The 52,918-nt window shown below is 73.0% G+C and carries 45 protein-coding genes; 22 read left to right on the top strand and 23 right to left on the bottom strand.

All coding sequences use genetic code 11. The annotated features are described in order from the left end of the window. Nucleotides 1-104: 104 nt before the first annotated feature. From ACZ45T_RS35305 to ACZ45T_RS35260, 10 genes are all read right to left on the bottom strand, one after another. On the bottom strand, nt 105-437 hold the full coding sequence (locus tag ACZ45T_RS35305) for a hypothetical protein (RefSeq protein WP_468448226.1): 333 nt from the start codon (nt 435-437) through the stop codon (nt 105-107). A 101-nt stretch (nt 438-538) separates the two neighbouring features. After that, a complete protein-coding gene (locus tag ACZ45T_RS35300) occupies nt 539-1,210 on the bottom strand; it encodes an HAD family hydrolase (RefSeq protein WP_468448225.1) in 672 nt (223 codons plus the stop codon). A gap of 13 nt (nt 1,211-1,223) precedes the next feature. Further along, the gene (locus ACZ45T_RS35295; RefSeq protein ID WP_468448224.1) at nt 1,224-2,189 is read right to left on the bottom strand and encodes an LLM class F420-dependent oxidoreductase; all 966 of its coding nucleotides are present in this window, start codon (nt 2,187-2,189) and stop codon (nt 1,224-1,226) included. A 150-nt stretch (nt 2,190-2,339) separates the two neighbouring features. Continuing rightward, nucleotides 2,340-2,741, bottom strand: a complete 402-nt coding sequence (locus tag ACZ45T_RS35290) for an SsgA family sporulation/cell division regulator (protein WP_468448223.1) — start codon at nt 2,739-2,741, stop codon at nt 2,340-2,342. 112 nt (nt 2,742-2,853) lie between these two features. After that, nucleotides 2,854-4,662: an ABC transporter ATP-binding protein gene (locus tag ACZ45T_RS35285; RefSeq protein WP_468448222.1), complete on the bottom strand. Its 1,809-nt coding sequence runs from the start codon at nt 4,660-4,662 to the stop codon at nt 2,854-2,856. Next, complete coding sequence (locus tag ACZ45T_RS35280; RefSeq protein ID WP_468448221.1) at nt 4,659-6,341, bottom strand: ABC transporter transmembrane domain-containing protein; 1,683 nt, start codon at nt 6,339-6,341, stop codon at nt 4,659-4,661. The genes ACZ45T_RS35285 and ACZ45T_RS35280 overlap by 4 nt, the downstream gene beginning before the upstream one ends. A gap of 121 nt (nt 6,342-6,462) precedes the next feature. Then, nucleotides 6,463-7,959: an AMP-binding protein gene (locus ACZ45T_RS35275; RefSeq protein ID WP_468448220.1), complete on the bottom strand. Its 1,497-nt coding sequence runs from the start codon at nt 7,957-7,959 to the stop codon at nt 6,463-6,465. Between the two features lie 31 nt (nt 7,960-7,990). Then, on the bottom strand, nt 7,991-9,739 hold the full coding sequence (locus ACZ45T_RS35270; protein ID WP_468448219.1) for a condensation domain-containing protein: 1,749 nt from the start codon (nt 9,737-9,739) through the stop codon (nt 7,991-7,993). Beyond that, nucleotides 9,736-11,472, bottom strand: a complete 1,737-nt coding sequence (locus tag ACZ45T_RS35265) for a carbamoyltransferase family protein (RefSeq protein ID WP_468448218.1) — start codon at nt 11,470-11,472, stop codon at nt 9,736-9,738. Before ACZ45T_RS35265 ends, ACZ45T_RS35270 begins: the two co-directional genes overlap by 4 nt. A gap of 88 nt (nt 11,473-11,560) precedes the next feature. Next, nucleotides 11,561-12,169: an XRE family transcriptional regulator gene (locus ACZ45T_RS35260; protein ID WP_468448217.1), complete on the bottom strand. Its 609-nt coding sequence runs from the start codon at nt 12,167-12,169 to the stop codon at nt 11,561-11,563. Between the two features lie 432 nt (nt 12,170-12,601). On the opposite strand from ACZ45T_RS35260, the gene ACZ45T_RS35255 reads away from it, so the two are divergent. From ACZ45T_RS35255 to ACZ45T_RS35215, 9 genes are all read left to right on the top strand, one after another. Continuing rightward, a complete protein-coding gene (locus ACZ45T_RS35255; RefSeq protein ID WP_468448216.1) occupies nt 12,602-13,993 on the top strand; it encodes a KamA family radical SAM protein in 1,392 nt (463 codons plus the stop codon). A 21-nt stretch (nt 13,994-14,014) separates the two neighbouring features. Next, on the top strand, nt 14,015-15,196 hold the full coding sequence (vioD, locus tag ACZ45T_RS35250) for a capreomycidine synthase (protein ID WP_468448215.1): 1,182 nt from the start codon (nt 14,015-14,017) through the stop codon (nt 15,194-15,196). After that, nucleotides 15,193-17,052 (top strand): amino acid adenylation domain-containing protein, encoded by a 1,860-nt coding sequence (locus tag ACZ45T_RS35245; protein ID WP_468448214.1) that lies wholly within the window; start codon nt 15,193-15,195, stop codon nt 17,050-17,052. Before vioD ends, ACZ45T_RS35245 begins: the two co-directional genes overlap by 4 nt. 77 nt (nt 17,053-17,129) lie before the next feature. After that, nucleotides 17,130-18,179, top strand: coding sequence for an arginine beta-hydroxylase, Fe(II)/alpha-ketoglutarate-dependent (gene vioC / locus ACZ45T_RS35240; RefSeq protein ID WP_468448213.1), 1,050 nt, complete (start codon nt 17,130-17,132; stop codon nt 18,177-18,179). 7 nt (nt 18,180-18,186) lie between these two features. After that, complete coding sequence (locus ACZ45T_RS35235) at nt 18,187-18,921, top strand: hypothetical protein (protein ID WP_468448212.1); 735 nt, start codon at nt 18,187-18,189, stop codon at nt 18,919-18,921. Between the two features lie 103 nt (nt 18,922-19,024). Then, nucleotides 19,025-21,070, top strand: a complete 2,046-nt coding sequence (locus tag ACZ45T_RS35230; protein ID WP_468448211.1) for an NAD-dependent epimerase/dehydratase family protein — start codon at nt 19,025-19,027, stop codon at nt 21,068-21,070. Next, the gene (locus ACZ45T_RS35225) at nt 21,067-21,849 is read left to right on the top strand and encodes a PIG-L deacetylase family protein (protein ID WP_468448210.1); all 783 of its coding nucleotides are present in this window, start codon (nt 21,067-21,069) and stop codon (nt 21,847-21,849) included. Before ACZ45T_RS35230 ends, ACZ45T_RS35225 begins: the two co-directional genes overlap by 4 nt. Next, nucleotides 21,842-23,086 (top strand): ATP-grasp domain-containing protein, encoded by a 1,245-nt coding sequence (locus ACZ45T_RS35220; protein WP_468448209.1) that lies wholly within the window; start codon nt 21,842-21,844, stop codon nt 23,084-23,086. The genes ACZ45T_RS35225 and ACZ45T_RS35220 overlap by 8 nt, the downstream gene beginning before the upstream one ends. 47 nt (nt 23,087-23,133) lie before the next feature. Further along, nucleotides 23,134-24,243, top strand: coding sequence for a glycosyltransferase family 2 protein (locus tag ACZ45T_RS35215; RefSeq protein ID WP_468448208.1), 1,110 nt, complete (start codon nt 23,134-23,136; stop codon nt 24,241-24,243). Here the strand turns inward: ACZ45T_RS35215 and ACZ45T_RS35210 are convergent. Beyond that, nucleotides 24,208-25,830 (bottom strand): CocE/NonD family hydrolase, encoded by a 1,623-nt coding sequence (locus ACZ45T_RS35210; protein ID WP_468448207.1) that lies wholly within the window; start codon nt 25,828-25,830, stop codon nt 24,208-24,210. The genes ACZ45T_RS35215 and ACZ45T_RS35210 overlap by 36 nt on opposite strands. A 34-nt stretch (nt 25,831-25,864) precedes the next feature. Here ACZ45T_RS35210 and ACZ45T_RS35205 point away from each other — a divergent pair, with 34 nt between their 5' ends. From ACZ45T_RS35205 to ACZ45T_RS35190, 4 genes are all read left to right on the top strand, one after another. Continuing rightward, the gene (locus tag ACZ45T_RS35205; protein WP_468448206.1) at nt 25,865-27,394 is read left to right on the top strand and encodes an AMP-binding protein; all 1,530 of its coding nucleotides are present in this window, start codon (nt 25,865-25,867) and stop codon (nt 27,392-27,394) included. Beyond that, on the top strand, nt 27,391-28,290 hold the full coding sequence (locus ACZ45T_RS35200) for a macrolide 2'-phosphotransferase (RefSeq protein ID WP_468448205.1): 900 nt from the start codon (nt 27,391-27,393) through the stop codon (nt 28,288-28,290). The genes ACZ45T_RS35205 and ACZ45T_RS35200 overlap by 4 nt, the downstream gene beginning before the upstream one ends. A gap of 68 nt (nt 28,291-28,358) precedes the next feature. Then, nucleotides 28,359-29,180 (top strand): alpha/beta fold hydrolase, encoded by an 822-nt coding sequence (locus tag ACZ45T_RS35195; RefSeq protein ID WP_468448204.1) that lies wholly within the window; start codon nt 28,359-28,361, stop codon nt 29,178-29,180. Further along, nucleotides 29,170-29,940 carry a nucleoside 2-deoxyribosyltransferase domain-containing protein gene (locus ACZ45T_RS35190; RefSeq protein WP_468448203.1) on the top strand — a complete coding sequence of 257 codons (771 nt, stop codon included), beginning with the start codon at nt 29,170-29,172 and terminating at the stop codon, nt 29,938-29,940. The genes ACZ45T_RS35195 and ACZ45T_RS35190 overlap by 11 nt, the downstream gene beginning before the upstream one ends. Here ACZ45T_RS35190 and ACZ45T_RS35185 read toward each other — a convergent pair. Next, a complete protein-coding gene (locus ACZ45T_RS35185; protein WP_468448202.1) occupies nt 29,916-30,476 on the bottom strand; it encodes a GNAT family N-acetyltransferase in 561 nt (186 codons plus the stop codon). The two genes, ACZ45T_RS35190 and ACZ45T_RS35185, sit on opposite strands and share 25 nt — an antisense overlap. Nucleotides 30,477-30,575: 99 nt before the next feature. Between ACZ45T_RS35185 and ACZ45T_RS35180 the strand changes: the two genes are divergently transcribed. Further along, nucleotides 30,576-32,525 (top strand): hypothetical protein, encoded by a 1,950-nt coding sequence (locus tag ACZ45T_RS35180; protein ID WP_468448201.1) that lies wholly within the window; start codon nt 30,576-30,578, stop codon nt 32,523-32,525. Here the strand turns inward: ACZ45T_RS35180 and ACZ45T_RS35175 are convergent. Further along, entirely contained in the window at nt 32,492-33,211 is a 720-nt protein-coding gene (locus tag ACZ45T_RS35175; RefSeq protein WP_468448200.1) for a dioxygenase family protein, read from the bottom strand. The genes ACZ45T_RS35180 and ACZ45T_RS35175 overlap by 34 nt on opposite strands. Before the next feature lie 169 nt (nt 33,212-33,380). Between ACZ45T_RS35175 and ACZ45T_RS35170 the strand changes: the two genes are divergently transcribed. Both ACZ45T_RS35170 and ACZ45T_RS35165 read left to right on the top strand, forming a co-directional pair. After that, a complete protein-coding gene (locus tag ACZ45T_RS35170) occupies nt 33,381-33,737 on the top strand; it encodes a VOC family protein (protein ID WP_468448199.1) in 357 nt (118 codons plus the stop codon). 155 nt (nt 33,738-33,892) lie between these two features. Beyond that, nucleotides 33,893-34,348, top strand: coding sequence for a DUF4383 domain-containing protein (locus ACZ45T_RS35165; protein WP_468448198.1), 456 nt, complete (start codon nt 33,893-33,895; stop codon nt 34,346-34,348). Nucleotides 34,349-34,359: 11 nt separating this feature from the next. Here ACZ45T_RS35165 and ACZ45T_RS35160 read toward each other — a convergent pair whose 3' ends face one another. Then, nucleotides 34,360-35,403 (bottom strand): DUF6745 domain-containing protein, encoded by a 1,044-nt coding sequence (locus ACZ45T_RS35160; RefSeq protein ID WP_468448230.1) that lies wholly within the window; start codon nt 35,401-35,403, stop codon nt 34,360-34,362. 98 nt (nt 35,404-35,501) lie between these two features. After that, complete coding sequence (locus ACZ45T_RS35155; protein ID WP_468448197.1) at nt 35,502-35,828, bottom strand: hypothetical protein; 327 nt, start codon at nt 35,826-35,828, stop codon at nt 35,502-35,504. 190 nt (nt 35,829-36,018) lie between these two features. Here ACZ45T_RS35155 and ACZ45T_RS35150 point away from each other — a divergent pair, with 190 nt between their 5' ends. The 5 genes from ACZ45T_RS35150 to ACZ45T_RS35130 are packed head-to-tail and all read left to right on the top strand — an operon-like array spanning nt 36,019 to nt 41,235. Beyond that, nucleotides 36,019-36,981 carry an STM4015 family protein gene (locus ACZ45T_RS35150; protein WP_468448196.1) on the top strand — a complete coding sequence of 321 codons (963 nt, stop codon included), beginning with the start codon at nt 36,019-36,021 and terminating at the stop codon, nt 36,979-36,981. A gap of 10 nt (nt 36,982-36,991) precedes the next feature. Next, nucleotides 36,992-38,131 carry an STM4014 family protein gene (locus ACZ45T_RS35145; protein ID WP_468448195.1) on the top strand — a complete coding sequence of 380 codons (1,140 nt, stop codon included), beginning with the start codon at nt 36,992-36,994 and terminating at the stop codon, nt 38,129-38,131. A gap of 13 nt (nt 38,132-38,144) precedes the next feature. Next, a complete protein-coding gene (locus ACZ45T_RS35140) occupies nt 38,145-38,951 on the top strand; it encodes an STM4013/SEN3800 family hydrolase (protein WP_468448229.1) in 807 nt (268 codons plus the stop codon). After that, nucleotides 38,948-40,327 carry an STM4012 family radical SAM protein gene (locus ACZ45T_RS35135; protein WP_468448194.1) on the top strand — a complete coding sequence of 460 codons (1,380 nt, stop codon included), beginning with the start codon at nt 38,948-38,950 and terminating at the stop codon, nt 40,325-40,327. Before ACZ45T_RS35140 ends, ACZ45T_RS35135 begins: the two co-directional genes overlap by 4 nt. 5 nt (nt 40,328-40,332) lie before the next feature. Then, nucleotides 40,333-41,235, top strand: coding sequence for an STM4011 family radical SAM protein (locus tag ACZ45T_RS35130; protein ID WP_468448193.1), 903 nt, complete (start codon nt 40,333-40,335; stop codon nt 41,233-41,235). Here the strand turns inward: ACZ45T_RS35130 and ACZ45T_RS35125 are convergent. The 8 genes from ACZ45T_RS35125 to ACZ45T_RS35090 form a co-directional block, all read right to left on the bottom strand. Beyond that, entirely contained in the window at nt 41,206-43,434 is a 2,229-nt protein-coding gene (locus tag ACZ45T_RS35125) for an RICIN domain-containing protein (protein ID WP_468448192.1), read from the bottom strand. The genes ACZ45T_RS35130 and ACZ45T_RS35125 overlap by 30 nt on opposite strands. Nucleotides 43,435-43,550: 116 nt before the next feature. Further along, nucleotides 43,551-44,387, bottom strand: coding sequence for a class II fructose-bisphosphate aldolase (locus ACZ45T_RS35120; RefSeq protein WP_468448191.1), 837 nt, complete (start codon nt 44,385-44,387; stop codon nt 43,551-43,553). Then, nucleotides 44,368-45,339 carry an ROK family protein gene (locus ACZ45T_RS35115; RefSeq protein WP_468448190.1) on the bottom strand — a complete coding sequence of 324 codons (972 nt, stop codon included), beginning with the start codon at nt 45,337-45,339 and terminating at the stop codon, nt 44,368-44,370. Before ACZ45T_RS35115 ends, ACZ45T_RS35120 begins: the two co-directional genes overlap by 20 nt. Then, nucleotides 45,332-46,297, bottom strand: a complete 966-nt coding sequence (locus tag ACZ45T_RS35110) for an SIS domain-containing protein (RefSeq protein WP_468448189.1) — start codon at nt 46,295-46,297, stop codon at nt 45,332-45,334. Before ACZ45T_RS35110 ends, ACZ45T_RS35115 begins: the two co-directional genes overlap by 8 nt. A gap of 132 nt (nt 46,298-46,429) precedes the next feature. Next, nucleotides 46,430-48,328, bottom strand: a complete 1,899-nt coding sequence (locus tag ACZ45T_RS35105) for a glycoside hydrolase family 35 protein (RefSeq protein WP_468448188.1) — start codon at nt 48,326-48,328, stop codon at nt 46,430-46,432. After that, a complete protein-coding gene (locus ACZ45T_RS35100) occupies nt 48,325-49,125 on the bottom strand; it encodes a carbohydrate ABC transporter permease (protein ID WP_468448228.1) in 801 nt (266 codons plus the stop codon). Before ACZ45T_RS35100 ends, ACZ45T_RS35105 begins: the two co-directional genes overlap by 4 nt. 71 nt (nt 49,126-49,196) lie before the next feature. Further along, on the bottom strand, nt 49,197-50,174 hold the full coding sequence (locus tag ACZ45T_RS35095) for a carbohydrate ABC transporter permease (protein ID WP_468448187.1): 978 nt from the start codon (nt 50,172-50,174) through the stop codon (nt 49,197-49,199). Nucleotides 50,175-50,242: 68 nt separating this feature from the next. Further along, nucleotides 50,243-51,430: an ABC transporter substrate-binding protein gene (locus ACZ45T_RS35090; protein ID WP_468448186.1), complete on the bottom strand. Its 1,188-nt coding sequence runs from the start codon at nt 51,428-51,430 to the stop codon at nt 50,243-50,245. Between the two features lie 372 nt (nt 51,431-51,802). Between ACZ45T_RS35090 and ACZ45T_RS35085 the strand changes: the two genes are divergently transcribed. Then, nucleotides 51,803-52,810: a LacI family DNA-binding transcriptional regulator gene (locus ACZ45T_RS35085; protein WP_468448227.1), complete on the top strand. Its 1,008-nt coding sequence runs from the start codon at nt 51,803-51,805 to the stop codon at nt 52,808-52,810. The last annotated feature ends 108 nt before the right edge of the window (nt 52,811-52,918 follow it).

Genomic DNA, 52,918 nt, shown 5'->3' with positions numbered 1-52,918 from the left:
AGCTACCTCGCCGGCCTCCACCTCCGCGCCTCAATGATCTGGGTCGACGACCTACTGAAGACCGCCGAATGATCACGACATCACACAGGCCCTAGGGGGTGCCTTCAGCTCTGGCGCTGGGCTCGCCTCGCCCGGCGGCTTCGGCGGGCGAGCAGGGCGGCAGTCACGACGCTCACGGCCGTGATCAGCGCGGTGCGGTGGTCCCGTGCCGCGCTCGCGGCCCGACCGGCCCTCCCCCGCACGGAGCCGAGGTTCATGTCCTCGGCGAGCCGTCCGGCACGGGAAGCCGTGTCGCGGAACTGTTCCCTGACGGCCGCGGTCTTGGAGGCCAGCGCTTCGACCGTCCGTCCGAGCTCCTCTCGGGCGTGGGCGAACTGCCGACCGAGCTCCGTCGGGGTGGGGATGGACTTGTTGCCGCGTGACTCCGTCATCGTCATCGGGGTGCCCTTTCCTTCGGTTCCGCCGGCGATGGCCGCCTGACCGGTGTGCTGCGCGGGTACCCGGCGACGGGCCGCTCAATCGGCCGCCGTCGCCCGCCTCACGCGGTCGGCACGTGCGAGAACGGGCTGTCGCCGAGGCGGGCCAGGAGATCGGCCGGATCGCCGTAGACGGCGGCGGCTCCCGCCTCCTCCAGGTCCTCGCGCGGGATTCCTCCGCACAGCAGGCCGACAGCGGCCACGCCGGCCCGGGCCGCGGCCTTCATGTCCCAGACGGTGTCGCCGACGAACACCGCGCGCTCCGGTGGCACCTGCGCCATGTCGAGGGCGTGGAGCACCGGGTCGGGCGCGGGCTTGCCCTTCTCGACGTCGTCGGAGGTCGCGGCGTCGGTGATCGCGTCGTCGGCGTCGATGGCCCGGCGCAGGGCGCCCAGTTCGCTGTCCTTGGCGGAGGTGACGAGCAGGACCTTCCATCCTGCCCGCGACAGCGTGCGCAGGAGGTCGGCGGCCGCGTGCAGGGCGGGGAGCCGCTCGAAGTACGTGGCGTAGAGGGTGTCGTGGGCGGCGCTCAGCCGGTCGTCGTCGGTGCGGTCCCGGTCGTCCCCCAGCAGGTGGTCGAGGAGGTCTTCGCCGGGTAGGCCGATCGCCCGGTGGATGGCGTGCATGGGGACCTGGTGCCCGGCCTGGCGCAGCCCTTCCCACCAGGAGATGACGTGGAGGTGGTTGGTGTCCGTGAGGGTTCCGTCGATGTCGAAGAGAGCGGCGCGGTTCATGGCGGGGGCGTCCTCACAGGTTCCGTAGGGCGGGCAGCAGTTTGGCCTCGGCCCATTCCAGGAAGGGCTGCTGCTGGTCGCCGCCGATCTGAACGAGGGCCACCTCGGTGAATCCCGCCTCCGCGTACGGGCGTACGGCGTCGACGAAGGCGTCCACGTCGTCGCCGCAGGGGATGGCCTCGGCGACGTCCTCCGGCCGGACGTGCTGCGCGGCCTGCTCGAATCCGGCGGGGCCGGGGAGCTCGGCATTCACTCTCCAGCCGCCGAGCGCCCAGCGGAACTGGTCGTGCGCGCGGGCGATGGCAGCGTCGCGGTCGGTGTCGTAGCAGACGGGGAGCTGGCCGACGCGCGGCTTGCCCGCGCCGCCGTGCGCGTCGAACTCCTGGAGGAGCTGCCGCTCCGGCTCCGTGGCGATCACGAGATCGCCGTACCGGCCGGCGAGCTCGCAGGAGCGGGGCCCGGAGACGGCGATTCCGATCGGGGGCGGCTGGTCGGGGAGGTCCCAAAGCCTGGCGTCCTCGACATCGAAGTGGACGCCGTGATGGCTGACGCTCTCCCCGGCCAACATGCGCCGGATGATGTCGACGCCCTCCTCCAGCATGTCCAGGCGCACGGGGGCGGCCGGCCAGCCGGTCCCGACGACGTGTTCGTTCAGGTTCTCCCCCGAGCCCAGCCCCAGACGGAACCGGCCCCCGGACAGGATCTGCATCGTCGCCGCCTTCTGCGCGACGACCGCCGGGTGGTAGCGGAAGGTCGGACAGGTCACGTACGTCATGAGCGGGATCCGGGAGGTGGCCTGCGCGGCCGCGCCCAGGACGCTCCACGCGTAGGGGGCGTGGCCCTGTGATTCCAGCCAGGGGAAGAAATGGTCGGAGATGACGGAGAAGTCGAATCCCGCTTTCTCCGCACCCACCACGTGGGACACCAGCTCACGTGGTCCGGCCTGCTCGGTCATCATCGTGTATCCGATTCGCACCATACGGGGCGCCTTGCCACCATTGCGTCCCGCGAAACCCTCCGTGGAGCAGGAGCCTCCGTACGGCCCAGCTCCACCCGTCGAGGTCAAGGAGGGCTTTCCCCACGAGCTGGGTGGGCGCCCGCTGGATCCGGTACGGGGACCTGGCTGATGTCAGCGGGCCAGGAGCTCGTCGAGGAGCTTGTCGAGGTCGAGGAACTCCTCCCCCGCGCCGGTGACGGCGTAGGTCTGCTCCAGGAAGCCCGTGAGCGCGCGGGCCTCCACGAAGAGGACGGCGTGTCCTTGCCCCTCGGCGCCGGGGCCTCGCAGAGCGACGCGGAGCTCGTCGGCGCCGGCCGCCCGGTGGGGGCCGAAGGTGACGTCCCCCTCGCCCACCGGCCGGTGGAGTCCCTCGGCGAGCATCTGCCGGTCGAACTGCCAGCGGGCCAGGACGGTGGGGCCGTCCAAGAACGTCGCCCGGACCACGTACGGGTCCTCGCCGTCATACGAGAAGCGGGCGAGGAGCGGCACACGGCCCCTGGCCGCATCGAGGTAGACAACGATCGGAGCAGACACACAGGACATCGACAGACCTCCGGGGTGGGCTTCACGGCTGCACTCGTCTGCCCCGCTTCACCCTTGCCACACAGGCCCGATCGAGGGCGCACCGGGACGGCCAGGTCGTGGATCAGCGGACCGAGCTCCACGACCGCCACAGGGAGGCGTAAGCCCCGTCGTTCGCCAGGAGTTCGCTGTGGCTGCCGAGTTCCACGATCCGGCCCCGGTCCATCACCGCGATCCGGTCGGCCTCGTGCACCGAGTCCAGCCGGTGCACGATGGAGACCACCGTGCGTCCCTCGATCAGGGCGGCCAGCGAGCGTTCGACCTGCCGGGAGGCGGAGGAGTCGAGCAGCGCGGTGGCCTCGTCCAGGACGAGGGCGTACGGATCGGACAACAGCAGGCGGGCGAGAGCCAGTTGCTGGGCTGCCGACGGGGACACCGGGGCCGCGCCGGCCCCGACCTCGCTGTCCAGGCCGTCGGGCAGCGACCGCGCCCAGTCCCCGAGCAGTACGGTCTCCAGCGCGGCCCACAGTTCCTCGTCCGGGCGGTCCTCCTCGTCGGCGAGCATGAGGTTGTCCCGCAGGGTGCCGCTGAAGACGTGCTGCTCCTGGGTCACCAGAACCACCTCGCGGCGCAGTTGGCCGACCGGCAGGTCGGTGAGGTCGACGCCGCCGATCCGTACGGTGCCGCGGGTGGGGTGGTGCACGCCGGCGAGCAGCTTGCCCAGGGTGGACTTGCCGGCTCCGGAGGCGCCGACCACGGCGAGCCGTTCGGCCGGGGCGAGTTCGAGGTCGATGCCACTGAGCACCTCGCGCCCCGGGCCGTAGCCGAATCCGACGCCCTCGAGGCGGATGCCGTGGCCGCGGGTGGGGGCGGTGGGCTTGGGCTCCTCGCGCGGCAGCCGTTCGACGCCGAGGATGCGGCGCAGGGCCGCGTTGCCGATCTGGAGTTCGTCGGTCCAGGTCAGCAGGTCGTTGAGGGGCTCGCCGAGGGCCTGGACGTAGAGCACCACTGCGGTGAGCGCGCCGAGGCCGACGGCGCCGCGCTGGTAGGCGAGTCCGCCGATCAGCAGGGTGAGCGCCATCGGGACCATGGTGGCGAGGTCCAGGCTGGGAAACCAGACGGTCTGGAGCCAGGTGGTGCGCTGCCGGGTGCGGACCACCGCGTCGACGGCGGCGCCGTGCCGGCGGATCTGGCGGGCCCCGAGGCCCAGGGACTCCACGGTGGCGGCGCCCCGGCTGGTCTCGTGGGTGACGGCGAGGACGTCGGCCTCCTGGGCGAGCAGCCGCTCGTACGCGGCGGTCGCCCGGGGCCGGTACCACCAGGTGGAGAGGACCGCGAAGGGCACCCCGGCGAGCAGGCCGAGAGCCAGCACCGGCGAGGTGAGCAGGATGGCGGCGAAGGTGAAGACCAGGGTGACGGCGGCCAGCGCGATCCGCGGGACGGCCTGCCGGATGGACTCGTTGAGGCGGTCGGCGTCGGTGGTGGCGCGGCTGAGCAGGTCGCCGGCGGCGACGGACTCCACCTCGGCGAGCGGCAGTCCGAGCACGCGGCGGACGAACCCTTCGCGGGTGCGGGCGAGGACGCGTTCGCCGAGCAGGGTGGCCTGCACCTTGGCGGCGCGGGCCAGCAGCGCGTGGACGACGAGGATGGCCACGAAGGCCAGGGCGAGGACGTCGACGCGGGCGGTGGTGGTGCCCGCCTTGACCGACTCCACGAGGTGGCCGAGCAGCCGGGGCCCCGTCAGGCTCGCCACCAGCGCGGTGCCGAAGAGCAGCAGGGTGAGGGCGAGCCGGCCCGCGTTGCCCCGTACGAAGCCGCGCACCCAGGCCCGTACGTCGGCCCGGTCGGCCAGCGGCAGCCGGCCGGTCGCGGGGCCGGCGCCGTCGGCGGGGGCCGCCGGGGTGGAGGCCGTGGCGGTCGCGGTGCTCGTCATGAGCGCGCTCCTTGCGTGGGTACGGGGCGGCTCTCCGGGGCGAGCCGGTGGACGCGGTCGGCGGCGCCCAGCCACAGCGGGCTGTCGCTGAACACGACGGTGGTCCGCCCGGACCGCAGCGCGGCCACCCGCCGGACCACGCGGGCCTCGGTCTGCGCGTCGACCGAGGCCGTCGGGTCCTCCAGGACCAGTACGTCGGGGGCTGCGAGCAGGGCGCGGGCGAGCACCAGGCGCTGGCGCTGGCCCCCGGACAGGGCCCGGCCGCCCTCGCCTAGGAGCTCGTCCAGGCCGCCGGGCAGCGCCTCGACGACGTCGGCGGCGTCGGCGGCGAACAGGGCGTCGGCCAGCGCCCCCCGCGAGCGGGCCAGGCCCGCGGTCAGCTCCGCCCGTACGGCGCCGCTGAAGAGGGTGTCGGCGGGGCCGGAGCGCAGCACGCGGGCGCGCAGTTCGGCGAGGTCGACGCGGTCGAGGGGGACCCCGCCGAGGAGGGCGGTGGCGGGCCCCGGCTGCTCGCCGTGGCGGGTCAGGCGGTCGGCGAGGTTCCCGGCCAGGCCGGCGGGGGCGGCGATGACGGTGAGCAGGCCCGCCTCGGCGGTGATGCCGGTGTCCTGGTCGGTGAGGGAGAGCGGGCCGTCGGGGAGCGGCCGGGGGTCGGCGGGCTGCTCGGGCTGCGGGGTGATGCGCAGCAGGGTGCAGACACGGCCGGCCGCGACCTTGGCGAGGCTGAGGGTCTCGGCGGCCTCGGTGGCGGTGCTGACGGGCAGGGTGAGGAAGGCGGAGGCCCCGTAGAAGGCGACGAACTCACCGGGGGTGATGGTGCCGTTCAGGGCGAGGCGGGCGCCGAGCCAGGCGATGCCGACGGTGACCAGGCCGGGCAGGAACACCCCGGCGGCCTGGAGCCACGCCTCCATCCGGCCCGCGGACTCGCCCGCCCGGCGGACCTGCTGGCTGGTGGCGCGGAAGCGTTCGGCGAAGCGTGCCTCGCCGCCGATGCCGCGCAGGATGCGCAGGCCGGCCACGATGTCGCCGGCCTGGGAGGTGGCGATGCCCATCTGTTCGCGCTGCTCCTCGTCGCGTTCCTGGAGCGGGCGCAGCAGCGGTCCGATGCCGAGGACGGCGGCGGGCACGCCGATGAGGACGGCGAGGCCGAGGACGGGGGAGGTGACGGTGAGCGCGACGGCGACGAGGACGGCGGCGACCACGGCGCCGACGGACCGGCCGACGACCTCGAAGGCGTTGCCGATGCTCTCCACGTCGGCGGAGGCGGAGGCGGCCACGTCACCGGAGCGGGCCTTGCTGCGCAGGGTGGCACCGAGCCGGGTGACCTGGCGCATCAGCACCCGGTGGGTGTGCGAGACGGCGTGCATCTCGGCGCCGACGGCGGCCTGGATCAGGCCGGCGCCGGCCACCGCCTGGAGGATGCCGAGGCCGAGCGCGACCAGCGCCCACAGGTAGAGGGCGGCCGGGCCGTCGGCCCGGCCGGCGACGTCGATGGCCCGGCCGATGACCAGGGGCAGCAGGGCCAGCGGGACCATCCAGGCCACGCCGAGGAGTGCGCTGAGGATCAGCGGGCCGGGCCGGATGCGCACGAGCCACCACAGGTAGGCCCAGGGGCCCCGGCTGTCGGCTTCCGGTACGGCCTCGGGGGACACCGAGGCGTCGAACAGTCTGTTGGCCACAGGGGGGCTCCTGGTCCTGTCCGGCCGGTCGGGCCGGATCAGCGAGCGGTCTGGTGCGTGCGGGGGCAGGGCGGAGGTGGGGGTCCCACCGCCGAAGGCGCGGGGAGGATGCGACGCCGGATCAGAGGAAGAGGTCCCGGGTGGCAGCGCGGTCGACCTTGCCGGTGCGGGTGTGCGCGAGCGCGGGTACCGCGACGATGCGGTCGGGCACCAGGAACGCGGGGACGGAGGCCTTGAGTGCGTCGCGCAGCGCCCGTACGTCGGGGGCGGTGTCCGGGGCGAACACCACGAAGGCCACGAGTGCGTTGTGGTCGCCCTTGGTGTGCTCGGCCGCGGCGACGGCCGAGATGCCGGGCAGGCGGCCGATCTGGTGCTCGACGTCCGGCAGGTCCACGCGGTGGCCGCGGATCTTGACCTGCTGGTCGGCGCGGCCGTGGAAGACGAGCATGCCGTCGGGGCTCTCGCGCACCAGGTCGCCGGTGCGGTACCAGCGGGCGGGGCCGTCGCCGAGATCGGCCTCCACGAACCGGGCGGCGGTGCGTTCCGGGTCGTCGAGGTAGCCGGTCGCCAGTTGCGGGCCCGCGAGGAACAGCTCCCCGGGCCCGTCGGGTTCCTCGTCGCGGGGGACGACGGCCTGGCGTACGGAGGGCAGCGGGTGCCCGATCGGGACGCCGTCGGGAAAGGGTCCCCCGGCCCCGGGTCCGGCGAGCAGCACGCTGTGGGTGACGAGCGCGGTCTCGGTGGAGCCGTAGGTGTTGAGCAGCCGGACCCGGTCGGCGCCGAGCCGGTGCCAGCGTTCGAGCATGTCGGGGCGGACGGCCTCGCCGCCGATGACGACGGTGTCGAGGGAGGCGGGGAGTTGCAGCCCGTGCTCCAGCAGGTGCCCGGTGAAGGTGTGCCAGTAGTCGACGGGCAGGTTGACCAGGGTGATCTCGGCGTCCGTGAGCAGCCGGCCGAGGGCGGTCTCGCTGTCCTCGTCGATGACCAGCAGCCCGCCCGCGCAGAGCGTGGGCAGGATCTCCTCCAGGCTGGTGTCGCCGTCGGCGCGGTGGAAGTTCAGCGCGACGGTGTCCGGGCCGACCCCGTAGCGGGCGCGCAGTTCCGGGACGACCGCGTGCAGCGCCCGGTGCGGGACGGCCGCGGCCTTGGGTGCGCCGGTGGAGCCGGAGGTGAACAGGACGTACGCCGGGTCGTCGGCCCGCACGGGCTCGCCGGCCTCGCGTATCGGGGCGCGGGAGGAGCCCCAGTTGGGCCGCAGCAGGCGGTCGACGGCCGGGAGCCGGCCGGTCTCGGCGGTCGTGACGGCCTCCCGGCAGCCCAGCGCCCGCAGGGCGTCGTCCATGTGGGTGCCGGGGGCGTCGGTGACCGGCACGTAGCCGCGGCCGGCCGCGAGCACGCCGAGGATCGCGGCGACGTCCCGGGCGGTGTGGTGGGTGACGATGCCGACGGGCGGTTGCGGGCGGGGGTCGCGGGTGGCGGCCAGGTCGGCCACTGCGCCGGCCCAGCGGGCGAGTTGGCCGTAGCCGACGGTGAATCCGTTGTCGGTGATCGCGGGCCGGTCGGGGTCCGCGCGGGCGATGGCGAAGAAGGGGTCGACCACGCTGGGCAGGAGGGACATGAAGGGTGCCTTCTCGGGTTCTGTACGTGGGTCAGCCGGCGGGGTGGACGAGCGCGGCGAGCGCGGCGCGGTGGCGGGCGGCGAGCCGGCCGATGGTGTCCTGGTCGTGCAGGGCGGTGGAGTACCACCATTCGACCCGGAGCGCTCCGGCGTCGGTGGTGGCGATCACCTCGACGAGGTGGGGGCGCACCCAGTCCGGTCCGGTGATCTCTCCGACCGGCTCGTCGGCGATGTCGAGCAGGAGGGTGCCGAGCGGGAGTCCGTCGGCGTCGTCGCCTTCGAAGTCGAAGGAGACGTCGCTGGGCGGGGCGCCGCGCAGGGCCGCGGAGATCCGGGGCCGGCCGTGCCGGCTCAGCGCCCCGTGGCCCACTCCCCCGGCGGGCAGGGCGGCGAGGTGGCCGACGGTGCGGGCGAGGCGCTCGGCGGGGGTTCCCGGGGTGAGGTCGATGCGGACCGGGACGGTGGTCGTGAACCAGCCGGTGGTGCGGGCCAGGTCGGTGTCGCCGACGATCTCCTCGCGGCCGTGGCGCAGGACGTCCACCCGGACCGCGTCCTGGCCCTGCCAGGCGCCGAGCGCCTCGCCGAGGGCGTGCAGCAGCAGTTCGCCGGGGTGGCAGCGGTGGGTGCGGGCCGCGTCGAGCAGTTGCCTGGTGAACTCCGGGCCGAACTCCTCGACATGGGTCTCGGCCGTGGCGGCGGTGTTCGCTGCCCGCGGGTCGAAGCCGTGATCGTGGCCGTGCTCGTGGTCGAGGCCGCGATCGTGGCCGTCGTCCGGTCCGTGGCCGGGGCCGCGGTCGAGCGGGATCTGGCCGGGGGTGCGGGCCACCTCGGTCCACCACTCGCCCTCCGCCTCGGCTTCGGGGGTGCGGGCGTACGCGGCGAGGGCCTGGGCCCACTCCGGGTAGCCGGTGCCCTCGGCGCAGCGGACGGCGTCGCCGCCGTCGTCCCCGTAGTCCCCGGCGGCGAGTGCGGCGTAGAGCCGCTCCAGGTCGTCGATCAGGATGGACCAGGAGACCATGTCGAAGGCGAGCTGGTGCACGGCGATCAGGAGCCGCCCCGGGCGGGCCGGGCCGGCGTCGAACCATACGAAGCGGGCGACGCGGCCGGCCTCCGGGTCGAGCAAGCGCTGTTCGAGCGCGCAGCGCAGGGTGACGGCCTCGGAGAGGTCGGCGTCGTCGAGTTCACGGGTGTCGACGGTGTCGAGGACGGCGTCGAGCGGGGTGTCCGGGGTGAGGGCGGCGACCGTCTGCCGGGGGCGCTTGGCGGGCCGGGCCTCGACGGCGAGGCGCAGGGAGGCGTGGCCGGCGACCAGGCGCCGTACGGCTTCGGCGAGCAGCCCGGGGTCGAGGTCGGGGCGGGTGGTGAAGAGCAGTGACTGGTTCCAGTGGGCGCGGCTGCCGCTCTGTTCCTCCCAGCCCTGTTCCTGGGTGGGCGTGAGGTAGACCGGGCCGTGTGCCGCGCCGGGCTCCGCGAGGGGGCCGGCGCCGGTGTGGCGGTGGCCGGCCCGCTCGGTGACCAGGCGCGCGAGGTGCTCCACGGTCATGTCCTCGACGAAGAGTTCGCGGAGCTGGACGCGCACGCCGTACGCGGCTTCGATGCGGCGGGCGGCACGGATGAGGTCGAGCGAGTCGACGCCGAGGTCGCGCAGCGGTGCGGTGAGGTCCGCGGCCGGTTCGAGGACGGCTTCGGCGATCCAGTCGGCGAGGTGGGCCCGTACGTCGTCCAGGGCGGCCGGGGCACCGGCGGCGGTGTGCGGCTTCGGCCGGGCGGGGGCGGTCATGCGCGGCCCGCCTCACCGAGCGCGCCCGTGGAGCGGCTGACCAGGAAGGGGCCGAGGGCGAGGGCGTCCATGGGCAGCCGGTGGAAGGTGGCGAGGGCGTCGCTGGGGCTGCACACGACGGGTTCGTCGCGGCCGTTGAAGGAGGTGTTGAGCACGACGGCGGTGCCGGTGTGCCCGCCGACCGCGCCGATCAGGCGGTGGTAGAGGGGGTCCGTCTCGCGGGAGACGGTCTGCGGGCGGGTGGTGCGGTCGCTGTGCACGACGGCGGGCATGGCCTCGGCGCCCGCTTCGGTGACCGGAGTGGTGACGATCATGTACGGGAGCGGGGTGTCGGTGCCGATGAGGGCGGGGGCCGCCTCCTCCTGCATGCTGGGGGCGAACGGCCGCCAGGCCTCGCGGTCCTTGATGCGGACGTTGACCCGGTCGCGGGTGCTCTCGGGCGAGGGCACGGCCAGCATGCTGCGGTGGCCGAGGGCGCGCGGTCCCCCTTCGGCGCGGCCCTGGAACCAGCCGACGACGCCGCCGCGGGCCAGGGTGGCGGCGGTGGCGGTGGCGATGTCCTCGTGCTCGGTGTAGGCGGTGCCGGAGGCGTCCAGGACCCGGCGGATGCTGTCCGGGGACCACTGGGGGCCCCAGACCACCGACCCGGCCATCGGGCGGATCCGGTCGCCCTCCTGGGCGGCGACCAGGACGGCCGCGCCGAGCGAGACGCCCTGGTCGCCGGCGAGCGGCTGCACGAACAGGTCGCCGACCTCGGGCAGGCGCATCAGCTTGCCGTTGAGGGTGGCGTTGAAGCCGACACCACCCGCGATCATCAGGGTGGTCTCGCCGGTTTCCCGGAGCAGGCCCCGGACCAGGCCGATGACGGCCTGTTCGAGGGCGGCCTGGGCAGTGGCGGCGATGTCGCGGTATTCGAAGGGGTCGCGGGCGGTGACCTTGGTGAAGCGGCCCAGGCGCGGGTCGAAGCGGCGGACGGAGCCGTTGGGGGGCTCGGGGAGGGTCCTCTCCAGGTGCTCCAGCCAGTGCCGGATGGTGGCGGTCTCCTCGTCGGTCGTGCCCGTGGAGCGCAGGTCCGGGGGGACCACGCCGATGGTGAAGTCCTCGTCGGCGAAGGTGAAGGCGCCGCCGAAGGTGAGGTCCTGGGGGCGCCCGTAGGAGGCGAGGCCCATCATCTTTCCGGCGGCGTCGGCGCCGAGGCCGGCGTACTCGCAGACGGCGGCGTAGAAGTAGCCGAGCGACCAGCCGGGGGTGTGGGCCCGCAATGTCTTGATTTCGCCGTCGATGCCGACGGCAAGGGTGGTGCTCTCGTCCTCTCCCTGGCCGTCCAGGACGAGGATCGCGCCGCGGTCGCGGCCGGAGAGGTGGTAGGCGCTGGCCGCGTGGGCCAGGTGGTGGTTGACGAAAGTCAGCCGGGGGTCGCGGGCGCGCGGGAACAGCCCCTTGGGCAGCAGGTGTTCGAGGGCGTCGGCGTCGCTGCCGAACCAGTCCAGGCCGCGGTCGGCGAAGAGCTTGGGGAGGTCCCACCCGTGGGCGACGACGTCTATGTCGCCCAGGGTGAGACCTCCTTCGGCGAGGCAGTACGCGACCGCGTTGAGGGGCGCCTCGCCGTAAGCGTGCTTGTTGCGGGTGAAACGCTCCTCCTCGGCCATGGCGATCACTTCGCCGTCCACAACGAGGCAGGCAGCACCGTCGTGGCTGGCGCCGGGCCAGCCGTTGACTCCGAGCACACGCATGGTCAGTCCCCAAAGGTCGATCGAGTCGTCCGGTCACGTCGTCCGGCTACGCCAACCGATCTTGTCGATCAGGGGAGTTGTACACGACCTACCGAGTTGTGCGGAGATTCGAACGGGGGTCGGGGCGGGAATCGGGACGGAGATCGGGCCGAAGGCCCGGGTGGAGATCCCGGCGGAGATCCGGGCGGAGATCCGCCGCGAAGATCGCGGAGGCCGCTTTGAGTACCTCGTTGGCATGTCTCAACTGCTCCACCTCGCGGCGCAGTCGGTGCAGTTCCGCCCTTTCGCGTCTGGACAGCGCGCCCTCGTCGCCGCCGGTGCGCTCCGCCCGGGGAGCCGGCGTCGGGCCGGGGGCGCGGCCGCGGCCCGGGGCGGGGTGCTCCGGCACCGCGCGAGGGCGTCCGACCGGCTCGTACGGGGCCCCGCGGGCTTCCAGTTCCTTGCTGACGCGGTGCCAGCGACGGGTCCACTCCGCGCTGTCGCCGTCGCAGGCGGCGACGTAGGCAAGGGTGACTTTCAGCGATGGCATGTGCAAACCGCGCGCCGCCTCGGAGAGGGTGGCGACGGAGTAGTGAGCACGTTTCGCCATGATCCGGTAGGACGGGTTGCCGACCTCGCGCCTGAGGGCGCGTAGGGCGTGGGCGAATTCCTCCAGCGGTCCGGCCGTGGGATCGAGTAACCGCTCTGGCCTGGCCATGTTCCCCCCCTGGGAAGTCGATCATCTCGGTTGAGCGCGCGATCGGCAGCCCCCGGGACAGCTGTTGGCTGATCGCGGGCGCGGCGGTACAACCCTCCGTCGGTCGACGTGGTCGGCGTACAACCGCCGCAAGGGGCTACATGGGAAATTGGTACATGCCAGGGACATTTCGATCAAGTGAGCATCCGGGAAATCGAGCCATACAACGGTCGTGTCGAGCGGTTTCGTCCGAACCCGGCCCATGACTCCCGAAGCGTCGGCCCACGTTCCGGTTCGCCCTCTCCCCGTGCCGCCACCGGCCCCGGTTGTACAGGAGTGCACCCCGTCTGCGCCCCGTACAACGGTCCCCCCTCGTGTACAACTCCGCGGCTCTGCAAGATCGGTCCACGTCAGGCGATACGGCCGAAACGGACGGGAATGGGTGGCGACGCGGTGGACACAGCACGCAGCCAAGCGGAATCAACACCGCCGGAAGGCGTGTACGAGTACCGGCGCGGCGAACTCGTCGAGCCCGACTGGCGCCGGTTCCCGGGCTGGCGGGAGGTCACCGAGGCCGAGTGGGGCGACCCCCAGTGGCAGCGCGCCCACTGCGTGAAGGACGCCAAGGGGCTGCGGGCCGTGGTGGGGGACCTCCTCGACGAGGAGTTCTACGCGGACTGGGAGCAGGACCGGCTGCACCGGGCGACCATGTCGGTGCTGCTGCCACCCCACATGATCAACACGATCGCCCCGCAGGTGGCCGGCTCCCGGCCGGGCGAGCTCACGAAGGCGTTCTACGACGACCCGGTACGCCGCTACATGCTCCCGGTGTTCTCCGACCGGCACCCGGAGTGGCCCTCGCACCCGATGGCCAGCCGGGACTCCCTGCACGAGCAGGACATGTGGGTGGTGGAGGGACTGACCCACCGCTACCCGACGAAGGTGCTGGCGGAACTGCTCTCCACCTGCCCGCAGTACTGCGGGCACTGCACCCGGATGGACCTGGTCGGCAACTCCACCCCGCAGGTGACCAAGAACAAGCTGACCCTCAAGCCGGTCGACCGGGCCGAGCGGATCCTCGACCACCTGCGACGCACCCCCGGCATCCGCGATGTCGTGGTGTCCGGAGGGGACTTGGCCAATCTGCCCTGGCCCCGGCTGGAGAGCTTCCTGTCCGGGCTGCTGGAGATCGACTCCATCCGGGACATCCGGCTGGCCAGCAAGGCGCTGATCGGGCTGCCGCAGTACTGGATGTCGGGCCCCGTCCTGGAGGGCGTCGCCCGGATCGCCGGGACGGCGCGGGCCCGGGGGGTGCAGGTCGCGCTGCACACCCACGCCAACGCGGCCCAGCAGGTGACCCCGCTGGTGGCCGGCGCGGCCCACGCCCTGCTGGCCGCCGGGCTGCGCGACGTACGCAACCAGGGGGTGCTGATGCGCGGGGTCAACGACAGCGCGCACGAGCTGCTCGACCTGTGCTTCGCGCTCACCGACCACGCGGCCGTGACGCCCTACTACTTCTACATGTGCGACATGATCCCCAACGCCGAGCACTGGCGCGTCCCGCTGCACCGGGCGCAGCTGCTCCAGCGTCAGATCATGGGCTACCTCCCCGGGTTCGCCACCCCGCGCATCGTGTGCGACGTGCCGTTCGCCGGCAAGCGGTGGGTGGACCAGACCGATGCCTACGACCGGGACCTCGGCATCTCCCACTGGAGCAAGAGCTATCTGACCCCGCTGGAGGCGGCGGACCCGGACGTCCACAGCGGCTCGTACCACTACTACGACCCCATCGACACCCTCCCGGCATCCGGGCAGCGGTGGTGGCGGGAAACCCGTCAAGGGTAGAGAAGGGACAGTTGCACAGCCATGAGCAGTCTGCGTCCGCAGCGGGAGACGATCCCGGAAGAGCCTCCGGTCCTGGAGGAGTGGTACCGCCGGCACCTGGGCCCCGACCTGTACGACATCAGCTCCAGCGGCGTCCATCCGTACGCCTTCGCCGAGATACGCGAGATGTGCGGCATCGGGCAGGAGGATCTCGACGCGATCGTCATGGACGACAGCGTCTCCCAGGGCGGGGTCGGTATCCGGCAGGCGATCGCCGACCGGTACGCCCAGGGGGACGCCGACCGGATCCTGGTCACCCACGGGTCCAGCGAGGCCATCTCCCTCACCCTGAACGCCCTGCTGCGGCCCGGCGACCGGGTGGTGGTCCAGGAGGGCATCTACCACTCCCTCGGCCACTACCCGCGTGAGGCGGGCTGCGAGGTGGCGGTGCTGCCGGCTTCGGCCGTGCGCGACGGGGAGATCGACCCGCAGGTGCTGGCCTCGCTGGTCACGCCCGGGACGGCCGCTTTGATCGTCAACTTCCCGCACAACCCGAGCGGAGCGACCCTTTCGCCACAGGGCCTGGGGGCACTGGCGGCGGCGGTCGCGGAGGCCGGAGCGGTGCTGGTGTGGGACGCGGCGACCGCCGAGATCGCGCACCGCTGGGAGGTGCTGCCGGACCCGGGCACGCTCTACGGGCCGGCGCTGCGGACGGTGTCCTACGGGACCTTCTCCAAGACCTTCGGCCTGCCCGGGCTGCGGGTCGGCTGGGCGGTCGCCGAACCGGAGCTGCTGCGGGCCACCTTCCCGCTGCGCGACCGGACCACGCTGTTCCTGTCGCCGCTGGTGGAGCTGGTCGCCGAGCGGGCGATGCGGGGCGCGGACCGGCTGATCGGGCTGCGCGCGGCCGAGGCCGGGCGCAATCTGGCGCACCTGCGCGGCTGGATGGCCGAGCACGAGGACCTCGTGCGCTGGCGGGACCCGGAGGGAGGCGTGAGCGCGCTCCTGGTCTTCCGCGCGCTGGAGCGGCCCGGGACGCCGCCGGGGGCGGTGGAGGAGCTGTGCCTGGAACTGCTGGAACGCCACCGGACGCTGCTGGTCCCGGGTACGGCCTTCGGCGCGCCGCAGGGGGTCCGGCTGGGCTTCGGCGGCGACGAGGCGGACTTCCGGGCCGGGCTGGCGCAGTTGTCGGCGTTCCTGCGCGGGCGCGGAGCGGGCCGATGAGCGCGGAGGCCGCACGCGTGGTGCCGGTGTCCGGCGGGGTGGACTTCCTGGACGGCTGGGAGCGTGCGGTGCGGGCCCACGGGGACGCGCCCGCGCTGGTGACCCCGGCGCGCGTGCTGACGTACCGGGCGATGGACCGGCTCACCGACGCCTGGGCGGGCTCCTTCGCGGGGCGCGGCGCGGGACCCGGGCAGCTCGTCGGTCTGGCCTTCGGCGACCCGGCCGGGGCCGTGCTGGGCATGGTCGCGGCGCTCAAGAGCGGGGCCGGGTTCACCGTGCTCGACGACCGGCTGCCGCAGCCGGCCCGGGACGACCTCGTACGACGGGTCGGGGCGGTGGTCTGGGCCGGTGACGGGAAGCACGCGCCGGACGGGGCGTACGTACCGGATTCGGAGCCGGGCGGGTCCGACACCGGGTGGACCCGGCACGTGTGCGAGGAGCAGAAAAGGAAGCAGGAAGACGACCCGGAACACGACCTCGCGTACGTCCTGTTCACCTCCGGCTCCACCGGCCGGCCCAAGGGGACGGTGGTGGAGCGCGGCTCGCTGGGCCGGTTCGCGGCGGCGGTCGCCGAGCGGCTCGCGCTGACCCCCCGGGACCGCTGGCTCCAGGTGGCCTCGCTCGGCTTCGACGTGGTGATCGAAGAGGTCTTCCCGGCGCTGGTCGCCGGCGCGGCGGTGGTGTGCCGGGTGGACAGCGAACCGCTGGAGCCCGCGGAGCTGCACGCGCTGGTGGCGGCGACGGCTACGACCGTGGTGGAACTGTCCACGCAGTACTGGCTGGAGTACGCCCGCTGGCTGGACGAGCGCGGGCTGACCACCCCGCCGCCGCTACGGACGGTGGTGGTCGGCGGCGAGCGGATGGACCCGGAGCCGTACCGGGCGTGGCAGCGCCGGCAGCCGGCCGCGCTGGCCCATGTCTACGGGCTCACCGAGTGCACCGTCAGCTCCACCCTGTACACCGGGCTGCTGCCCGCGGGCGCGACGGAGGTGCCGCTGGGTACGCCACTGCGGGACGTGCTGGTAACCGTACGCCGGGACGGGCGCCCCGTGCAGGCCGGCGAGAGCGGCGAGATCCACATCGGCGGGCCGCTGGTGGCGCGGGGCTTCCTGGACGACGAGGCGGCCACCCGGCGGCGGTTCGTACCGGACCCGTACGGCGGTGAGCCCGGGGCCCGGACGTATGTGACCGGCGACCTGGGCCGGTTCGACGAAGCGGGCCACCTGGTCTTCCTCGGCCGGGTGGACGACCAGCTCAAGATCCGCGGCCACCGGCTGGAGCCGGCGCTGGTGGAGCGCGCGCTCTGCGACAGCCCGGACGTGGACCGTGCCGTGGTCATCCCAGACCCCGCCACAGGCACGGCCCTGTGGGCCTTCACCGTCCCGGCCGACCCGGAGCTCTCCCCGCCGCCGGGCACGGCTCCCCGGCTCCCCGCCGCCGACCGCGACGCCCTGGTCGCCCGCCTTTCGGCGCACCTCCCCGACTGGGCGGTCCCCCGCATCCTGCACCGGGTCGCGGCCCTCCCGAAGACCCCGCACGGCAAGGTGGACAAACGCACCCTGGCCATCTGGGCCGGTGAATCGCACGGCACCGCGGCCCCCGCGGAGGTCCGCAGCGACGAGGCACTGGACGAGGTGCTCGGGATGTTCCGGGACGTGCTCGCGCAGCCCCGGCTCGGGCCCGACGACAACTTCTTCGACCACGGCGGGCAGTCCCTGCTCGCCATGCGGCTGCTCGCGCGCCTGCGCGAACGCTTCCCCGCCGCCGCCGGCCTGCGGGCGAGCGCACTGTTCTCGCTCCCGACCCCCCGGCTCCTGAGCGAGGCGCTCAGCAGCCGTGCCGCCGCGGAGCTCTAGCAGCAAAAGCAGTACACCGAGGGCCTCCGGGTGATCGCCCGGGGGCAGCAAACCCAAGCCCCAGAACGAGAGTTGGCATGTCGAACCTCACCGACCAGACCACGACCACCAGTGGCACCCTCGCTTACACCCTCACCCTCGACGAGGCGGCCGCGACCGCCGACCTCACGCGGGAACTCGCCCGCGCCTACCCCTCCTTCGGCGACCCCACCCTGCTGCGCGACCTGCCGCACCTCGCGTCTCGGCTGCCCTTGGGCACCCAGCGCTTCCTCCGCGGGTTCAAGCTCGCCGACCGCAGCGGCCACGCCGTCGTCCGCGGGCACCTCTTCGACCAGGACCGGATCGGCCCCACCCCCTCCCACTGGCGCGGCCGCAGCCGCCCCGGGCCCGAGTTCGCCGAGGAACTGCTGGTGATGCTCTACGGGGCGCTGCTCGGCGAGCCGTTCGGCTGGGCCACCCAGCAGGACGGCCACCTCGTCCACGACATCTTCCCGATCCGCCAGCACGAGAACGACCAGCTCGGCATGGGCAGCAAGGAACTGCTGACCTGGCACACGGAGGACGCGTTCCACCCGTACCGCAGCGACTACCTGATCCTCGGCGCGCTGCGCAACCCGGACCACGTGCCCACCACCGTCGGCGAACTGGACCTGTCCTCCCTCTCCGCCGAGGACATCGACCTCCTCTTCGAACCGCGCTACTACATCGCCCCCGACGAGTCGCACCTGCCCAAGAACAACACCATCGGCTCCGCCGAGGAGGCGGCCCGCTTCGCGACCATCCAGAAGATGATCGACGAGCGCCCGCTCGGCCCGCTGCTCTACGGCTCGCGCCTGGACCCGTACATGCGCCTCGACCCGTACTTCACCTCCGTCCCCGAGGACGACCCGGACGCGCTGCGCGCCTACGAGGCCCTCTTCAAGGTGATCGACTCCGGCATGCGCGAGGTGGTCGCCGACGAGGGTGACGTGCTGTTCATCGACAACCACCGCGCCGTGCACGGCCGGCTGCCCTTCACCGCCCGCTACGACGGCACCGACCGCTGGCTCAAGCGCGTCTGCGTCACGACCGACCTGCGCCGCTCCCGCGAGATGCGGGCCACCGCCGACACCCGCCTGCTGGGCTGACCCGCCGGTGTCCCTCACCCTCACCGACCTGTCCCGGGACCCCTGGCTGCGGCCCGAGACGGAGCGGCTGACCGGCGCGAACATGCCCGATTTCATGAGCTGGGAGTCCCCGGGCAACTGGCGCTGGCACGGCATGTACGAGCACTACCCCGTCCTCCAGCTGTGCCTGGTGGACGGGGAGGGCCGGCTGGCCGCGGCGGCCAACGCGGTGCCGGTCCGCTGGGACGGCACCGCCGGGGGCCTGCCGGCCGGCACCGACGACGTGCTCGTCGAGGCCGTCGACCACGGCCCGCCGGACCGGCCGGACGCCCTGTGCATGCTGTCCGTCTCCATCGCGCCCGACCATCGCGCCGCGGGCCACGCCGAACGGCTGCTCACCGCCGTACGGCAGACCGCCGCCCGCGGCGGCATGCGCGGAGTGATCGTCCCGGTACGGCCGACCCGCAAGCCCCGCTATCCGCTGATCCCGATCGAGCGGTACGCGGCCTGGCGCCGCCCCGACGGCAGCTGCTTCGACCCGTGGCTGCGCACCCACCTGGAGCTCGGCGCCCGGCAACTCGGGATCGCGGAACGCTCGCTGGTCATCCGGCAGCCGGTGGCCCGGTGGGAGGAGGCCCTCGGGCATCCGCTGCCCGGGCCGGGCGACTACCCGCTGCCGGGCGGGCTGGTTCCGCTGCGGGTGACGGACGACGGCCACGGGACGTACGCCGAGCCGAACGTCTGGGTCCACCACGCCCCTTGAGCCGGACGTTCCGGACTCCCGCTCCCCTTCCCCGTCTTCCCTCCTTCCTCTCCTCCTCCCTTCCTCTCCCCTCCCCTCCCCCGCAACGACCCCTGGAGACTTCATGACTCCCGTGAATCCCGTGACTCCCGTGCGCCTCGCGATCATCGGCTGCGGTGCGGCCGCCCGCGGCTGCCACATCCCCGCCCTGCCCCCGCTCAAGGGCGACGTGCGGCTGACCGTCCTCGTCGACCGCGATCCGCGCCAGGCCGAGGCCGCCCTCGCCCTCTACCGCGAGCTGGGCGGCGCCGACGCCGACGAGGTCGTCCTGGCCACCGATCCGGACCAGGTCGCGCACCTCTTCGACGCCGCCGTGGTCGTCGTCCCGCACACCAAGCACGCCGAGACGGTGGAACCGCTGCTCGCCGCCGGCAAGCACGTCCTGCTCGAAAAGCCCATGACCACCTCGGTCGCCGACGCCCGACGGCTGGCCGAGGCCGCCGACGCGGCCGCCCGCGACTCCGGAACCGTGCTGGCCATGGCCCACCCCCGCCGGCTCTTCCCCGCGTACGAGTGGGTGCACCGGCTGATCCGTGACGGCGAGCTCGGCGAGGTGCGCCGGGTCGAATGGGCCGAGGGGCACCCGTACGCCTGGGAGCCGGTCTCCTGGTCGATGTTCGACCGCCGGCTCGCGGGCGGCGGGGTGCTCACGGACACCGCTTCGCACGTCTTCGACACCCTGCTGTGGTGGCTCGGCCCGGACGTCGAGGTCGTGTCGTACGAGGACAACTCGCTGGGTGGTGTGGAGACCGACGCCTCGGCGCACCTGCGGTTCGCCGGCATCGACGTCTTCACCGAGTTCAGCCGGCTGCGCGACCTCGGCATCGCCTGCAAGGTCGTCGGCACCGAGGCGACCGTCACCATCGGCACCGACTTCCCCGCCGGGGAGTGCACGCTGATCACCGCCGACGGCAAGGAGCTGCACCGCGGCGACGTCGAGGCGGTGGCCCCGGCCCAGGACGAATGGGAGCTGCTCTTCACCGAGCAGCTCGGCAACTTCGCCGCCGCCTGCCGCGGCACCACCGCCCCGCACTCGGGCGCCGCCGACGGCGTACGCGTGGTGGAGCTGATCCAGGAGTGCTACGGGGAGGCCGTGCGACGGCCCATGTCCCAGCCCTGGACCGGGCGGGCGCACACGGCCTCCACCGCGCTGGACGGCCGTACGGTCGCCGTCACCGGCGCGAGCGGGTTCATCGGCGGCCGGCTCGTCGAGCGGCTCGCCCTCACCACGGGTGCGGACATCCGGCCGGTGGTCCGCGGGTTCGGTCGGGCGGCCCGGCTCTCCGTACTGCCGCAGGACCGGATCGAGTTCCGGTGCGGCGACCTGATGAGCGTGGACAGCCTGACCGAGGCGTTCGCCGGCTGCGACACGGTGGTGCACTGCGCCTTCGGCAGCGACGGCGACGAGTCCACCCGCTGGGCGGCCACCGTCGAGGGCACCGCGAACGTCCTGGCCGCCGCCCGGCGGGCCGGCGTACGGCGGGTGGTGCACCTCAGCACCATCGACGTGTACGACGCGACCGGCGCGGGCGAGCTGACCGAGGAGTCCCCGGCGCGCCCGGCCGACCCGGCGGACCGGGAGTACGAGCAGCAGAAGCTGGCCGCCGAACGGACGGTACTGGCCGCCGGCGACGCCGCTCTGGAGACGGTCGTCCTCCAGCCGGGCGTGGTCTACGGGCCGTGGGCCGGCCAGTGGACCACTGCACAACTGCTGCGGGACCCCGGCGATTTCGCGGCGCTCCCGGCGGGCGACGGCGGCGCGTGCAACGCCGTGTACGTCGACGACGTGGTGGAAGCGGCGCTGCGGGCGGTCGTGGCGGAAGGGGTGGCGGGCAAGCGCTTCCTCGTCGGCCACGGCGAACCGGTGAGCTGGGGCGCCTTCTTCGACGCCGTACGAGCCATGAGGCGGCTCGGCGACCCGCTGCCGGACGCGCACTCGGACGCGGTCCCCGCATGGGAGCTGGAGCTGTACCGCTCCGAGGCCCGGGCCCGGTTCGACGCGGCGCGGGAGGGGCTCGGCTTCGAGGCGTCGGTGGACTTCGCCGAGGGCATCGCGCTGACGGCCCGCTGGGCGGGCTGGGCCGGACTCCTCCCGGAGGCCCGGGGATGACGGCGGCGACCGATGTGACCGACGTGACCGACGTGCTCGTGGTCGCGCCGCACCCGGACGACGACGTCATCGGATGTGGCGGGTCCATCGCCAAACACGTACGGGACGGGGCCCGGGTGACCGTGGTCATCGTCATCGGCCGGGAGCGCAGCGCGCTGGACGACGAGGTGACCGACGCCGAGTTCGCGGCCGAGACCGATGCCTCCGCCAAGGCGCTCGGGGTGCACCGCGTGGTCCGCTTCGAGGAGCCCTCGCGGGACTTCCGGCTGACGCGCGCGGTCCACCTGGATCTCGTACGGGTCCTGCGGGAGGTCCGGCCGCAGGTCGTGTACCTGCCGCACGACAACGACGACGACGTGGAGCACCGGATGGTGCACCAACTGGCCACCGAGGCGCTGTGGATGGCGCAGTCGTCCTTCTTCCAGGAGGCCGGGGCGGAGCCGATGCCGGCGCCGCGGCTGGTCCTCGGGTACGAGGTCTGGGCGCCGATGGCCCGGTTCCAGTACGCCGAGGAGATCGGCCAGCAGATCGACGCCAAGGTCGAGGCGATGCGGTGCTACCGCTCTCAACTGCGGCACGCCGCCTGGGACGAGGGGATCCTAGGGCTGGCCCGGTACCGGGGCGCGGTGTCCGCCGGGTCCGGGTACGCGGAGGTGTTCCAGGTGCTCGGCCTCACGGGGCCGGGATCCGGATCGGTGCCGGGAGCGGAGCCGGGGCGGGTGCCGGTGCCGGTGCCGGTGCCCGGGGCGTCGCCGGGATCGGGGGGCGGCCGTGATTGACCGGGTCCTGGTCTGCGGCCTCGGCTCCGGCATGGACCACTCGCTCGCCGAACTGCGCGCCATGCGGCTGGACGTGGTGGTGGCCACCGACCGCCCCACCGCCCGGGTCCGGGCACACGCGGACACCCTCCTCGTGTGCGACCCGAACGACGCGGTGGCGGTGCTGGCCGAGCTCGCGGCGGCCGGTGTCGACCGGCTGGACGGGGTGTTCTCGCTCGGCGCCGACAACCCGCCGGTGATCAGCACGCTGGCCCGGCGCTTCGGCTGCCCAGGGCTGCCGCTGGAGACGGCCCTGGACTGCACGCTCAAGGACCGCCGGCTGGCGATCCTGCGCAAGGCCGGGCTGCCGATGCCCCGGCACGCGGTCGCGGAGAGCGTGGGCGAGGCCGTCCGGGCGGTCGCCGACGTGGGCCTGCCGGCCGTGATCAAACCCAGTGACCAGACCGGTTCGCTGGGCGTGATGAAGGTGGAGTCGGCCGACGCGGTACGGGAGCGTGCGGCGGAGGCCCTGCGGCTGAGCCCGGGCGGCCGGATCGTCGTCGAGGAGTTCCTGGAGGGCACCGAGCACACCCTCGCCGCCTTCATGGTCGACGGAGTGTTCCACAGCATCGGCTTCGCGGACCGCGAGTACGGGCAGAAGGAGGAGTTCGCCCCGTACTTCTTCGAGGGCGGCGACACCCTGCCCAGCCGGCTCACCCCGGAGCAGATCGCGGAGGTCACCGAGACCGTGCGGCGCGGCGCCGAGGCGCTCCGCCTGGACCCGGCGGTGATCAACACCGACATCCTGCGGACCCGGGACGGCCGCGTGGTGCTGCTGGAGATCACCTGCCGGCTGACCGGCGCCCGCATCGCCACCGAGGTGATGCGGCTGGCCACCGGGGTGGATCCGCTGCCGAACGTGGTCCGGCTCGCGCTGGGCCGGCCGCTGGAGCCGGCCGAGCTGGTCCCGACCCGTCAGGCGGCCGCCGTCCAGCGGTTCCTGCCGGCCGACGGCGGGGTCGTGGAGTGGGTCGGCAACCCCCGGGACGTGGCCCGCCGGGCCGGTGTGCACGACGTGTTCTGGGGAACGGAACTGCACCCCGGGACCGTGCTGCCGCCGTACAGCGGCGGGGCCGACGTACTGGCCGGGGTCATCGCCCACGCCCCGGGCCGGGCGCAGGCGGAGTCGATCGCGCGGCGCACTCTGGCCGCCCTGCCGATCCGCCTCAAAGGACCCGACGCAGTGAGCACGCAGTGAACCAGGACGCCTTTGAGCGCAGCTCTACGCACAGCGAGGAGAGTTCGATGGCCACCGTGCCGGTGGACGAGGAAGCGGTCGACAAGGGCATTGCGCGAACCAGTGTGGTCATCGCCCTGCGCGATGATCTGCGGATCGCCGATTGCATCGAGTCGATCGACGAGGACGTCGAGATCGTGCTGGCTCTCAACGGGCCCAGCGACGCGGTCAAGAAGCTGATCGCGGAGCACCCCAGGCCGCTGACGGTCACCGAGATCGAGGACGTCGGCAATCTGGGCGCGGCCTACAACGCCGGGGCCGCCGCCACCGACAACCAGTACCTGCTGCTGATGGACTCCGACTGCACCTTCGCTCCGGGGGTGGTGCGCATGATGGTGCGCGCCGTGCTCACCGAGCCGGTGGTCAAGGGCCAGGTGGTGTACGGGGAGTCGGACGGGCTGCTGAGCAAGCTCACCGCCCGGGTGAGGGAGTTCGACGAGGGCGACTACGTCAGCGCGCTGTCGCCGCCGCTCATCTACAACCGGGCGATCGTCGACCACATCGGCGGGCACCACTTCGACGAGCTGATCCACTGGTGCGAGGACAGGGAGTTCGACTTCCGGCTCCAGTTGGCCGGCATTCCGGTGGTCTACCTGCCGCAGGCGCGGATCTTCCACGACGCGCAGCACGGCTTCGCGAACATGCGCAGCTACTTCCGGTACGGGGTGGGCGAGGGCATCGCGCAGGAGACCGGGGTGTTCACCACGCCCGCCGTGCCGGTGGCCTGGCGGCTGTTCGAGGCGTCCCGGACGCTGGTGCACTGCGCGCAGGCCAAGGGGGTGGGCGCGGCGGCGTACTACGCGCTGCTGAAGGCCGCGTTCCACACGGGTACGGCACACCACCTGCTGAACGATCCGTACCAGGTGCGCGACCGCTACCCGGTCTCGGCCAAGCGGGCGCGCATGGTGCGGTCGATTCCGCAGCACAGCACCCGCCTGACCAAGGCCCAACTGCGCCGGCTGCGGCGCGCGCACTGGGAGGCCGGGCGGCGGATCGAGCGGGTCGCGGACCTGTCGGTCTTCCACCCGGACGCGGTCCGGTCGGCGGCCGGCCCGGGCAACGGCGCAGGCGCAAGCGTCGGATCAGGCGCCCGTGAGCCGCGACAGCAGCAGGCGTGAGGGCCGGTCGCCGCCATGGTGAACGGTGTGGTGTGCGACCGCCTTCGGGTGTACGTCGAAGCGGGGCGCGTTGCTGCCGGCGATCTCCAGCCGGACGCGGTGCCCCGCTTTGAAGACGTGGCCGATCGCGCCCAGACGCACCCGGACCTCGGCCACGCCGTCGCCGTCGCCGCCGGCTCCGGTTCCCGGGGCGAGGCGGCGGATGCCGTCGGTGAGGATCTCCGCCCGGCCGTCCGGGTGGACGTCGACGAGCTTGCCGGTCACATCGGCACCGGCGGCGTCCGGGCTGACGTACACGGTGAGTTCGACCTCGCCGATCACGGTGAGCGGGGCGTCGAGCGGCGCTGTGGTCCAGCACAGCACGTCGGGCCGCCGCTCCACCTCCCGCTGGTCGAGCGGACCGCAGTCGGCGCCGGTGAACTGGCCCGGCAGCGCGGTGGCCCCGCCGGTGGTGGGGACGGGGTCGGCCGGGTCGTGGCGCAGGACGTCGCTCCACGAGGTCCCCGCAGTCCCCGGTACCCCCGGGGACTCGGTGAGGGTGCGGCCGGCGAGGTGGAGGACGTACGGGCTGGTGCCGGGGACGGGCCAGGCCGGGAAGGTGCGCCACTGGTCGGCGCCGGTGAGGAAGAGCCGTACCGGGGCGCTCTCGAGGGCGGGGGGCCGCCGCCTGAGGTGGCGGTCGAAGTGGGCGAGGTGCAGCCCGGTGACGTCCAGGTGCCGTTCGTCGGCGGCGAGCCCGTAGCGGCGCTGCGGGAAGATGCCGCCGGTGACGCAATGGGACCAGGGGCCGACCACCAGGTCGGTGCCGGGGACCGCGGTGGCATTCTCCAGCGCGCCCGCCAGGAAGATGTCGTACCAGCCGGTGATGTTCAGCACCGGCACCTTTATCGCGGCGTACGATTCACGCGGTGCGGACCGGCGCCAGTACGCGTCGCCGGACGGGTGGGCGAGCCATTCCCGGTAATAGGGCGCGAGTCGGTCCAGGAGCTCCGCGGCCCGTCCGGGATCGCGGTAGAGCTCGTCGATACGGTCGACGGCTTCGGCGACTTCCTGTTCGGCCGCGGAATCGAGGCCGGCGCCGCTGAGCAGCAGATCGTAGAGCACCCAGTAGAGGACGAATCCGAGCTGGAACGCGCCGCCCTGGTGCGTCCACCCCTCGTCGAATCCGGAGCCGGCCACCTGCGGGGCCACCGCGCCCAGCGCGGGCGCTCCGGCCGTGGCCGCGAGCAGGGCGGACATGCCTTCGTACGAGCGCCCGAACAGGCCGGCCGAGCCGTCGCACCAGGGCTGCGCGGCCGCCCAGGCCACGGTGTCGGCGCCGTCCGCGGCCTCGTTCCAGTACGGCTCGAACGTGCCGCCGGAGCCGAACCGGCCGCGGACGTCCTGCACCAGCAGGGCGTATCCGGCGCGCACCATGCGCAGGCCGTCGACGGAAGCGCCGCCGGGATTTCCGGATTTCCCGTAGGGAGTTCTCCGGATGAGCACCGGAACGGGTCCGGAAACACCCTCGGGGAGATAGAGATCGGCGCTCAATAAGACGCCGTCACGCATGGGTATTTTCAAGTCGTGTTCGATGACGATACGCATGCCCCAATCGTCCGACAGAAAAAGGGAATTGACAATGCATTCCTTGCATTCCTTACTCGATCCGTTTTTCGCGGTCGCCCGCCGGGATCCGGACCGGCCGGCCGTCGTCGACAACGGCCTGGTGGTCGGGTACGGCACGCTGGCCCACTGGGCGCGTTCGGTGGCCGAGGCCGTCGAGCCGCGCACGGACGGCCCGCAGCCGCCGGTCGGGGTGGTCGTGCACCACGCGGCCCGCGACGTCGCGGCCGTGCTGGGGGTGCTGGCCGCCGGGCGGTCGTACGTACCGCTCGAAGCGGACTACCCGGCGGCGCGGCTGACCGCCACCTTGGAGCGGGCCGGCTGCCGGGAGGCGGTGGCGACCGCCGACTCCGGGTACCTGCCCCCGGTGGAGAAGGTGATCCGGCCGCGCTGGACGCCCGCGCCCCCGCCGGTGCCGGGCCGGGAGCCGGCCGCCCTGCCGGCCCCGCGCGCCGAGGACCCCGCGTACATGCTGTTCACCTCGGGTTCCACCGGCGAGCCCAAGGGGGTCGTGGTACCGCACCGGGCCCTGACGGCGGTGGTCCCGGAGTTGCGCGGCCTGTACGGCATCGACGAGGACGCGGTGGTGCTCCACTTCCACGGGGCCGGCGGCGACACCAGCCTCGAGGAGATCCTGCCGACCCTGACGGCCGGGGCCACCCTGGTGATCGACGACACGGCTCGGGAGCGGTTCGCGCAGGTGGTGGCGGACCAGGAGGTCACGGTCGCGGTGCTGCCCACCGGCTTCTGGAACAGCCTGACCGGCGACCTCCTGCACCAAGGCCGGGACGGCGCGCTGCCGTCCTGCCTGCGGACGCTGGTGATCGGTGGCGAGGCGGTCCGCGCGGACATGCTGGAGCGGTGGAACCGCCTCGGCCGCGCGGCCGGCATCCGCCTGTTGAACACCTACGGCTCCACGGAGACGGCACTGGTCACGCACGCCTTCGCGCTCGCGGGACCGGGCGCCGCGCCGCTGCCGGACACCGGGGAGGACCTGCCGATCGGGTACCCGCTGCCGCACGTCGGCCAGCGGGTCGACGAGGCCGGCGAGCTCTGTGTCAGCGGCGACGGCCTGGCGCTCGGCTACCACGACGACCCCGGGGAAACGGCTGCCCGTTTCACGACGTCCGGCGGCGCCCGCTGGTACCGCACCGGGGACCTGGTGACCGCCGCTCCCGACGGGGCGCTGGTGTTCCGGGGCCGCTCCGACCACCAGGTCAAGATCCGCGGCCACCGGGTGGACCTGCTGGACGTGGAGGCGCTGATCGGGCGCTGCGAAGGGGTGTCCGCCGTGGCCGCCGCCCGGATCGAGGGGCCCACGCACACCACGCTCGCGGCCTTCTTCGTACCCCTGCCACACCATCTCCCGGACGAGGTGGCGGCCAGGATCCGGGGCCAACTGACCGTGAGCGCACCGCCCCACCTGGTACCCAGCCGGATCGTCGCGGTCACCGCCCTGGAGCAGACGCACACCGGCAAGGTCGACCGGAACGCGACCCGCGACCGCCATCTGGGCACCGGACGGCCGGGGGTGATCTCCCGGTGAACGGCGACGAGTTGGTCGCGTACGCCTCGGAGCTGCTCGGGGTCGACCTGGACCCGGCCACGGCCCGCCCGGACGAGTCCGGGTGGGACTTCCACGTCACGCACATCGTGGACGGGGACGGCACCCCCTGGATCCTGCGCCGGCCACGGCGCCCGGAGGCCGCGCGGCAACTGGCCGCGGAGGGCGCGGTCCTGGCGGCGGTACGGGACCGGCTGCCGGTGGCGGTGCCGCACTGGCGGCTGCAGACCCCGCGGCTGGTCGCGTACCCCCGGCTGCCCGGGGTGCCGGCGGGCGCCGAGGACCAGCGCACGCTGGTGTACGGGTGGGACATCGACCCGCTTGCCGCGCCGGGCGCCTATCTGGAGCCGCTGGCCCGGGCGTTGGCCGTCGTCCACCGGACCTCGCACGGCGCGCTGCCCGCGCTGGAGGCCCCCACGCCCGAGGAGCTGCGCTCCGGTGTGGCGGACCGGCTGGCCCGGGCCCGGACCGAACTGCGGCTCCCGGCGGCGCGGACCCGGCGCTGGCACACCTGGCTCGACGACGACACCCTGTGGCCGGACCGGCTGGTCGTGGTCCACGGCGACGTCCATCCCGGGCACACGCTGGTGGAGCGCTCCCCCGCGGGGCCGCCGCGTCTGTCGGGGCTGCTGGACTGGGCGAACGCGGGGATCGGCGACCCCGCCGCCGACTTCGTCGACATGCTCTACGCGGGAGGCCCGCCGGTCCTCGACCTGCTCCTCGACGCCTACCGGCGTGCGGGCGGCGAGGTCCGGCCCGGGATGCGCGCGCACGTCCTCGCGCGCGCATCCTTCCTGTGGGTCCATGTGGCGCTGCGCGGGCTGGACACCGGCCGGCCGGCGTGGGTGGAGACGGCCCTGTCCCGGATCGGCGCATGAGTGGCCCTGCGCGTGCCCGTGCGAGTGGCCCTGCGCGTGCCCGTGCGAGTGCCCGTGCGCGGCACACCGTGCACGGCACGGGCGAGCCCGTGGTCCTGATCCCCGGCAGCGGCGGCTCCGGCACCATCTGGGAGCACCACCAGGTGCCGGCGCTGACGGCCGCCGGGTACCAAGCCGTCACCGTCGACCACCCGGACGGGCCGGGCGCGGCCCCGCTCTCGGCCACCGATCTCGCCGCGGCCGTACGGGAGTCGGTGGAGGCGCTCGGTCTGCCGCCGTGCCGACTGGTCGGCCACTCGTTCGGCGCGCTGGCCGTACAGGAATTGCTGCTGGCCGCTCCGGAACTGGCCGTCCAAGCGGTCCTGGTGGCGACCCGGGGCCGTCCCGACCCGGTGGGGGCGGCGATGGCCCGCGCGGAACAGGCCTGCGGTGGGCCGGAATTGCGGCTGCCGCCCGCCTACGAGGCATTCGTGAGCCTCACCCAGAACCTCTCCCCCAGGACCCTGGCGGACGAGGCGGCCACCGAGGAATGGCTGGACCTGTTCGAACTGTCCGCGCTCTCCGCCCTCTCCACGCCGTCAGAACCGTCAGAGCCGTCCGGGGGTGCGGGCCGAGCTCCCCGGCACCGAACCCGCCCGCTCACCCAGGACCGGCTGTCCGCCTACGCGGCGATCGACACCCCGGTCCTTGTGGTCGGTTTCGCCGACGACCTCCTCGCCCCGGCGCGGCTCGGTCGGGAGGTCGCCGACGCGGTCCCCGGAGCCCGCTACCTGGAGCTGCCCGACTGCGGTCATCTCGGCTTCCTGGAGCGGCCCGCCGCCTTCAACGAGGCCGTCCTCGGCTTCTTCGCCACCCGTCCCGCGCTGCCCGGAGGTCCCCGTGCCCTGTGATGTCGTGATCGTCCACGTCGACGAGCAACCGCCCGCCGCCTGGTCCGCCGCCGTCTATCTGTGCGGCCCCACCCCCACCGATCCGAGCGAGCCGTCCTGGCGCCCGGCCGCCGTCGCCGCGCTCAAAGCGGGCTGGGCGGGCACGGGCACCCTCGTGGTGTTCGTCCCCGAGCCGTCGGCAGGCGGCGGCTATCCCGGGTACGCGGAGCAGATCGCCTGGGAGGAGGAGGCGATGAGGCTCTCGGACGTGGTCGCCTTCTACATCCCCCGAGACATGGCCCGGCTGCCGGGACTGGTCTCCAACATCAAGTGGGGCACCTGGTGCGATTCGGGCCGGGCCGTGCTCGGCGCGCCGCCGGAGGCGGTCCGCATGGAGTACCTGATGCACTTCGCCGAGGCCCTGGGGGTGCCGGTGGCGCGGAGCGTGGAGGAGACCGTGCAAGCGGCTCTCGACCGGATCGGGCCGGGCGTGCACCGCACGGCCGGGGAGCGGACCGTACCGCTCCAGGTATGGCGGACGGGCCCGTTCCAGCGGTGGTACGCGCAGCGGCGGGCCGCCGGCGACCGGCTGCTCGACGCGCACGTCGAGTGGTACGGCCCGCCGGCGGCCGGGCCCGGGACGGAAGGGACCCCGGCGGATCCGGCGCACCCGGCGGACTGGCTCCTGACCGTCACGCTCGCGCCGGCCGGCGGCAGCGCCGGGCCCGGGCAGGTCCGGGCCCGGCTGCTCGCGGCTCAGGGACAGGGCATGCTCATGTAGAGGGCCTGTTCGCCGGCCGAGGGCGTGCCCTCGTACAGCGAGGTGTCGAGCCCGCAGAAGGCGAAGCCCATGCGCCGGTAGGCGTGGATGGCCGGCGCGTTGACGTTGGTGACCTCCAGCCAGACGTGGCCGGCGCCGCGCTCGCGTGCGAAGTCGACGGCGTGGCCCATCAGGGTGCGGCCGACGCCCCGGCCCCGGTGGGCCGGGGCGACCTCGATGTCCTCGATGGTCAGCCGCCGGTTCCAGGGGTCGTAGGAGAGGGCCACGAACCCGGCGAGTCCCCCGCCGTCGACCGCGACGTAGGTGCGGGTGTTCTCGTCGTCGCCGTCAACGTCCTCCTCGTCGGATCCGTCGTCCGGGAACACCTTGTGGAGGGGCGGGTCCACGGGGACCTCGACGAGGGCGAACCCCTCCTCGGTCACGGTCACCCGGAAGACGGAATCGGTGGTGAAGGAGCCGTCGAGGGTCTCGATGGCCTTGGTGTCCTCGGGGCGGGCCACGCGGTACACGAGGGCCTGGGCTTCAGCTGCTGTCATGACCTGACCGTACGACTGGTCTGACCACTCTTGAGATACTTTCAGCCGACTGCGGCGACGCATGGTGTGGGAGGCGGTGACGCCGGGTAGGGCGGGGTCATGCCCGACATCCCCCTGGCCGAAGAGGCGTTGCGGAGGGTGCTGACGGCCGTCGACTGGTCGGCGGAGTTGGCGGCCGGGCTTCGGATCCGCCCGAACGAGGCCGTGGCCCGCGCGGCGGCGACACCCCTCGGCGTCGATCCGCTTGCCTTCGGGCCCGCGGAGTTCGACGCCGTTGCCCGCCATCTGGAACCGCTGGACCAGTTGATCGCCGCCGTCCCGCCGGATGCGGACGGGATGCGGTGGCGCTACCTGGACGAAGCCGTTCTGTTCCACTGCGAGCGGGAAGTGCCCACTCCGTTCGACGAGTTCACCGCGCACCTCGACATCAGCACAGTGATCGCTCTGACCAGCGGGTACCTGGGCGGCTGTACGGCTGTCCAGGGTCGGGACGAGGACGGAAGGCCGGTTCGGCAGCTCGAACGCAGCATCAACCGGGCCCAGCCGGCCTACCTCGCGCTGTCCGGTGGCGACGTGCTCGACGTCTGCAAGCTGGAGACCCTCGACTACGGCCCGGACGAGGTGCTGCTGCGATGGAGGCAGGTCGACAGCCCGAACGCCTCCGCGCTTCAGGACGACGGCTCGGTGTCCTTCGCGCGGACCTCCGACGGCTGCGTCAGGGTCACCATCTGCGCCTACCAGCAGTTCACGCTCCCACCCGTGTGGCGGGCGATCACCCCGGTGCTGTGGCCCGCGGTCCGGCGCGCTCTGGTGGAGGACGCCTACCGCAGGTCCTTCCTCGCCACCCTGGACACGATCACGGCACACGGCCAGGGCCGCGCCGCGCCTGCCACGGAGTCGGCCGGATCCGACCCCTCGCTCCGGGACTCCCTCGCCCGCGTGGCCGTCGGGTTCCCCGGCAACACCGGCCAGCACCTGTTCTTCTACGACACGGCGGACCTCGCCGAGGCCGACCGCCTGTCCACCCTGAGGATCGAATCCACCGACTCGTCCATCAAGGGCACCACGCACATCGCCTGGCTGGAAAACCGGAAGATCGTCGGCGCGATCGGCGAACACCTGTGGCAGTTCGACGTCGACGCCCTCGACCGTCCCGAGCGCCTGGGCCCGCACGGCCTGAAGCTGCCCCACGCCATGCGGACCACGGCCTCCGGCCGCTACCTCGTCTACGGCGGCATGGACCACCCCGGCCGCGGCGAGGCCCGCGAGGTCGGCATCTTCGACCTCCACACCGGCACGGCCCGCCGCGTCGACTTACCCGCCACCTGCTGGCACGTGGCCGTCCATCCCCGCGAAGACCGGTTCTACGCCCTCTCCTTCCGTGTCCTGCCCCAGGAAGGACACGACTGGCACGAATGGGCCATGGCCTACCTCAAGGAATACGTCTTCGAGATCGACGCCGAACACGGACGGGTGCTCCGCCACTGGACCGCCGCCCGGGAGACGCCGGCGCACATCAACTCGGACGTCTGTGTCTCCGATCGCGAACTGATCTACTGCAACGGCGGCAGCGGCACCATCGTCGTGATCGACCTGGACGATTTCTCCACGCACCTCATCATCGACGAACGCCCCGGCCTGCCCGGGCAACTGCTCGCCGGCCGACAGGCACTGCACCAGATGACCGACGCCTTCACCCGCGGCTCGCCGACCGCGAGCAGCAGGCACTTCCTCGGCGCGCTGCGCGTCTCGCGCGGAACGCTGATCGATTCGGTGTACGCCTGCCAGCTCTCCGCCGACCAGACCCTGCTGTTCACCGCCAACCGCGGGCTCAACACCATCACCGTCTACGACTACCCCGCGAACACCGTCCGCCAGCGGGTGCGCATGCCCGAGCTGCGGCAGTACGTCGACGACCTCCCCTGGTGGCACGACCCGCGGCTCGGCTTCCACCACAGCACGCTGATCTCTCCCCCCGTAATCGCCGAGGAGCGGAAGGCGGACGACCACCGGGCTCAGGCGATGCCCACCGTGTACGCGGCCCGGTAGCCGGCGCCGTCGGGTACGGGAGCCAGGGTCATCGCGGCGCCGGATTCCCGGTAGCGGCTGTCGCGGGTGTTGGGGTGGTCCGGCGCGGGTCGGCGGGCGTAGGGCTGGAGCGCGTACACCCTCACCAGGAACTCCTCGGGGAAGAAGAACTGCGAGGTCGTCTCGGTGCGGTGGTCGGGGCGCACCTTGAAGTGGATGTGCGGCGCCAGCCCCTGGTACCACCCGGGCACGATCGTGCGGAACGCGCACCGCCCGGCGGCGTCCGTGACCTGGGTGCCCCGCAGGAAGCTGTCCCCGCCGGAGGAGTAGGCGCCCGAGGCGTCGGCGTGCCACACGTCGACGGCGGCGCCCGCGACCGGGCGGCAGCCGGCCGACACCCGCACCACGGTCAGGTCCAGCCGGAACGGCACGCCCTCCCGGCCTTCCGTGATGTCCGACCTGACCCGGTCCAGGTCCAGGTAGTAGGGGCCCGCGCCCGACTCCGCGGTGAGCACGCAGGCCGGGGTGCTCCTGCCGGGCGGCGGTGATGGTGTCGTGGTCGGGGGTGCGGAGGCCGAGGGCTGCCCTGCCGCGCCCCTGGTACGCGCCGGGCCCGAGCAGGCCGCCGCCAGCGCGGCGACCCCGGCCGATCCGGCTGCCAGCAGAACCGCGCGGCGGCTGGTCCTGGAGATGCCGTTCTCGGTCATGCGAACCCCTCGCGCGCTCCTGGGGCCGTCGCGCCCGACGGCCACCGACCGGGCCCACCGTGCCGGACCTAAGGGGTTGCGACCAGCACCGACACGCGCAGGCCAGGGCGACGCCGTCCGGACGGCGTGGGTCTCGCCGGACGGCGACGCCGGGACCTAGGCTCGGCGCATGGCACTGGAGTGGGAGCAGACCGTCGTCGACGCCGGTGACCCGGCCGCCCTGGGGCGCTGGTGGGCCCGGGCTCTGGGGTGGGTCGTCGTGAACGACTCTCCGGACGAGTACGAGATCCGCCCGGAGCCCGGACGGCTGCCGGGGCTGGTCTTCGTACCGGTGCCGGATGCCAAGACGTCGAAGAACCGCCTCCACCTCGACTTCCGCCCCGACGACCAGGAGGCGGAGGTACGGCGTCTGCTCGCGCAGGGCGCGCGCCGCGCCGACGTCGGGCAGGGCACCGACGTGACGTGGGTCGTGCTCGCCGACCCGGAGGGCAACGAGTTCTGCGTCCTGGCCTCGCGCCACGCCTGACCCGGGGCGCACCCGCCGAGGGTCCGTACGAGGCCCTATCAGGCCCGTACGAGGTGGCCCGTCACGAGCATTGCGGCCGGAAACCGGGGTAGACGCGAGGGGACGGGGCCCGGGCACCGGTCACGGGGGGGACGTCCCTGAGAAGGAGGCTCGCCATGTCCTCTCGCAGCCGCCCCGCCCCTGTTCCCGGGTCGCTGGTGCAGTGGGCCGCTCTGCTGATCGGCGCGGCATTCCTGGTGACCGGAGTGCTGGGCATGATCCCCGGCCCCACCACCGGCTACGACGCGATGACCTTCGCCGGGCACGACTCGGGCGCGGAGCTCTTCGGCCTGTTCCAGGTGTCGGTCCTGCACAACATCGTGCACCTGCTCTTCGGGCTCGTCGGCATCGCCATGTCGCGCGCCCCGGGCGCGGCGCGCACCTTCCTGATCGGCGGCGGAGCGGTCTACCTGGTGCTGTGGCTGTACGGGCTCCTCGTCGACCGCGGAACCGACGCCAACTTCATCCCGGTCAACACCCCGGACAACTGGCTGCACTTCGGCCTGGGCCTGGCCATGGTCGTCCTCGGTCTGATCCTCGGTCGCACCCCACCGGTCCCGCGCCGGGGCTGAGTGGCGCCGCGTCAGGTCTCCCGCACCGGTGAGTACGTCTCCGCGTCGAGGCCGAAGGTCCAGGCCACCCCCTGCCTCGCGGTCTGCGTGTCCGGCGGCACCCGCAGCCAGTACGTGCGGCTCGTACCGTCCGGCTCCGGCGTGGAGTTGACCACCTCCACCATCACGACGTCTTCGTCGCCCGGCAGCGGCATCCGCCACAGGACGCCCGTCTCGTCCCGGTGCACCGGCTCGGCAGCGGATGCGGTGAGGTAGCGCTCGTAGCCGTAGTGCTCCAGCATCACCCGGCGCAGCTCCGCGTTCTCCTCCTCCCGGATGCGCTCGGGCGTCAACCCGTCCAGCCCGGCCAGGAAATCCGCGGGCACGGGCATCCCGCGCCACGCGTACAGCGCGAACCCGTCCGGGAACGCGAGGGCCGGCCCGTCGCCGCGGTCCAGGCGGCCCGCCTCGTCGCGGTGCAGCTCCACCGGGCGCTCGCACACCACGGCCAGCCGCTCGTACGGCCACCACCAGCCTGCCGCCCGGGCCACTTCGGCGAGCCCCTCCAGGGGTGTGCGGTCGCCCGTGTCGAACGCGCACAGCCAGGCTGCGTCGTGCTGGCCCAGGACGGCGTCCAGGAGCAGCAGCCGGACCTCCGCCTCCTGCGCGGTGTCCTCCGCCGCCAGCTCCTCGACGAGCCCGGTACGGATACGGCCGGCCAGCCGCTCGGTGTTCTCCCACAGCCGGGCACCCGTCAGGGCCCATCTGCGGCCCCAGCCCTGGGGACCCAGCCGCTCGTGCAGGCGGGCCCGCTCGGCGCTCCACGGCGCGCTGCGGACCTCTTCCCGCACGCTCCGCCCCCGCACGGCCGTCCCCCACGGGCCGTCCGGATCTCCCAGCAGGCCCGCCGCGGCCCGCGGCGAGTCCGCCCACACGATCCGCTCGGGTTCGGCCAGGCCCGCCGCGCGGTAGGCGAGCCGCACGCCCGCCTCCGCCGCCGCACGGTCCGCGGCCCCGGTCGCCGCCGCGACCGCCCGCCACCCGCCGACCCCGTGCACTCCGCCCGTCACTTCCATCGAGTCCGTCACTTCCATCACGCCCGTCACGTCCGTCACGCCCGGCCTCTCCGCCCCGCTCACCTTCTCCGTCCCCTCCGTCAGGGCCCCTCAGCCACTCAGTCCGCCACGATCCGCACCGAGCCCGGCACGTACTCCCGCTGCCGCACCACCCGGTACCAGCCCTTCGGCAGCGGTATCGCGGCGTGCTCCTCGTGCACCACCCGCCCCCCGTCGGGCAGATGCAGCAACAGCGGCGCCAACGGCCCCGGCTCCCGCACCAGTCGGCCTGGTCCCAGCACGGCGTGCGCGTGCCCGGTCACCTCGCCCAGCGCCAGTACGAGCCGCCCGCGCCCGTCCCGCGGTTCCGACGGCGCGTCCGCGGCGTACGACGGCACCGCCGATTCGCCGAGCGGCACGATGAGTACGTCCCCCTGCCGGTACATGCGTCTCCCCTTCCCACGCGCCGCCCGGTGCGCCGCGTCACCTCCGAAGCTACGGCGAGGCTCTGACAACGGCCCTCCACCCGCCCCTGCCTCGTTCGTTGTCAGTGGCGCTTGCTACAACTTGCAGGCGCATCGGGCGCGGCACACCGGACACAGCACCGGACGAGACAGGCGAGGAACGGCGGGGACCATGAGTTACGCGAGCCATCTGCGGGAGTCGTACGGACTGCCCGTCTTCGACTTTCCGGGCCCCGACGACGAGAAGGGCATGGACCATCTGCCCGAGGCGGACGCCGTCGCATGGCGGGTCTCCTGCGACACCTATGACGCGGAGGAGGCCTGGCCCGTGGCGTTCGCCCGGTTCACCGCGGCCGTCGACACCACCCGCGTCCGCGCGATCGTCGTCGGCGCGTGGGAGGACGCGTACGACAGCGGCCCCGAGGAGATCATCACCGCGCTCCTCGACGCCCGCCCCCGGCTGCCCGCCCTGCGGGCTCTGTTCCTCGGGGACATGGAGTCCGAGGAGTGCGAGATCTCCTGGATCAGCCAAGGAGACGTCGGCCCGCTCCTCGACGGCTTCCCCGAACTGGAGGAGTTCGGCGTCCGCGGCGGCAGCGGCCTCGTCATCCCTCCCTTCACCCACCAGCGGCTGCGCTCCCTCGTCGTCCAGACCGGGGGCATGCCCGCCCGGGCCGTCCGCAACGTCGCCGCCAGCGACCTGCCCGCCCTGCACCACCTCGACCTCTGGCTCGGCACGGCGAACTACGGCGGCGACTGCACGCTGGCCGACGTGGAACCCATCATGGACGGCGACCGCCTGCCGAGCCTGCGTCACCTCGGCCTGCGCAACAGCGACATCCAGGACGAGATCGCCGCCGCCATGGCCGCCGCGCCCGTCGTCGCCCGGCTGGAGACCCTCGACCTGTCCATGGGCGTCCTCACCGACCAGGGTGGCGCCGCGCTGCTCGGCGGCCAGCCCCTCACCCACCTCGCCGCCCTCGACCTCCACCACAACTACCTCAGCGACCCGCTGAAGCAGCGCTTCCGGGACACCCTGGAGAGCGCCGGCGTCGGGCTGAACCTCGACCGGGGCCGCGCCGACGAGGACGAGTGGGACGGCCGCGTCTGGCGTTTCGTCGCCGTCGGCGAGTAGCGCGGCGGCCATGACGCAGCACACGCCGCCCCCGCGCTGGGCAGTCGTCGGCAACCCGGAGAACCGCCGCGTCGCCCTGTTCACCCAGACCGTCCGCGGAGCCGGGCTGCCCGCGCCCCGCATCGTGCCCTGGGCCTCCGTCCTGCGCGAGGGCGGTGCGGCGTTCGCCCCCGACGAGCTCGTACGCCTCGACTCGCCCGGGGAGAACGCCGAGGTGGACCGGGCCCTGCGCGGCCTGGACGATGCCACCCGCGTGGAGGGCGGCGCCCGCTGGTACGCGCGGTTCACCGAGGCCGTACGGAGCCTCACCGGCGGCGTACGCCTCGACGACCCCGACGAGCTGGCGGTCCTCTTCGACAAGCGGCACTGCCACCGGACCCTGGACACCGCGGGGGTTCCGGTGCCCCGCTCCCCGACTTCCGGCGGCGGCACACCGGTGGACGGCTGGGAGGACGTACGCGCCCTGATGGACGCGCACGGCATGCCCCGCGTGTTCGTGAAGCTCGCGCACGGCTCGTCCGCGTCGGGCATCGTCGCCGTCGAGGCGGCCGGCCGGGGCCGCGTCCGGGCCGCCACTTCGGTGGAGACGGTCGAGGACGGGCGTCTGTACAACTCCCTGCGGGTGCGCCGCCTCACGAGCGAGCGGGAGATCGCCGCGCTGGTCGACGCACTCGCCCCCGACGGACTGCACGTCGAACGCTGGTGGCCCAAGGCCTCCCTCGGAGGCCGCGCGGCAGACCTGCGCGTGGTCGTCGTGGCCGGCCGGGCCACCCACGCCGTGGTCCGCACCAGCCGCTCGCCCATGACCAACCTCCACCTCGGCGGGCAGCGCGGCGACCTGTCCGCCGTGGTCGAGGCCGCGGGCCCCCGCTGGGCCGACGCCCTGGACATCTGCGAACGGGCCGCGGCCTGCTTCCCCGGCACCCTCTGCGTCGGCGTCGACCTGCTGCCCGCCGTCGGCTGGCGGCGGTTCGCCGTCGCCGAGGTCAACGCCTTCGGGGACCTGCTGCCCGGCCTGACCGGCCTGCCGGGCAGCGCAGCCGAGGGCCTCGACACCTACGCCGCCCAAGTCGCCGCCGCCCTGCCGTACGTACGCGGCCGCACACACCAGCACCACCACCCGAGGAACCACCACCGTGCACCAGCCTGAGACCGGGCCCGACATGAACGAGGTCGTCGGCCGCGACGACCTGCTCCTGCTCACCCTGGACACCCTCCGCCACGACGTCGCCGCCGAACTGGCCGCCGCCGGACGCATTCCGCACCTCGCCCGCCACCTGCCCGGCGGCGGCTGGGAGAAGCGGCACGCCCCGGGCAGTTTCACGTACGCCTCCCACCAGGCGATGTTCGCCGGATTCCTGCCCACGCCGGCCCTACCGGGACCCCATCCGAGGCTGTTCGCCGCGCGCTTCGCCGGCAGCGAGAGCACCGCCGGACGCACCTACGTCTTCGACACCCCCGACCTGGTCTCCGGTCTGGCCGCGGCCGGGTACCGCACGGTGTGCGTCGGCGGCGTCGGCTTCTTCAACAAGCAGGGCGCGCTGGGTGACGTACTCCCCGGCATGTTCCAGGAGAGCCACTGGGAGCCCGAGTTCGGCGTGGCGTCCCCCACCTCCTTCGAGGCGCAGGTCGATCGGGCCGAGCGGATCGTCGGCTCCCTCCCCGCGGAGCAGCGGCTGTTCCTCTTCCTCAACGCGTCCGCGCTGCACCAGCCCAACTGGTTCCACCTGCCCGGCGCCACCCGGGAGGCCGGGGACAGCCGCGCCACCCACGCAGCCGCGCTGGAGTACATCGACCGCCACATCGGCCGCCTCTTCGCCGCGATGAGCTCCCGCCGCCGCTGCTTCGCCATCGTCTGCTCCGACCACGGCACGACCTACGGCGACGACGGCTACACCGGCCACCGCCTCGCCCACGAGGCCGTGTGGACCGTGCCGTACGCCCACTTCTTCCTGGAGCCGTCCGCATGACCGCCACTGCCACCGCTGCCCCCACGCCCACCGAGGCGGTCAACGGTTCCCATGTCCGCCCCTACCAGAGCTACGTCTACGCCTACCCCCACAAGACCGCGTACCGCCCGCTGCCCGACCGGCCCGCCCTGCGCGACCTCTGGCGGGGCGAGGACAAGAGCGCGCTCTCCCTCTACCTCCACATACCGTTCTGCGAGGTCCGCTGCGGCTTCTGCAACCTCTTCACCCGCATCGGCGCACCCGACGGCCTCACCGGCCGCTACCTCGCCGCACTCGACCGCCAGGCCGCCGCCGCCCGAGAGGCCCTCGGCGACGACGACGGCCCGGTCAGGTTCGCCAACGCCGCTTTCGGCGGCGGCACACCGACCTTCCTCACCGCCCACGAGCTGACCCGGCTCTGCGACATCGCCGAGCGGCGCATGGGCGCGGACCTGCGCGCCGTGCCCCTCTCCGTCGAGGCCTCGCCCGCCACCGCGACCGCCGACCGGCTCGCCGTCCTCGCCGAGCGCGGCGCCACCCGACTCAGCGTCGGCGTCCAGAGCTTCGTCGACGCCGAGGCACGGGCCGCCGTACGCCCCCAGCGCCGCGCCGACGTGGAGGCCGCGCTCGGCCGGATCCGCGACGCCCGCATCCCGGTCCTCAACATCGACCTCATCTACGGCATCGACGGCCAGACCCCCGCCACATGGCGCACCTCCCTGGACGCCGCCCTCGCCTGGGAGCCCGAGGAGCTGTACCTCTACCCGCTGTACGTCCGCCCGCTCACCGGCCTGGCCCGGCGCACCGCGCACACCGACACCGAGTGGGACGAGCAGCGCCTGAACCTCTACCGTCAGGGCCGCGACCACCTCCTCGCCCACGGCTACGAGCAGGTGTCGATGCGCATGTTCCGCCGAGCCGGCGCCGCGCCGCAGGGACCCGACGACCACGCCTGCCAGACCGACGGCATGATCGGCCTCGGCTGCGGCGCCCGCTCCTACACCTCGGCCCTCCACTACTCCTTCGACTACGCCGTCGACATGGGCGAGATCCGGCGGATCATCGACGACTACACGGCCACCGCCGACTTCGGGCGCGCCGTCCACGGCAGGTACGTAGACGGCGGCGAGGCGCGCCGCCGCCACCTCCTCCAGTCCCTCCTCCAGGCCCGGGGGATGCCGCTCGCCGACTACCGCGACCGCTTCGGCACCGGCCCGCACGAGGACTTCCCCGTCGAACTCGCCGCCTTCGCCGCCCGCGGCTGGCTCGAGGGAGCCGGGACACAGGGCCAGGAGCTGCGCCTGACCCCGGAAGGACTCGCCCACTCCGACGCGCTCGGCCCGGCGCTCTTCTCACCCGCCGTACGGGCCGCCATGGCCGCCTACGATCCGAAGTAGCCGCCGTGGACCTGACGATCCTGTACCGCGGCCCGCTCGCCTCCTGCGACTACGACTGCCCCTACTGTCCCTTCGCCAAGCGCCGCGACACCCCCGCCCAGCTGCGCGCCGACCGCGCGGCCCTCGACCGCTTCACCGCTTGGGCGGCGGCGCAGCAGGGCGACCGGCTCTCCCTCCTCTTCACCCCCTGGGGCGAGGGCCTGGTCCGCTCCTGGTACCGCCGCGCCCTCGTGGACCTCTCGCACCAACCGCACGTCGAGCGCGTCGCCATCCAGACCAACCTCAGTTGCCGCACCGACTGGCTCGCCGAGGCCGACCCGGCCACCGTGGCCCTGTGGTGCACGTACCACCCCGGCCAGACGCCGTACGCACGCTTCCTCGCGAAGCTCGGGGAGCTGGCCGACCGGGGCATCCGCCACAGCGTCGGCATCGTCGGCCTGCCGGAGAACCTGCCGCACGCGCGTCGGCTGCGCGCGGACCTGCCCGGCCACGTGTACCTCTGGGCGAACGCCGCCGAGGGCCACACGTACACCGATGCCGAGGCGGACGACTGGACCGCCGTGGACCCGCTCTTCCCGTACAGCCGCCGCCCCCACCGCTCGGCCGGACTGCCGTGCCGCACGGGGGAGTCGGTCATCTCGGTGGACGGCGAGGGCACGGTCCGCCGCTGCCACTTCGTCCGCACGGAGCTCGGCAACCTCTACGACGGCTCCTACCGCGCCGCCCTCACCGCCCGCCCCTGCCCCCTGGCCGTCTGCGACTGCCACATCGGCTACGTCCACCTGGAGACCCTCCCCCTCTACGACGTCTTCGCGGGCGGTGTCCTCGAACGGGTCCCCGCGCCCCCGGGGCGGCCGGCGCCCCGGGGGTTCGGCAGGTCAGCCGATCGTCCACCGCTGGAGCGATGAGCCGGTGTCCGGTTGCTGGGTCACCAGGGAGCCGGCGGTGGTGGAGGCGGTGGTGAGGAGCAGTCCGCTCCTCACCGATGTGACGGTGTACCGCCCGTCCTGTCCGCGCGTGGCGGTCCAGCGCTGGTTGCTGCCGCCGTGGCAGGTCCACTGGATCACCTTGGCGCCCGCCGCGGTGGAACCGCCGCTGATGTCGACGCAGAGCCCGGACTCGGCGTTGGCGATCTCATAGGAGCCGTCCGGCTGCCGGGTGAAGTTCCATTTCTGGTTGGCGCCGGCGTTGGGCGTGTAGGTGATCAGTTGGGTGCCCGGGGTGGTGCTGTGGTTGGGGTTGTCGAGTGCCTGGCCTCCCGACACGAGCGTGCGGGTGCCGCCCAGGGAGTCGGGCACGGTTCCCACCGCCGTGAGGGTCAGGGTCTGTTCGGAGGACGTGCGTGAGCCGCCGACTCCTCCGCCGGTGTTGCTCCAGGAACGGGCCGGTGTCGTCTCGGCGAGCCGGGACGAGGTGGCGGACAGGCCGATGACCAGTCCGCTGTACCGGTTGACGAGGCGGTGGGTGCCGGTGGTGCTGCCGTCGCCGGAGGAGGTCCCGGGAATGACGAACCATTGCTGGCCGACGGTGGGGCCGCCGGCCCCGGGCGCGGTGACGGTGGGCTTGGTTCCCCAGGCGCGCTGCGTGGTGGATGTGGAGTCGACGCCCAGCAGTCCCCCGGTGGCCGCGTTGGCTATGCGGTAGCTGCCGTCGCCGCTGCTGCTGAAGGTCCAGGTTTCCAGCCCGGACCCGGTGGCCGCGGCCTGGGAGGTGGTGGCGGTGCTGCCCGGGGTCTGGGCGAGGACGCGGCCGGCGGCGCCGATCCGGTAGCTCTTGCTCGTGTCGACCGGTGCGGCGGGCGTGGGCGTGCCGATCGAGACGTTGATGTACTCGCTGGAGGCACCGTTAGAGCATCCGAACGAGCAGTAGGACCGGAAGTCCTTGCCGACGATGCCCGAGCTCGTCTTGTTCTTGCTGTCGAGGAACCACCGGTACCAGGACGCGTTGGTGTAGGTGCCGGTGTCGCCGATCAGGCGCCACTTCTGTGTGGCGAGGTTGTCGGTGGCGTAGAACTGCTGGGGCGCCGTCCCGTTCTGCTCGACGGCCTGGGGCTGGCCGATGTAGAGCCCGAGGTGGGCGTTGTAGGTGATGTCCATGACGAACAGCGGAGACGTCGGGGGCATGGTGCCGGCCGCCACCTGCTGGTCCGCCGTCCCGGTGGTCGACGGGTCGTACTCGCGGTCGGCAGGGGTGTATCCGGTGGTGCTGGCGGAGCCGACCGGCACCATGTTGCTCTCCTGGCCGCCGACGCCGGGCTGGGACCAGGCTCCGTCGTACCACTTCTGCCAGGAGCCGGGCGCCATCTTGGAGGAGATGGGAGCCCGGGCCACGTGCGCGTGGAACGTCTTCCAGCCGCTCCCCTTGTCCACGATCCGCGATCCGTAGAAGACGTAGAAGTAGCCCGAGGCGGTGTCGGCGAACAGTCGCGGGTCGCCGTCGCCGTAGTGGTAGGTCTGCTGGGGGAACGCCGCGGTGTCGCCCCGGGTGGTGCTGTAGGGGGAGGTGATGACGTGGTCCTTGATGGCCCACGTACGGCCCTGGTCGGTGGAGACCGCGTAGTCGATCCCGTCGTAGTGGGAACCGTCGCCGAAGGGCTGCGGGGTGAACTCGTTGTGGATCAGGCCGTACCAGTGGCCGGTGTCCGGGTCGACCCACACGCCCGTCAGATCGCAGAAGTTCCGCTGCGAGTATCCCGATCCGGCGGGGGCGTTGGTGGACGTCAGCCCGGTCGGGCTGTTGTTGCACCGCCACGTGGTGTCGTTGTTCTTGTCGTTGCTGTTGGCGGGGTTCACGGCGTCGCTGATCTGGCCCGACCGGGTGGCGGTGTCGAAGTCCGCGCCGGTGTAGAAGGTCCACTTGCGCGGGTCCGAGGGACCGTAGAGCGCGTGGGCCTGCTGGTAGTAGAAGGCGCCGTCCTTGTCGAGGTAGGGGACGGCGGGGGTGTCGTCCGGATGGGTCCAGGACCCTTTCGACCCGACCGTGACGGTGTAGGTCGCGTCCGGCGAGACCGCCGGGACCGGTGGGGCGGCGGCTGCCGGTGCGCCGCCGGCCGTGGCGAATGCCGCCGCGACGAGCGCGCCCGCGATTCTTCTGCGAGAGGGTGACACAGCTCCTCCTTCTTCTCGTCGCCGGCCCGCATCCGTTGTGGGCCGACGTGGGTGGGGGGAACGCCCGACGGGAGCGGGCGAGGTCCGCCGGGCGGGGCCCCGGCGGCCGCGGCGGGTCATCCGCCGGCCAGTACGTCCAGCAGCCGTGCGACCTCGGCCGCCGTCGTCTCGCGGGCCCGGCCCATGTACCTGCGTGGGTCGGTCGGGGCGGGTTCGGCGGCGAGGTCGCGCCGGAGGGACGCGGTGAAGAGCTTGTTGAGGTGCGTGGAGATGTTGACCTTGGTCATTCCCGCGGCGACGGCCTTGGCGAGGCCGGTGTCCGACACGCCCGAAGAGCCGTGCAGGACCAGGGGGATGCCGAGGGAGGCACGCAGGCGGCCGATCAGGTCGAAGTCGAGGACGGCGTCGCGGGTGGGCATGGCGTGGGAGCTGCCCACGGCGACGGCGAGCGCGTCGACGGCGGTCGCGGCCGCGAACCGTCGTGCCTCGTCCGGGTCGGTCCTGACTCCGGGGGCATGCGCGCCGTCCTTGCCGCCGATGGCGCCGAGCTCCGCCTCGACGAAGACGTCGGCGCGGTGGCACGCGTCGGTCACGGTCCGGGTGTGGGCCAGGTTCTCCTCGTACGGGAGCCTCGACGCGTCGAACATCACGGAGGTGAAGCCGAGTCCGACCGCCTCGTGGACGAGTTCGGCCGACTCCGCGTGATCGAGGTGGACGGCGACGGGCACGGTGGCGCGACGGGCCAGGGTCAGCGAGGCGAGGCCGATCGGGGCGAGCGAGCCGTGGTAGCGGACGGTGTTCTCGCTGATCTGGAGGATCACCGGCAGGCCGGCGTGCTCGGCTCCGGCGACGATGGCTTCGGCGTGCTCGATCTGGATGACGTTGAAGGCTCCGACACCCCGGCCGTCCGCGTAGGCGGCCCCGATGATGTCGTCAGTCGACGCGAGCGGCATGGACGGTCTCCACGGTCGTAGGGGGGTCGACGGACTGCCACGCCGCCAGGCCGGCGCCGAGACAGCCGGCCGCGGCGCCGAGCGATGCCCGTACCACCTCGGGGCGGCGTTGGAAGGTGAGGCGGCGCGCCAGAGCGGTGCGCAGCGGGTCGAGCAGGAGGTCTCCGGCCTCGGACAGGCCCCCGCCGATGACGACGCGTTCGGGGGCCAGGATCGAGGTGAGGGCCGCCAGACCGGTCGCCAGCGCGGCAACCGCCTCGTCCCACACGCCGCGGGCGACCGGGTCCGCCCGCGCCACCAGGGCCGCGACCCCTGCCGCCCCGTCGACCGTACGGCCCGACCGTTCGGTGTAGGCGGCCTCGATGGCTGCGGCCGAGGCGATGGACTCCAGGCAGCCTCGGGCGCCGCAGGCGCATTCCCTGCCGCCGGGTTCCACCACCAGGTGTCCCGCTTCGCCCGCGTGGGCCGACGGATGAACGGGCCGGCCGTCGACCAGTACGGCGCACGAGATGCCCGTACCGATGGGCAGGAACAGCACCTCGCGGGCGCCTCGGGCCGCGCCCAGCCGGCTCTCGGCGATGCCGCCGGCGCGTACGTCGTGCCCGAGGGTGACGGGCAGTGCGACCCTCTCGCGGAGCAGCGCGGCGAGCGGTACGTCGCGCCAGCCGATGTTGGCCGAGAACTCGGCCCGCTGGGCGGTCTCGTCGACGATCCCGGGCACCACGACCCCGGCTGCGACGGGGCGCGCACCGTGGCCCGCCGCACGCTCGGACAGTTCCCGCAGCGCGTCCCCGATCGAGTCCACGACCGCGTCCGGGCCGTGCGTGCGCGGCGTCGGCCGGCACAGGCTGCTCACCGGGAGCATCGCCCGGTCCAGGAGCGCGCCCTTCATGGACGTACCGCCCACGTCGAGCGCGATCACGCAGTCGAGCGGGTCGGTGCGGTCAGCCACGGTCGGAGCCGAGCACGACGGAACGGGTGAGGTTGCGGGGCCGGTCGGGGTCGAGGCCGCGTGCCTCCGCGCACAGCACCGCGAGGCGCTGCGCCCGGACGAGATCGGCCAGGGGGTCGAGTTGGCCGTGCGTGTCGCCGGACCCGGCGACGTACGTGCCGCCGGTGCGGGTGACGTCGTCGTGCAGTCCCCGCGGGCCCTGGCCGAACACCCAGACCGCCCGGTGGGGGCCGGTGATACTGGCCGGGCCGTGCCGGTATTCCATCGCCGGGTACGCCTCGGTCCAGGCTCCGGCCGCCTCGCGCATCTTCAGCGCCGCCTCCAGCGCGAGGCCGTAGGTCCAGTCGGTGCCGAGGAACGTGATCTGCTCGACGTCGCGCAGGCCGGCGGCGAGCGGCTCGCAGACGGCCCGTTCGGCGTCCAGGGCCGCTTGCTCCAGCGGGCGCACACCTGCGGGCAGGGCGCCTTCCAGCTCCAGGTGGGCGCGCAGCAGGGAAAGGGCGGTGGTGGCGAAGCGGGTCTGGACCACCGACCGTTCGTCCGCGAAGTCCAGGACGGTGACGGCGTCTGCGGCGGCCATGACGGGCGTGTCCGGGTCCGCGGTGAGGACGCTGAGGGGCACCGTGCCCTTCAGGCGGCCCAGGAGGTCCAGGACCTCCGTGGTGGTGCCCGAGCGGGTGATGGCCAGGATCCGGTCGTAGCGGCGTGCGGGCGGGAAGGCCGAGGCGGCGAAGGCGTCCGTCTCGCCGTGACCGCCGTGCTCGCGCAGCGCGGCGTAGGCCTGCGCCATGAACCAGGAAGTGCCACAGCCGACGACCGCGATCCGCTCACCCCTGCGCGGGAGCACGGGGAGGTGGCTCGGGACCCAGGCGGCGGCACGCCGCCAGCAGTCCGGCTGCGAGGCGATCTCGCGGACGGTGTGGGAGGCGGTGTCGGGGGGCGATGCGGCGGCGGACATCGGTGGAGCTCCTTCGATGAGGCGGAGGGCCGGCCCTCGCGGTGACGGGCGGCAGGAGGTGGGCGGATCGGGTCGGACGGGGCCGGTGTGCGTGTGGCGAAGGCGCCGGTCGTGGAGGGCGGCGCCGGATCGTCAGTCGAAGGTCTCGACGAACTCTTCCGCCGGGCCGAGCTCCGGCCGGTCGCACAGGACGATGCTGTCGCCGAGGTGTTCGAGTTCCAGCACGGTGAGTGTGTTCCGGCCCGCTCGCAGGAACGGGTGGGGCAGGTAGAGCGTGCGCTGCGGTCCCACTTCCCAGTACCGGCCGAGCAGGCTGCCGTTGACCCAGAGGAACCCCTTGCCGAATCCGGGCAGGGCGAGGAAGGAGTCGGCCGGCTCGTCCAGGGTCAGGTGGGCGGTGGCGAATCCCGCTGTTGCGGCGGGCGCGGCGAGCGAGGGCGCCTGCGCGATGTCCGCCGGAGTCCATTCGTCGATGGGGAGGCGGTGCATGCCCCAGCCGTGCACCAGCCGGCGGTCCACGCGTACCCCGCCGAGGATGCCCTTGCCCTGGCCGAGGAGCGGACCGTAGTTGATCCGTCCCTGGTTCTCCACCAGGAGCTCCAGCCGGATCCGCTCTCCGGTTCCGGCCACGGTGCAGGTTGAGGTCTCCTGATCGAGGACGGCGAGGGGCGCCCCGTCGACGAAGACCTGGGCCCGGTCGTGCAGCCCCGAGACCGTCACGGTGTGGGTGCCGGGCGGCAGCAGCGGGTGGGCCGTGTAGAGCACCAGGCCGGAGGCCTGACCGAGTTCCTCGAAGCTGAGCGGCAGCGGGGCGTGGACCGGTTCGCCCGCCGCGCGCAGCGCGTCCAGGAGGGCCGCCGCGCGTGTCACCGGCAGGGTACGGGGGGCGAGGAGGCGCGGCTCGCGGGGCAGCGGGCGGGTCGCGGCCGCGCCGCCGAGTGTGGTCAGTGTCTCGCGCAGCGCGAAGAACTTCGGGGTGAGCTCTCCGTGTTCGGCGACCGGCGCGTCCGAGTCGTAGCTGGTGACGGTCGGCTGGAGGCGGTCGCCGTCGTGATTGGCGCCGGCCCACAGACCGAAGTTGGTGCCGCCGTGCGCCATGTAGAGGCTGACCGAGCCGCCTGCGTCGAGGATGCCGGCGACGGAATCGGCCGCGCTCCCGGCCGAGCGGACGTGGTGCTTCTCGCCCCAGTGGTCGAACCAGCCGTTCCAGAACTCGGCGCAGAAGAAGGGCTCGTCCGGGCGGCGGGAGCGCAGCAGCGCGGCCGCGTCGTCGGGGCGCGAGCCGAACGTGGCGGCGGCGAGCTCGTCCGGGACGGTGCCGCCGTCGAGCATCAGCGGGGTGGGTCCGTCGGCGGTGTAGAGCAGTTCGGTGACGCCTCGGGCGACCAGTGCGTCTCGGACCCAGCGGACGTAGGCGTGGTCGTCGCCGTAACTGCCGTACTCGTTCTCTATCTGGACGCCCACGACGGGGCCGCCGTGGCGGGCCTGGAGAGCGGCGATCCGCGGGACCAGCTCGTCGAACCAGCGCCCGACCGCTTCCAGGAAGGGCGTGTACGAGGCGCGCAGTCGCATGCCGGGAGTTCCGGTCAGCCAGGCGGGGAATCCGCCGTTGTCCCATTCGGCGCAGATGTAGGGGCCGGGGCGGACGAGCACGTCGAGTTCCGTCTGCTGGGCCAGGCGGACGAAGCGCTCCAGGTCGCGCCAGCCGTCGAAACGGATGTCCCCCGGGGTCCGCTCGTGGAAGTTCCACGGTACGTAGGTGTCCACCGTGTTGAGTCCGAGGGCCGCCACGCGCTGGAGGCGGTCGGCCCACTGGTCGGGGTGGATCCGGAAGTAGTGCAGGGAGCCGGACAGCACGCGATGGGGCCGGCCGTCGCGCAGGAAGGTGCCGTCGGCGTGCGTCAGCAGGGCCGGGGGGCGTCCGGCCCGGGTGACCGCGGTGGTGGCCGAGGCGGGGGTCGACGTGGTGGCCGAGGCGGGGGTCGACGTGGTGGCCGAGGCGGGGGTCGACGTGGTGGCCGAGGTGGTCATTTGACGGCTCCGGCGGTCATGCCCGCGCGCCAGAAGCGCTGGAGCGCGAGGAAGGCGATCAGGAGGGGGCCGACGGACACCAGCGATCCGATGACGACCAGCGACGGGGGAACGGCGACGTGGCTGGCGTTCCAGCCCACCAGGCCGACGGTCACGGGCTGCAGCCTGTCGTCGCCGAGCACCATCGCGGGCAGCAGGTAGTTGTTCCAGATCTCCACGAACTGGAACAGGAAGATGGTGACGAGGGCCGGCAGCATCATCCGGACGCCGATGGACCGGAAGATGCGGAACTCGCTCGCCCCGTCGAGCCGGCCGGCCTCCAGCACCTCGTCGGGCACGGTCTGCGTGGCGAACACCCGCGCCAGGTAGACGCCGAACGGACTGACGACGCTCGGCAGCAGAACGGCCAGCGGGTTGTCGATCAGGTGGATGCCGGAGAACATCAGGTACAGGGGAAGCGTGAACAGCACCTTGGGCACCAGGACGGCCGCGAGCACCAGCGCGAAGACGGCGCCCCGTCCCGGAAAGTCGAACTTGGCGAGGGCGTACCCGGCGAGCGCCGAGAAGGCCGTGCCGAGCAGCGCTCCGATGCTGCAGTACAGCAGGCTGTTGAACATCCAGCGCCAGAAGATGCCCCCGTCATGGCTGCTCAGCCGTCCGATGTTGTCGAACAGCGCGAAGCCGTCGAACCAGAGGCCGTTGCCGCTGAACTGTTCACCGAAGGGTTTGGTGGCCGAGACCAGCAACCACCACAGGGGGGCGAGGAAATAGAAGGCCGACAGGGCGAGGAGCGCCATGACCGCGAGGCGGCTCACCGCTCTCGTGTCCCGTCGTGACCTGGTCACCGATCGCGTGGTGTGGACGGTGCTCACGCGCGCTCTCCTCGGTCCGTCAGCTTGAAGAACACGAACGACACGACTCCCACCAGCACGGCGAGGATCACCGACTGGGCCGCTGCGTACGGGTAGTTGCCGGCCGCGACGGCGCTCTGGGCGGACATGATCGGGGTGAAGGCGGAGGAGAGGGAGCCGGCGGAGACCGGCTGGAGCACGGCGGGCTCGTTGAACAGCTGGGCCGAGCCGATGATGGAGAACACGGCGGTGAGCACGAGCGCCCCGCGTACGGCCGGGATCTTGATGCTCCAGGCGATCCGGAACGCCGAGGCGCCGTCCATCCTGGCCGCTTCGAGCACCTCGGCCGGGATCGCCTGCAGGGCCGCGTAAATGATGATCATGTTGTAGCCGGCCCAGCTCCAGGTGACGATGTTGGCCACCGACCAGAGCACCAGGTCCTCGGCGAAGAAGGGGATGGACAGGCCGAGGGGTTCGAGTACGCGGTTGATGGGGCTGGACTGCGGGGAGTACATGAACGACCACACGAGGGCGGCGCTGACGCCGGGGACCGCGTACGGGATGAATCCGGCGAGCCGGAAGAAGCCCTTGCCCCGCGCCGACCTGGAGTCGATGAGCAGGGCCAGCACCAGCGCCAGGCCGAGCATGACGGGCACCTGTACGAGGCCGAACAGCGCGACGCGGGCGAGCGACGAGGTGAAGGCTCCGTCCTGGAACGCCCGCGCGTAGTTGTCGAGCGGGTGGAACTCCTTGGTCGGCGCGGTGAGCCCGAGCCCCGACCGGTGAACGGTGAACAGGCTGCTGACCGCCGCGTAGACGATCGGAGCCACGTACATGGCCGCGAACAGGACGAGGAAGGGGGCACAGAACAGCAGCGGCCGCAGCCCGCGCGCAGGCGGCTTCGGCCTCGCGCCGGCCGGTCTCGGGTGGGCTGCCGGCGATCCGGCGGCCGGACGGGCCGGACCGGTGTCCGCCGGGATGGTGGCATGGGTCACGAGGTTTTCCTTACTGTGGCTCGGACGAACGGCCGGGCGGGGCGCACGTCCCCGGCCGGCGCATCGCTCTACTTCGCGACCTGGAGCCCCTGCTTCTCCATTTCGCCGAGCGTCTTGTCCTGTGCGGTGCGCAGCGCGTCGGCGATGGTGCCGTTGCCGGCCCATGCCTTGCCGAGGCCGTCGTTGACGTCCGCGGCGGTCTTGGTCATCAGCGGTCCCCAGGTCCAGTCGGGGTTGACCTGCGGGGATGCGGCGGCGAACACCTCGTAGATGTTCTGCCCGCCGAAGTAGGGGTCGGGCTTCAGCGCGGGCAGGGTGAGGAGCTTCTTCGCGGCCGGGTAGAGCGCGGCCTTGTCGACGAGGTCCCCGAAGGCCTGCGGGTCGGTGCTCAGCCAGTGCGCGAACTCCCAGGCGGCCTTGGGGTCCTGGCAGCCCTTGAGCACCGCGGTGGCGGAGCCTCCGGCATTGCCGGCCTGGGTGCCTCCGGCCTCCCACTGGGGCATCGGTGCGACCGCCCACTGCCCGGCGCCGTCCTTCGCGCCGCCCTTGATGACGCCGGCCTGCCAGACCGCGCCGACGACCGTGGCGATGCTGCCGTTGCCCAGCCCCGCGTACCAGGCCTGGTCGTACATCGGGGCGCTGCTGATCAGCCCGTCCCCGGCCAGGCCCTGCCAGTAGTCGGCGACCTTCTTGTTGGCCGGCGACGCCATCGTGACCTGCCACGCGTCGTCCTTGACGCCGAACCAGCTTCCGCCGGCCTGCCAGGCCAGACCGGCGTAGTCGTAGTCCAGGTACGGGGAGGAGACGTACCGGTCCGGGCCGGAGGCGTGGATCTTCTCGGCCGCGGTGCGGTACTCGGCCCACGTGGTGGGCGGCTTGAGGCCCAGCGAGTCGAAGAGGTTCTTGTTGTAGAACAGCGCCATCGGGCCGGTGTCCACGGGCGCGCCGTAGACCTTGCCTCCCAGGGTCACCGACTTCCACGCGGAAGCCTGGAAGTCGTCCTCGGCGGCCGACGCCTGAGCGGTCACGTCCTGCAGGGCTCCCTGAGCGGCGAAGCTCGGCAGGGTCTCGTACCCGAGCTGGGCCAGGCACGGCGCGTTCCCGGCCTTCACCGCGTTGAGCATCTTCTGGTAGCCGCCCTTCGCGCCGGGCTGCACCGTCTGGTAGCTGACCTTGATGTCCGGATGGGTCGCGTTGAACGCCTCGACCGCGTCCGCGTAACCGGGGGCCCATCCCCAGAATGTTATCGATGCCATCCCGGGTGTCGACGGTGTCCCCGCCTCCGAGCACCCACTGGCCGCGAGCGCGAGGACAAGGGCGCCCACGGCGCCCGCGAATCGGGTCGTAGCTTGCTTCACGGCTCTCCTCCTATGGTCTGCGGCAGGGCGGAGGAGATACCTCCCAAAGGGGGAGCCGCGTCTGGAACACGCCGGCCCCCGCGCCGATGCGCGTCGGTGGATCGGAACTATGGCAGAGAATGTTATCGATGCCAATAGATGGCACACAGGTGTGCGGATCCGCGGCGAAGGCCAGCTGAAGCGGCATGGGGAGCGATATCATGCGTGCTTGTGACGGCAAAGGAACCCACGGCGCAGCGGAATCCCGGCGACCAGGAGCGGCCGCCCGCGATGGCGGACGTGGCCCGGGTCGCCGGAGTGTCGGCGCAGACCGTGTCGAGAGTGCTCTCCGGGCACCCGAACGTGCAGGACAGGACGCGGGCCAAGGTGGTGGCCGCGGTGGAACAGCTCGGCTACCGCCGGAACAACGCGGCACGGATGCTGAGCTCGGGCCGCAGCCGCACCATCGGCGTGGTGACCCTCCAGACCACGTACTATTCGCGGGCCGCCGTCACCTCCGGCATCGAGAACGCCGCGCAGGCCGCCGGCTACGCGGTCAGCACGGCCACCACGACCTCCCTGGACACCTCCGCCATCGAGCGGGCCCTGGCGCGGCTGGCCGATCAGGACGTCGAAGGCGTCATCCTGTCGGTGCCGTTGATCCACAGCAGCGAAAGGATCGAGCAGCTCACCCGGTCCATGCCCACCATCACGATCGACGGGTCGCGCACCGACGCGACCGGGGTCGTGGCCGTCGACCAGGCCCTCGCGGCGCGCCTGGCGACCCAGCACCTGCTGGACCTGGGTCACGAGACCGTCTGGCACGTGGCGGGTCCCGAGCAGTGGCTGGAGGCAGCGAGCCGGCGCGACGGCTGGCGCACCACGCTGGAGGCCGCCGGCCGGCCGGTCCCGCCGCCGCTGGAGGGTGACTGGTCCCCCGCCTCGGGCTATCGGATCGGGCTCGTCCTGGGCCGCATCCCGGATGTCACCGCCGTCTTCGTGGCGAGCGACGAGATGGCTTTCGGCCTGATCAGGGCCCTGCGCGAGCTCGGAAGGCGGGTCCCCGAGGACATCTCCGTGGTCGGCGTCGACGACATCGAGCTCGCGGAGTACTGCACACCGCCCCTGACCACCGTCGCGCAGCCGTTCAGCGACATGGGAGCGCTGGCCGTGGCCCAGCTGCTGCGGCACATAGCGGACCCCGACGCGGTGGCGGTGCCGGCGTCGATGGAACCGGAACTCGTCGTACGAGCGAGTACCGCCTCCGCGCAGGGGCCGGAAGGCGCGGGCCCGGCCTGATCCGAAGGACGGCCCTAGTGACCTGAGTCGGAGGTTTGTCGTTAGTTCGGTATGAGTCGTCCGGGTCCGAAGATTCCGCCGTTGTCGGTGACCGATGCCCAGCGGGCT

This window comes from Streptomyces sp. NPDC030995 (assembly GCF_055571215.1).
Note: the sequence above shows the minus strand (reverse complement) of the source record. Positions and strands in the feature narration are given on the sequence as shown.

Coding starts and splice junctions, on each gene's coding strand:
- ACZ45T_RS35305 (WP_468448226.1), bottom strand. CDS start 437: ATGACGATGACGGAGTCACGCGGCAACAAGTCCATCCCCACCCCGACG.
- ACZ45T_RS35300 (WP_468448225.1), bottom strand. CDS start 1,210: ATGAACCGCGCCGCTCTCTTCGACATCGACGGAACCCTCACGGACACC.
- ACZ45T_RS35295 (WP_468448224.1), bottom strand. CDS start 2,189: ATGGTGCGAATCGGATACACGATGATGACCGAGCAGGCCGGACCACGT.
- ACZ45T_RS35285 (WP_468448222.1), bottom strand. CDS start 4,662: ATGACGAGCACCGCGACCGCCACGGCCTCCACCCCGGCGGCCCCCGCC.
- ACZ45T_RS35275 (WP_468448220.1), bottom strand. CDS start 7,959: ATGTCCCTCCTGCCCAGCGTGGTCGACCCCTTCTTCGCCATCGCCCGC.
- ACZ45T_RS35270 (WP_468448219.1), bottom strand. CDS start 9,739: ATGACCGCCCCCGCCCGGCCGAAGCCGCACACCGCCGCCGGTGCCCCG.
- ACZ45T_RS35265 (WP_468448218.1), bottom strand. CDS start 11,472: ATGCGTGTGCTCGGAGTCAACGGCTGGCCCGGCGCCAGCCACGACGGT.
- ACZ45T_RS35260 (WP_468448217.1), bottom strand. CDS start 12,169: ATGGCCAGGCCAGAGCGGTTACTCGATCCCACGGCCGGACCGCTGGAG.
- vioD (WP_468448215.1), top strand. CDS start 14,015: ATGAGCAGTCTGCGTCCGCAGCGGGAGACGATCCCGGAAGAGCCTCCG.
- ACZ45T_RS35245 (WP_468448214.1), top strand. CDS start 15,193: ATGAGCGCGGAGGCCGCACGCGTGGTGCCGGTGTCCGGCGGGGTGGAC.
- vioC (WP_468448213.1), top strand. CDS start 17,130: ATGTCGAACCTCACCGACCAGACCACGACCACCAGTGGCACCCTCGCT.
- ACZ45T_RS35230 (WP_468448211.1), top strand. CDS start 19,025: ATGACTCCCGTGAATCCCGTGACTCCCGTGCGCCTCGCGATCATCGGC.
- ACZ45T_RS35225 (WP_468448210.1), top strand. CDS start 21,067: ATGACGGCGGCGACCGATGTGACCGACGTGACCGACGTGCTCGTGGTC.
- ACZ45T_RS35215 (WP_468448208.1), top strand. CDS start 23,134: ATGGCCACCGTGCCGGTGGACGAGGAAGCGGTCGACAAGGGCATTGCG.
- ACZ45T_RS35210 (WP_468448207.1), bottom strand. CDS start 25,830: ATGCGTATCGTCATCGAACACGACTTGAAAATACCCATGCGTGACGGC.
- ACZ45T_RS35205 (WP_468448206.1), top strand. CDS start 25,865: ATGCATTCCTTGCATTCCTTACTCGATCCGTTTTTCGCGGTCGCCCGC.
- ACZ45T_RS35185 (WP_468448202.1), bottom strand. CDS start 30,476: ATGACAGCAGCTGAAGCCCAGGCCCTCGTGTACCGCGTGGCCCGCCCC.
- ACZ45T_RS35180 (WP_468448201.1), top strand. CDS start 30,576: ATGCCCGACATCCCCCTGGCCGAAGAGGCGTTGCGGAGGGTGCTGACG.
- ACZ45T_RS35175 (WP_468448200.1), bottom strand. CDS start 33,211: ATGACCGAGAACGGCATCTCCAGGACCAGCCGCCGCGCGGTTCTGCTG.
- ACZ45T_RS35170 (WP_468448199.1), top strand. CDS start 33,381: ATGGCACTGGAGTGGGAGCAGACCGTCGTCGACGCCGGTGACCCGGCC.
- ACZ45T_RS35165 (WP_468448198.1), top strand. CDS start 33,893: ATGTCCTCTCGCAGCCGCCCCGCCCCTGTTCCCGGGTCGCTGGTGCAG.
- ACZ45T_RS35160 (WP_468448230.1), bottom strand. CDS start 35,403: ATGGAAGTGACGGGCGGAGTGCACGGGGTCGGCGGGTGGCGGGCGGTC.
- ACZ45T_RS35155 (WP_468448197.1), bottom strand. CDS start 35,828: ATGTACCGGCAGGGGGACGTACTCATCGTGCCGCTCGGCGAATCGGCG.
- ACZ45T_RS35150 (WP_468448196.1), top strand. CDS start 36,019: ATGAGTTACGCGAGCCATCTGCGGGAGTCGTACGGACTGCCCGTCTTC.
- ACZ45T_RS35145 (WP_468448195.1), top strand. CDS start 36,992: ATGACGCAGCACACGCCGCCCCCGCGCTGGGCAGTCGTCGGCAACCCG.
- ACZ45T_RS35140 (WP_468448229.1), top strand. CDS start 38,145: ATGAACGAGGTCGTCGGCCGCGACGACCTGCTCCTGCTCACCCTGGAC.
- ACZ45T_RS35135 (WP_468448194.1), top strand. CDS start 38,948: ATGACCGCCACTGCCACCGCTGCCCCCACGCCCACCGAGGCGGTCAAC.
- ACZ45T_RS35120 (WP_468448191.1), bottom strand. CDS start 44,387: ATGCCGCTCGCGTCGACTGACGACATCATCGGGGCCGCCTACGCGGAC.
- ACZ45T_RS35110 (WP_468448189.1), bottom strand. CDS start 46,297: ATGTCCGCCGCCGCATCGCCCCCCGACACCGCCTCCCACACCGTCCGC.
- ACZ45T_RS35105 (WP_468448188.1), bottom strand. CDS start 48,328: ATGACCACCTCGGCCACCACGTCGACCCCCGCCTCGGCCACCACGTCG.
- ACZ45T_RS35100 (WP_468448228.1), bottom strand. CDS start 49,125: ATGGCGCTCCTCGCCCTGTCGGCCTTCTATTTCCTCGCCCCCCTGTGG.
- ACZ45T_RS35090 (WP_468448186.1), bottom strand. CDS start 51,430: ATGGCATCGATAACATTCTGGGGATGGGCCCCCGGTTACGCGGACGCG.
- ACZ45T_RS35085 (WP_468448227.1), top strand. CDS start 51,803: ATGGCGGACGTGGCCCGGGTCGCCGGAGTGTCGGCGCAGACCGTGTCG.